Below are 55,989 nucleotides of genomic sequence, written 5' to 3' on the forward strand. Positions count from 1 at the left end.
GAAACCGAAGACGCCCGAGACCGGGAGCACGCACAGCGCCACGTCGCCCTCGGCGACCTTCATGATCACGGCGTCGGCGCGTCCGTGACGGACGACCGCATTACCGCGGTGCGCGGCCAGCTTGGGCACGCCCGTGGAACCGGATGTCGTGAACGCCACCGCGATCCGGTCCTCGGGATCGTCGTCGATCCCGGCCGGGGTGAGTGTCGCGGTGTCGGGTGTCCCGGGTGCGTTCGCGCCACGCGTGTCGCCACTACCCGCCGTCCACGCGCCACCACCGAGATCGAAGTCGGCCGGGGAGGCCGAGGCGTTCGCCGGTCCGGGCACCACCGCGACCACCGGGGTGGCCACGTCGGGGACGGACGCCGCGGCCTCGGTGAGCCGGCCGAACAGGTCGAGTCCGTGGAAGGCGGCCGGCACGGCCACGACGGCAGGTCGCGCGGCGGTGAGGATGTGCGCGACCTCGCGGGTGTTGTAGCGGGTGTTGACACCGATGACGTGGGCGCCGAGCGCGGAGGCCGCGAACTGCCACACGAGTGCGTCGGACCAGTTCGGCAACATCACCGCGATGCACTGGCCGGCGCGCAGGCCGATGCCGTCGAGTTCGCTGCGCACGGCCTCGACCCGGTCGCGGAACTCTCCGCGGCTGCGGGCGACCGCCACGTCGTCGACGATGTCGTAGGCGATCGGGGCATCCGGGTTCGCGGAGACGAGTCCGTCGAGCAGTGCGGGCAGGGTATCGGTGCGGGTGGTGGTCACAGCGCTGCCTCCTCGGGAACAGCGACCCGGCGCAGTTCACCGATCCAGGTGTCGGCGAGCGCGGCGAAGTCGTCGATCTCCTCCATCGGATAGTGCCCGATGCCGGCCAGTGCCGTGAAGCGGGCGCGTCCGGGAAGTGCGTCGTTGATGGTCTCCGCGGCCCGGGCCACGGCGTCGGGGTCGATCCACGGGTCGTCGACTCCGGCGACGAGGTGGATCGGTGCGGTCACGCGGTCGAGGCGGTCGCGCACGTCGTGGGTTCCCCAGCCGATGAGGTCGGACGACGAGATCTCCGGGTCCTCCCGCTTGTGCATGAGCGCGATCGTGTGCGCCTTCGCCTGCGGGACCGAACGTCCCACGGATGCAAGGGTTCCCAGATAGGTACGTTCGGAGCGCGACGGTCCGGCGACGTCCTCGAGTTCGCGGCGCAGACCGGCGACGTTGACGCGGCCCGGACCGGGTTCGGCCTCCATCGCCACGGCACCGGACAGCGGACGGTCCGGGCGGGTCGCGAGTTCGAGGGTGAGCTTGCCCCCGATCGAGCAGCCCATGACGAACGGCCGGTCGACGCCGAGCGCGTCGAGCACCTCGCACAGCCAGTCGCCGTAGGTGATCAGGCTCGTGACGGGGCCGCCGGGTGCGGGTTCGGAACGTCCGTGGCCGGGCAGGTCGGGGACGATCACCCGGTAGCCGCGGTCGGCGAGATCGCGGGCCACGTGGCGCCACTGCACGCCGCTCTGGCCGGCGGTGTGGATGCACAGGACGGTGGGCAGGGCGGTCGCGTCGAGCGCGTTGCCGGATCGCGCGTCGGGAGTGACGATCTCGACGAAGCCGAGCGCTCCGCCGATCTCCAGGTAGCGGGCCTCGATCATGAGCGGGCCTTTCGGGCGAGGGCACGGGCGTGCCCGATGATCGTGTTGAGCGGCTTGGTCAGGCGCAGGTACTCGTATCCGTCTCCGGTGGAGGAGAATTCGCCGCGGATGGCGCGGCGCATGAAGTCGTTCTCCTCGGACAGGACGAGATCGGCCCAGGCGTGGTCGGGGGCGACGAAGGTGAACGTCGCGCCGTGCGGGGTGCGCCGGGTGACGTCGACGATGCGCCCCTTGTAGATGCGCAGGTGCAGTTCGGTCTCACCGCTGCGCAGTCCGATGGTGCCGTCCCAGGTGGACAGCGACGAAGCGAATTCCGGGTCCTCGGAGAGGCTTTCGGCGAGCAGCGCACCCCAGGCCGGTGTGCAGAAGTCCAGTTCGGCAACGGTCGGCTGCTCGTCGTCGAAGGTCCATGTCTCGGTGCCGGATTCACGTACTGTGCCGGTCGCGTCCACGAGCCGGATGAAGCGGCGCGCGGTCCGTCCGGACACGCGGGTGATCACGGTGTCCGTGGACACGACGTCCGATGTGGAGACGGGATCGGTTGCGTTCCAGTCGAATCCGGACGCGACACCACCGGGAACGGGCGGGACGAGCGAGGCGACGGCCAGGGCACCGAGGAGAGGTGAGTTTGCCGGCGCCACCACACCGGAGTCGGCCAGGACGTCGGCCACGGCGCGGGGTTCCGAGGCGGTGCGGTCCCCGACGGTGAGCGGGCGGGTGACGGTGTGTGCGCTCATGCCTGTTCGGGCCTTCCCAGGAGTTCGTCGGAGATGATGCGCATCTGGATCTCGCTGGTGCCCTCGAAGATCTTCGTCAGACGCGCGTCGCGCCAATGGCGTTCGACCTGGAAGTCGGTGGTGTAACCGGCGCCGCCGTGGATCTGCACGGCCTCGCTGGTGACCTGCTCGGCCATCTCGGTGGCGACGAGTTTGCACATCGACGCCTCGAGCGAGCACCGCCGGCCGGTGTCGATGTCGGTGGCGACCGAGTACATCAGCTGGCGTGCGGCTTCGATGTCGGCGGCCATCTTCGCGATCTTGAACCGCAGATGCTGGAAATCGCCGATGGGACGGCCGAACTGGCGGCGGGTGTGCACGTACTCGATCGAGTCCTCGAGTGCGGCGCGGGCGAGACCGATCGCGCGGGCGGCGGTGTGGGCCCGGCCCACCTCGAGACCGGAGACGGCGAGATAGAAGCCCTTGCCCTCCTCACCGAGCATCTTGTCGGCCGGGATGCGGAAGTTGTCGAACGACAGTTCCCAGGTGCTCCACCCGAAGTAGCCGATCTTGCGGACCTTGGTGCCCGAGATGCCCTCGGGGAACACGCCGCGCTCCTTCTCGACGAGGAAGGCGCTGATGCCGCGGTGCGGCTTGGCCGCGTCCTTGTTCGGATCGGTGCGGGCGAAGAGCACGAGGTAATCGGCCTCGTCGGCGTAGGTGCACCACATCTTGGTGCCGTTGACGACCCACTCGTCGCCGTCGCGCACGGCGCGGCAGGAGATGTTCGCGACGTCGGATCCGGCCTCGGCTTCCGACAGGGCGTACGCGCCGAGGTACTCACCGCGCGCGACCTTCGGCAGCAGTGCCGCCTCCTGCTCGGGGGTGAAGCCACCGCCCATGCCGTTGCCGCGGGCGAGCAGACCCGACACGCTCATCCATGCCCGCGACAGCTCCTCGGCCACGAGGCAGTACTCGAAGACGCCGAGCCCGAGACCACCGTGTTCCTCGGGGATCATGATCCCGAAGAAGCCGATCTCGGCCATCTCCTTCTTGAGGGAGTCGGGGATGGTGCCCTGGACCGGGTCGAGTTCGTTGGCGACGGGCAGCACCTTCGTCATGGCGAAGTCGCGGGCGAGGTCGCGGATCGCGAGGCGTTCCTCGGTGAGATAGCGCGGGGAATCGGTGCGCGGCTGCGAGGGGCGGTGGGTCATGGGAGGTGCACTCCTTCGATGGACCGGAGTAGGTCATTAACGCTTGTTCACCCAGTACAGCACGGCACCCATGACCCGTCAACGGTTCAGCGCGAATATCCGACCAGATTGAGCGCGTATCCGGCGAAATCGTCGGCGACCTCCTGCGCCGAGAGGGGGCCGCTCTCCCGGAACCAGAGGGGGATGCCGGCGCACATGGTCAGCACCGCGGTGACCCCCTGGTGTACCCGCTCGAGCGTGAAAATCCCTTGCTCCACACCGTCTTCCGCGATGTCGACGAAGAGCTGCTCCTGCGCGTCGCGCGAGCCCACCACACGCTTGCGGTCGAGCGGACCGAGATACCGCAGCTCCGAATTCGCCACCAGACACGCTCGCGGATTCCGCGCGGTGTACAGCGCGTGGGCCGAGACCGCCGCGCGCCACCGCTCGGCCGGATCGTCGCCGACCTTGCGCAGGGCGTTGCGGGTCGCCGTGAACTGCTCGTCGCTCGCGCGGCGGAGAATTTCCACGAGCAGTTCCGACTTGTTCTCGAAATGGTTGTAGACGTTGGCAGCGCTACAACCTGCGGCGTTGGCGATATTGCGCATCGTCGCCCCGTGGAATCCGCACTCGTAGAACTCGTCGAGCGCGGTCTCGAGAATCCGTTCCCGAATGGACGAGGACGCACCGTTCGACCGACTGTTCATCCCTGCACAGTAAGCGCAGATCGCGCCGACCAGCAAGAACCTTCCCGTTGACGGGGATGTGCACCGTTGTTATGGTCCGCATCACATGAACGGTTGTTAATAACCCTCACAACGGAGGATCTGCTGTGTCCAGTCCCCACCCCGAGTCGTCCCTGCTCGACCGCATCACCCGCCTCGAAGACCTCGAGGCGATCCGGAAGCTCGACGCGCAGTACTGCCGCCACCTCGACGACGGCAACTGGGACGCGCTCATGGACCTGTTCACCGACGACGGCGAGTTCGACGGCCTGTCCCACCCGCGCGGGAAGGAGGAGATGCGCACCTTCTTCGCGGGACTCGCCGACGGCGGGCTGACCTCCTTCTGGCACTTCATCACGAACCTCGAGATCGACCTCGACGGTGACCGTGCCACGGTGCGCTCGTTCCTGTGGCAGCCCTGCGTCACCGACGGTGCGCCCGCGATCGCGGCCGGTCGCTACAACGACCGGGTAGTCAAAATCGACGGCCGCTGGCTCTACGAGGTCAAGCAGGTCCGCTTCCACTTCTTCGGCCCGCTCGAGGCCGGCTGGGACGAGAACCTCTTCGCGCTCGACAGCGCCCGTGGCGCGGCGGTGCGAGCATGACCGACACCGTGAACAACGCCGTCCCCGCGTCCTCGACGGACGAACTCGTCTGGACGCGGATGCTCCACCTTCCCGAGATCGCGGAACTGCGTCGCCGACGCGCCCGGGTGACCAACACGCTCGGTGGCATCACCGTCGCGCTGTTCACGTCCTTCCTCGTCGCCTTCATCGGATTCCCCGACCAGCTCGGCGCCACCGACGTCCTCGGCATCCCGCTGTCGCTGTGGGTGGTGTTCTCCCAGTTCGCCGGAACCTGGGTGCTGGTCTGGGCATACTTCCGTCTCTCCCGCACCTACATCGGCCCCGCCGTCGACGACGCCGTCGCAGCCGTCGAACGGAACCGTCCCGCATCCGAGAAGGTCGCATCATGACCGGTGACGCCGATTATCTCGCCATCGCGATCTGCAGCGCCGTCATCTCCCTGACCCTGTGGGTGACCTTCGCTGCATCCCGGCGCGCGAAGAGCGCCGACGGATTCTTCGCCGCAGGTCGCTCGATCTCGAGCTGGCAGAACGGATTCGCCATCGCAGGCGAATTCATCTCCGCCGGCAGCTTCCTCGGCACCACCGGCCTGATCTTCTCCAAGGGCGTCGACGGCACCGTCATCCTGTTCACGTCCGTCATCTCGTTCCTGCCGGTGTTGTTCCTCCTCGCGGAGAAGATGCGCAATCTCGGCAAGTACACCCTCGCCGACGTCCTCGTCTTCCGCACCGACTCGCGGAACGTGCGGGTCGCGGTCGCGCTGAGCACGATCGCCACCGGCACCTTCGTGCTGCTCGCCCAGCTCGTCGCGGCAGGTGTGCTCCTCGAATCCGTCTCGGGCATCCCGTTCTGGCTGTCGGTGGTGGTCGCCGGATCGCTCATGGGCATCTACGTCTTCGTGGGCGGTATGCTCGCCACCACCTGGGTGCAGGTCATCAAGTCGACGATCCTGTCGGTGCTCGCGATCATCGTGTGCTTCGGCATCCTCGCGCAGTTCGGCTTCGCGTTCCCGAAGGTCCTCGACGCCGCGACCGACAACGCCGTCGCGGGCGACGCGATCCTGTCCCCCGGCCTGATCTTCGGCCAGACCAGCGCGATCAACCTCATCTCCTACGCGCTCGCGTTCGCCCTGGGCACCGCCGGGATGGCGCACATCCTCATCCGGTTCTTCACCGTCCCCGAGGCCACGACCGCCCGGCGCTCGCTCGGCTGGACCGTCGCGCTGTGCAGCCTGTTCTACCTGATCGTCATCGTGATGGGCTTCGGCGCCGCGGCCGTGCTCGGACCGAACGGCACCGACCTCGTCGGGCCCGGTGGCAACCTCGCAGCACCCGTGCTCGTCACCGAACTCGGTGGCGGCGCCGGCACGATCGGTGGGTCCGTCGCGCTCGCACTCGTCGCCGCGGTCGCCTTCGCGTCCATCGTCGCAGTGGTCGCCGGTGTCGTGATCTCCGCGGCCGGCACCTTCGCCCGCGACGTGTGGCCGGCGGTCACGCGGAAGGAACCGATCGAGAATCTCGACGCGGACGAGCAGGCCCGCGAGGACGAGGCCCAGGCCCGCATCGCGCGGTACGGAGCAGTGTCCTTCAGCGTCCTCGCCATCGGTCTGGCCATGCTCATCGGTGACGACACCAACATCACCTTCTTCATGGGCATGGCGTTCATGGTGGCCGGCAGTGCACATCTGCCCGCTCTCGTGTTGAGCCTGAACTGGCGGCGCTTCAACGCCACCGGCGCGGTCTGGGGTGTGCTCACCGGTCTCGTCTCGACGGTCGTGAGCCTGATGTTCACCGAGGCCCTGTGGATGGGCAGCGGGCCCGCTCCCCTGACCATCCAGCTCCCGGTGATCGTCACCATGCCGCTCGGCATCGCCGCGTGCGTGATCGGGTCGATCGTCGGCGAGAAGCGCCGGGGACGCGGCCGCCTCGAGGACGAGAAGTTCGCGGAGATGCTGGTGCGCGCCGAGACCGGCATCGGCGCGGAGGTCGCCGCCACGCACTGATCCGTCAGCGATATTTCGGGTTCGCGACCTTCAGCCGGTTCGCGGCCAACCCCCTGATCACCTCGGCGACCTGCGGGTCGTCGAGGTGATCTCGTCCTGCACGCACACCGAGGGCGAGTTCGGCTTCGGAGCGGTAGCCGAGCCCGGCGAGCCGCACCCGATAGGTCTCCCGCACCGCCGGGGCGAAGGTGGCCTCCCGCGCGGCGATGCCGAGGACGTGCGCCGCGACCCGGCTGCGGTAGCGGGTCTTCGCATCGGCGCCCGCCCCGACCTCCAGGACGAACTCGCGCACCGCGTCGAGCAGCTCTTCGACGGGCGGTGCCCCGAGGAACTGCGGGGCGGCGAGCGGAGTCTCCGTCTCCTCGTGGGGTGGAACGCCCAGCAGATCCAGCAGGTCGTGTTCGCACTCGGCGACGCGGCGGCCGATGGCGAGCAGTTCGAGGGTGTTGTCGCCACCCGTCGCTGCTGCGGCGGCCTGCATCCGGCAGATCACCGCCCATCGCAGCGAGCCGTAGACCTCCCACCAGTGGACGACCTCGGGGTCGGGACTCTCACCCGATTCGTCGGCGTACCCGCGGAACAGGTCGTCGCGGGAACCGAACCCGCCGACCGGGTGCGGCGAGCCGAAGCGCCAGGTCCGGGTGCACAGCCACCCGAGGTCCTCCATCGGATCACCGACGTGCGCCAGTTCCCAGTCGAGCACCCCGCGCACGCCCTCTGCGTCGACGAGGAGGTTCCCGTTGCGGAAGTCGCCGTGTACGAACGCTTTCCCGGTCGCCGGTGGACGGTTGCGGGTGAGCCACGCGAAGGCGGCCTCGAGCGTCGGCACAGGTTCGCCGTTGGTGAGGTACTCGTCGAACAGGGAGGTCAGCGGGTCGTGTTCCGGCAGGTTCGGTACGGCCTCGATGTCCATGCGGTGGATCCGGGCGAGGATGCGTCCGAGTTCGTAGGGCAGCGCGGCGCGGACCTCGGCCAGATTCTCGTCGCGCAGCAACTTCTGCGGGAGTGCCTCGCCGGGCACCTTCGACATCACGAGGTAGGCGCCGATCCCGGGGTGCGGTTCGTCGCCGCTGCGGTCGATGACGTCGGGCACGGGCACGCCGACGCGGGCGGCCTCGTCGAAGGACGCCGCTTCCATAGCGATCCTGCGTGCGTCCTCGCGTCCCGGCGGGTCGCGGCGCAGGATGAGTTCCCGGGTGTCGCCGGTGGCCGCCACCGCGGTGATCGCCCACGTCTCGCGGCTCGCACCGCCGGTGAGCCGTTCGATGCGCCGCAGCGTCCAACTACCGTCGAGTACCGACGAAAGACGCTTCGTCAGTTCGTCTTTCAATTCACCGCTGACGCCACCCACCGCGACCTCCCCTGTTCGGTTTCCTGCGGTGGATACTCCCACGGGGATCGGCGGTGTGCGAGCACTTCCACCGTGACGTCGCGGAGTGTCAGGCCGCGAACCCCACCGCCCCGATGACCGGGATGATCGTCATGAAGACGATGGCGATCGCGAAGAGCGTGATGGTGATCTTCTTGTCCCAGCGCGATCGCGTGCCCGTCGCGGCGAGCATGAAGAAGACGAACCCCACGCAGATCGATCCGATACCGATGACGACGGGTGTTTCCAACATGGCTCCATCATCGCCCATCACCGGTTTGCTCTGCGGTAGCGGCTGCGAGAACCGATCACAATCAGCCGTGTCGTCTCAGCTACCTTCGGGGACACACGAGAGAGCTCGAGCCACCGCCGGTGCTTGCATCATTTTGCGGATCGCGGCGGCGAAGTTGGGAGCCTGTGCGTCTTCGAGACGAGCCACCAGGTTGAACGGTCGATCGAGTCTGCGGTGATAGGCGATCTGTTCGAGCAGGGCTTCACGGACAGTGGAGATTGCGTCCCGGTGGACGAGCATCAGGAAGTCGTCCGGGGTATAGACCTCATAGCCGAGAAATTCGTCATGAGCTACCGCAAAGTCGTGAAACCCATTGTCGCTGGTGATGACATATTGGACGTCACCATGTTCGGCAGCGGCATGCAAGTGCGCGTCGTACTCGTCTGTATATGCCAGACCCGGATCGATTTCGTATCCCTTGATTCGGCCATGTGCGGCCACTCTGACGATGTTGTCCCGCACTCCCCCGATCTGACGATCGGAGAAGTGCGGGTGCTTCTTGCGCAGGTGATATACCAACTCCGCAAGAATGTCCTCGGTCCAACGCAGGTGGAACAATGGCGGACCGGACCTGTTGGCCAGCAGACAGAGCCAGTCCCTCAAAGTCCGCGAATACAGTACGTTCGCGTCCGGCAGCACGTTCGGCACTCGTGAACTCACGCGTGTGACAATAGGCTCCCTACCGCCACATACACATACGAGCCTTCCGACTGTCAGTAATCCAGTCCCTCGGCTTCCTCGAAGTCGCGCAGATCCTGCAATGCGGCCCTTTGTTGCTCGCGCAGCCGGTCTCTGTAAGCGAGGACGTCCGCAGTATGGAGTCGCGTGTGGGTCCCGACCTTGTGTCCTGGGATCTGCCCTTCGCGGATCAGTTTCATCAGCGTCGGGCGAGAGATGCCGAGTAGATCCGCCGCTGATGTAGTGGTCAGCTCATCCGGCATCGAACCGATGGTTACCGTGCCACCCGCAGCGACGATCTGCACAACTTCGGTGAGGATTGCGGCCAGCTCGGCGGGAACCACCGACAGCAGATCCGCAGGGTTGAACGCTCCGGCCTGCGACACCTGATCCGATGTCACCGTCAGTGTCGTCTTTCCCACGCCGCGATCGATCACTGCGTCCATCGCTCACACCTCCTGCATCCACTCCGACCGTAGCCACTTTCACTTATAAGTGCAACATATTTGTAGGGGGTGATACCCGCCCCCTGGAAGGCCCGAACGGAGAGAGGCTGTGAGGCTTCTCGACAGTCCGAGCCGCCACAGCCGAGAGATCAATGCCGGAGGCCGGACCCCGGCCGGAAGGCTCCGTGGAAGGTCATCGGCACGTGGTGCTGCAGGTTCACCGCCGCGACCGGCCCGTCGCCCGGTCGATCGGCGCGCAGGACGACGAGTCTGCTGGTCCTGCGCGCGGGCCGGTGCTCGAGTGTCAGCAACCAGCCGTCGCCCTCGGCGTCGCCGCCCGGCGCGAAGAGCGGTTCGCAGACGGTGTCGCCGGCGGCGGCCGTGTATCGGCTCACGGCTCCGGCGCGATGATCGATCGTGGTGACCGAGTCGGGATCGCCTCCCGGGACCGATGCCGATGCCGTGTAGCTGTAGCGATGCTCGGTGGTAGCGAACCGCTGGTCGAGCTGGGGGAACTCACATCCGTGATCGTCGAGTTCGATGGTGGTGACGCGGCGGGTCCGCCGGTCGACCGACAGCCGGGTGAGGGTGCCCCCGAAGGCCGGCCCGGCGGACTCGCGATAGTTGCGTAGGTGCCTGTTCCACCCTTCCCAGCCATTGGCGGGATCGTGTGCGACGAGTTCGACGACGGTGCGGTCCCCGTCTTCGTGGGCATTGGTGACGTGGAAATGGAACAGCGCATCGTGTTCGACGGTGGTCGGCCTACCGCCGTCGCGCGGGACCAGGACGATGGTGGTGCCGAGTTCCGGCCGATAGGACAACGCGTCGTCGAAGGGACGCAGACCCAGAGCAACCGGGATCGGATTCCGGACCACCAACGGTCCGAGTACGAACATCAGGTGGCGTTCGGTCAGCGCGAAGTCGTGGACGAATCCGAGCTTCGGAATCGGGACGGTCGCGAGTCCGTGCAGCCGACGGCCGCGATCGAGTCGATAGCAGCGGATCATCGGTCGCGGGAAGAAGTCGAGCCCGAAGTTGAACACCTCACCTGTCGCGGGGTCGGTCTTCGGATGCGCGGAGAACGCTCCGACGCGCTTCAACGCACCACCGAAGGATTCGGGCCCATAGGTCTGCAGGGTCTCGGCGTCGAGCCGGTGCGGTCGTCCCCCTTCCCAGAGGGCGTAGAGCACGTCGTCGTGCAACAACACACTCGTGTTCGCGAGATTCTCAGGGAACCTCAGCGCGTTGGCGAGCGCACCGCCGATCCTCTGTGTACTGAATCCTTTTGCCGGACGACGTGTCTCGTTCGTCCTCGCGAAGCTCTTCGTCCGCACGTACCGATTCCGGTAGTGGACCCCCCACCGGCCCGATCTCGATGTGGGAGACCATGCCGTCACCGTCGAAGATATGACTCAGGGGATGACCGTCGACGTCGAGACGGCCGGGCCCGATCCGGTAGAGCGCGCCCCGCAGGCCCTCGGGAATCGCGCCCTCGATGTCGTCCAGGTCGTAGTCGAACTCCCGGTGCTGGGAGTCCCACGGTGACGCCCCGAGTTCCTACGCTTGCTGTTCCGACGCCCCCGTTGCAACGGTCATGTACCGACGGTCGCACAGATGAGACAGATTGCGAAGAACTGTCTCATTGCCCTCCGCGACATCGGCGGATCAGCGATTGAGCTGTGTGATCCGTCCGGTCAGCAGCGTGGCGAACGCCGTCCACGCCGAGTACGGAGCCAGCGCAGCCCCCGCAGTCGGATTCGCCTCGGCCGTCCGGCGCGTCAGATCCGCGGTACTGGCGGCGAGCAGGGCGGCGACCACAGTGGCAGGCATCAACCGATGCCACTTGAAGAACACCCACGACCACGACGCGTTGAGGACGAGATTCGTGGCCAGAGCCGCGATGTAGTTGCGACGACCCGCGTAGTCGTCGGCGTCGGTGTACTCGTCGATCGCGACGGCCGAGGTGACAGCGATATCGGCGTACAGCGCCGTCCAGACGATCGGGAACGCTGCGGCCGGAGGCTGGAAACCGGGCTTGCGCAACTTGCGGTACCACCGGGAGTTCGTGTCCTGGGAGGCGATCGATCCGACGATCGCGGTGGTCGTGGTGGCAGCTGCGGTCGCGAGGACGGTACTGAGTCTCATGTCTGTCGGCTCCTGTGGATGACGGTTGATCGTCGGCTACCCGAGCCGAAGGAGCACGAAACGGACACCCCGGTAGGGTGGCGGGCGGGGAGGTCGACATGAGTGGATTGCAGCAGGTCGGCGACGGGGTTTGGGCGTTCGTGCGCACGCCCGGCGGCTGGGGTGAGGCCAACACCGGGTTGGTCGTCGCTCCGGGAACGGCGTCGCTGGTCGTCGACACCGCATGGGACGTCGCATGGGCACAGCGCATCGCCGAGGCCCAGGCACCGTTGGTCGCCGATGCTCCGATCACCGACGCGGTGAACACCCACAGCGACGGTGACCACTGGTGGGGCAACGACACGCTGCCGCCCGACGCGCGGATCACCACCAGCGCCGCCGCACTGGACGGGATGCGCGAGGATCTTCCACCGCGCGCCCTCACTGTGCTGGCCGGCACGGGCTCCAGGATCCGGCGCGTCCCCGGCCCCGTCGGTGCGGCCGGTGCCTACATGGCGCGGGTCCGCGGCGGTGCCCGCTTCCCGCGCCGCACCCCGCGGATGCCCGACACGACCTTCGCGACCGCCACCTCACTGGACATCGGTGGTCGCACGATCGAACTCGAGCAACTCGGGCCGTGCCACACGGCCGGCGACCTGGTCGTCCGCGTGGCCGATGCCGGGGTCGTCTTCACCGGCGACCTGCTGTTCATCGGGTCGACGCCGATCCTGTGGCACGGCCCGCTCGACAACTGGTTGTCGGCGCTCGACCGATTGCTCGGCTGGGACGCCGCGGTGTACGTACCCGGGCACGGGCCGACCTGTGGTGCAGCGGAGATCCGAGCACTACGCGACTACTGGCTGTGGCTGCGCGACGCCGCCCACGATCATCACCGGGCCGGACTCACCCCGCTCGAGACAGCACGGAAACTCGTGCGCACGAGAGACTTCGATGCGTGGCGCAACTGGGAGTCGCCGGAGCGCATCGCGTTGAGCCTGAGCACCCTGTTCGACCAGTGGAACGGCAACCCACCGGCGCCGCCCACCATCACACGTCGCGCCGCAGCCTTCATCGCGGCCGAAACACTGCTGCGCGAAGGAGCATTCGAGGCAGCCTGACCGCCGGTCAGGACAGGTGCTTCGGCTCCGGGGTCGTCTTGTGCGACCAGTCCGACCCCACGGGCGCAGTTCCGAGCGCGTCCGGGCACTCGTCGCGTCCGGCAGGAGCCAGGGAGATCACGATCGACTTGTAGGTGGGGCAGTTGCTCTTCAGTGCAGTCGAATCGAGCGGGACGAGAGAGGGTTGGTCTCCGGGTAGTAGGCGGCCGCGCTTCCTCGTGGCAGGTCGTACTCGACGATCCGGAACCTCTTGGCGCAACGGTCGCGGTCGTCGCCGTCCCATCGTGTGAACAGGTCGACGAAGTCCCCGTCGTCGAAACCCAGTGCGGCGATGTCGTCCCGGTGCATGAACACGACACGACGGCCACCCTCGATCCCGCGGTAGCGGTCGCTGAGGCCGTAGATGGTGGTGTTGAACTGGTCGTGGCTGCGCATCGTCTGCAACAGCAGATGCCCCGGCGGAACCTGAACCACTTCCACCGGCGATACGGCGAATTCTGCCTTACCCGAATCGGTATCGAAGGTCCGGGTGTCGCGGGGCGGATGCGGCAGGATGAACCCTCCCGGACGCCGGACGTTGACCTCGTAGCCCTCACAGCCCGGGACGACGCGAGAGATGCGCGAGCGGATGTTCGCGTAGTCGTCGCGCATCGCCTTCCAGTCGATCCCGTAACGGTCACCGAGCGTGGCCTCGGCGATGCCGGTGATGATCGCGACCTCCGAACGAAGGTGCTCGGAGGGTGGCTTCAACGGTCCCCGGGACGCGTGGACCGCGCACGTCGTGTCCTCGACCGACACGAACTGTGGCCCCGAGGTCTGGACGTCCTTGTCTGTGCGCCCGAGCGTCGGAAGGATCAATGCGGTTCTGCCGCAGACCAGATGGGAACGATTGGGCTTCGTCGAGATGTGCACGGTCATGTCGATTCCGGCCATCGCCTCGGCTGTGACGCCGGTGTCCGGCGCCGCCTGCACGAAGTTGCCGCCGAGGCCGAGGAAGAAACGCACCTTGCCGTCGCGCATCGCCTTGATCGAATCGACGGTGTCGTAGCCGTTCTCGCGAGGAGGATCGAAACCGAACTCCTTCTCGATAGCGTCGAGGAAACTCTGCGGCGCGCGTTCCCAGATCCCCATCGTGCGGTCGCCCTGGACGTTCGAGTGTCCGCGCACCGGCATGAGCCCGGCACCGCGCTTGCCGATGTTGCCCTGCGCGAACGCGAGATTGCAGATCTCCTTGATGGTCGCCACGGCGTTGCGGTGCTGGGTGATTCCCATGGCCCAGCAGAACACCGTCGCCTTCGAGCGGCGCAGCATCTGGGCAGCCTCGGTGATCTGCTGGCGCGACAGGCCGGTCGCGGCGACCACCTCGTCCCAATCGATGTCCCGGACGTGTTCGACCCAGTCGTCGAATCCCCGCGTGTACTGCTGCACGAAGTCGTGATCGAGCGCGTCCCATTCGACGAGCAGCGACCCGAACGCCTGCAGCAGTGCCAGATCTCCGTTGACCTTGATCGACAGATGCAGGTCGGACAGGTCCGTTCCCCGTCCGAGCACGCCGCGCGGCGTCTGCGGATTACGGAAGTTCACCAGACCCGCCTCGCGCAGCGGGTTGATCGTCAGGATCTTCGCACCGTTCTGCTTGGCCTCTTCGAGTGCGGTGAGCATGCGCGGGTGGTTCGTGCCGGGGTTCTGGCCCTGCAGGATGATGAGCTCGGCGTTGTGCACGTCGTCGAGCGTCACGCTGGCCTTGCCGATGCCGATCGATTCCTGCAGCGCGATGCTCGTGGACTCATGGCACATGTTGGAGCAGTCGGGCAGGTTGTTGGTCCCGAACGCCCGCGCGAACAGCTCGTACACGAAGGCCGCTTCGTTCGACGCACGCCCGGAGGTGTAGAAGGTGGCCTGATCAGGGCTGTCCAGCGACTTCAGCTGCTCACCGATGAGGTCGAAGGCCTCGTCCCACTCGATCGGGGTGTAGTGCGTGGCGCCGGGCCTCTTGACCATCGGGTGCGTGATGCGGCCCTGCTTGCCGAGCCACAGTTCGCTGTGTGCGGCGAGCTCGTCGATGCTGTACCTGGCGAAGAATTCGGGGTCGGCGCGTCGCTTGGTGCCCTCCTCGGCGACGGCCTTGGCACCGTTCTCGCAGAACTCGGCGATCTTGCGATGCCCGGGGTCCGGGTCGGGCCACGCACAGCTCGGGCAGTCGAACCCTTCGGCCTGGTTCAGTTCGAGCAGTGTCTCGGCCGAACGCACCAGTCCCATCTGTTCGAGGGATCGTTTCATCGCCACGGCGACGCCGGTGACGCCGGCGGCAGCCTTCTTGCGGTCTCCGATCTCGAGGTCGGCCTCGTCGTAGTCGGACTGCAGGTCGCTCTTTTGCATTCGCTCACCTCTCACCACGCACAGCTCTGCACGGCGGGTACCCATGGTGTCCGCCCCTCGAAACCCCGCTCGGTTCCCGCTCCGGGGCGGTTGATCGGACGTACCCTCGGAGAATGGGATGGTCGAAAACGCTCGGTATCCCGGCCGCTGCGGCGGCCGCTGTCGGTGCCTACGATCTTGTGCAGAAACGACATTCGCTGCTGCGGAACTTCCCGGTTCTCGGGCATGCGCGTTACGTCCTGGAGTCGCTGGGACCCGAACTGCGGCAGTACATCACGACGAACAACGACGAGGAGCGGCCGTTCAACCGCGACCAGCGCAGGTGGATCTACGCGTCGTCGAAGAACGTCACGAACACCTTCGGTTTCGGCAGCGACAACGACATCGAGTACACCGACGGGTACACGATCATCAAGCACCGGACGTTCTCGGACCTGCCGCCGTCGGCGGCGCCTCACGGTGGCGAGAAGGTCTCCATTCCGTCCGCGAAGATCCTCGGTGGTGCCCGGGGGCGCGCCCGCGCCTTCCGCCCCGGGTCGTTCGTCAACATCTCCGCGATGAGCTTCGGCTCGCTGTCCGGTGCCGCCGTGGAGGCACTCAACCGGGGTGCCGGCGCAGCCGGGTGTCTGCAGAACACCGGCGAAGGTGGCCTGACGAACTACCACCGCAACGGCGGAGAATTGATCTTCCAGATCGGCACCGGCTACTTCGGGTGCCGTGACGAGGACGGCCACTTCGACCTCGCACGGCTGAAGCGGGTCGTCGACTCGGCGCCCGTCCGTGCTCTGGAGATCAAGCTCAGTCAGGGCGCCAAGCCCGGACTGGGCGGACTGCTCCCCGGAGCCAAGGTCACCCCGGAGATCGCCGAGGTCCGTGGAATCCCCGTCGGCAAGGACTGCGTGAGCCCCTCCCGGCACACGGAGTTCCACGACATCGACAGCCTGCTCGACTGGGTCGAACTGCTCGCCGCCGAGACGGGGCTCCCCGTCGGCATCAAGTCCGCCGTCGGCGACACCACCTTCTGGGACGAACTCACCCGGCGGATGAGCGAGACCGACCGCGGCGTCGACTTCGTCACCATCGACGGTGGCGAAGGCGGAACCGGCGCTGCACCATTGGTGTTCGCCGACGCCGTATCGCTTCCGTTCCGCAGCGGCTTCGCGCGGGTCTACGCGACATTCGCCGAAGCCGGCTTGACCGACGACGTCACCTTCATCGGTGCCGGCAAACTCGGCCTGCCCGACAACGCGGTGGTGGCGATGGCGCTCGGATGCGACATGGTCAACGTCGCCCGCGAACCGATGTTCTCGATCGGATGCATCCAGGCACAGAAATGCCACACCGACCGCTGCCCCACCGGCGTGGCCACCCAGAACCGCTGGCTCACCCGAGGACTCGACGTCCCCTCCAAGGCCGACCGCGTCGCCGACTACATCGAAGCCCTCCGACGCGACGTCTTCAAGATCGCGCAGGCAACCGGAGTGGCACACCCCGGCCTGATCACCGTCGACGACATCGAGATCGCCGACGGCAATCGATGCGCCGTCACCCTGCGGGAGCTGTACGGCTACCGAGACGGGTGGGGACTGCCGTCGCAGGCGGACCGGGAGGAGATCACGCGTCTGATGACCGCGGAAGCGGTGACGACACCGGGTGGGACGGAGGAGTCGACGGCGACCTCGTAATCACCTGTGGTCAAAAGATCGACAAAGCGATGCGGCCGATAATGCCTCGTTATGTTAACTAGCTACTTTCGGGCGTTGCATGTGATGACCGATCCGCCTGCCCCGATCGTCGATACCGGGCGCGGCGTATCCGGAAAGTCGATCCGACCCCAGTCTCGGGCGGGACTCCGCGAAGCCGTCACCGACGGCGGTTCCAGCCACTGGTCCGATCACTGCGTATAGGTCGCCATCGAGTCGCAGCGACACGCGAATGCCGTGTCCGTTGCAGCAACGTCATGCTGCCGGTGGCGACCGCGCACATGAGACACCTCTATGTCCGACAGTGCGTTGGGCACCGCGGAGGCATTACGTCCCCGGAGTGTTTCTACGGCCCACCGGCCGCCGTCGCCGCTTCCACATTTGATGGATAATCGGGGTTATCCATGATTCATCGCAGTGGCGGAACTGCGCAAGGGTGACCCCGCCAATCAGCGCCATCCTGCGCTCCGAAGGACGCCACGTCGAGAGGCCGTCAAGCCCGCTGGCACGTGCGAGTTGATACCGGGGATCCTCTGTGGGGTCGGAAACCGGGTTCTGGACCACTGTGTGTGATGGTGCGACACTGCGACTCAGGGTAGGGATCCTGGCAATTCCGCCTGGCAGACTTCGGCCATGGACCGGAACCGAGGCACCGGAAACAACGGTCGCCACGAGTACTACAGCACCAGCGACGTCGGTGAGGAACTGCCGACCGTCCGGCACGGTGACTTCGAACAAGCGGACTGGGATATGCGCTTTTTGTCCGCGCTGACCAGACATCTGTCGGCACGACCCTGGGACACTGGGGTGTACGAGATCGAACGGCTGAGCTGGGCGGATTCGGTCATGACGTTGGTGGTGCGGGTATGGGGTCGCGATGACTCCGGCGTGGTCGGTTGGCGCGAACACCTGCCCACAGTCCGAGCAGGTTTCGCACCCGACGATCCGGAGACAGTCGCGAGCGCCTGGCACACCGGCGAGTTCTGTCCCAGCTACCTGCCGCACCCGTATTCGCCTGGCCCCGACGGTATTCACTGGATCGGGACCCGGCGACCGTCTCGCCCCGACAACCGGTGATATCGGCCTCGCCGCTGGATCGTCACGGAAGGGTGGACCAGAACCGGACACTGTCACGTTAGGCACGCCGGCGCCGAGCCGCTCCACCGTTCGGTGCCCGCTCGTGCCTCCAGTCGACCCAGCGACCGGGCGAACTTCGACATCCTTATACGCTCTAGCAGCTAATACAAGATAAAGTAGGATTTCTCATCTAAGCTTGTACACGTCGAGGGGACGAGCATGGCCGAAACATCACAGCTTCTCTCCGGCGCGATCGCGCTGCTGCGTCGTGCCGGCATCCGCCTTGTCTCCGGTTCCCTCGACGCCTGGGACCTGACTCTGCCCGACGGCCGGGAATTGCCGACCCGGGTGCGCATATCCCGGCGGCCACCCACCCCCACGGTCCTCGCCCGGCTGCTCGCCGAACCGGGCCCAGCCCGGCGCGTGCTCGTGGTAACCCCACACGCCACGGCGCATCTGCGCACTCTCGCGACAAACGGCGAAATCGATCTCATCGCCGTGGACGAAGACCTACTCGTATTCGCCGGCGCGCGCTACGACGTGACCGAAAACGCAACCCCTACATCCCCTGCCGCATCTGCTGCCCGGGGCCGTAAACCCTGGGTGCGCTGGGCTCTGGCCCGGGTCCTGCTGCTCTCGGATAGGGCGCAAACCCAACACCGGCTCGCCGAGACACTGGAGGTCTCCCAGCAGGCAGTCTCACTCGCCCTCAAACAGCTACAGGCGGTGCGGCGCACCGAGCACGGCTGGTTCGCCGCATCCCCCGAGGAGTTGCTCGCGGACTATCTGGCCGGCTATCCCGGTCCCGGTGGCGCCATGACCTACTGGTACGGCCTGGATCCGGTGATTGCACAGGCCACCGCCGTTGTTGACTTCTGCGCCCGGCAGGATGTGGCAGTGTTGGTCAGCGGCGATGCCGCGGCCGATGTGTACGCCCCATGGCGGCTGCCGACCCGGGCGCTGCTCTACACCGATCGGTTCGTCGACCTGAGCGCCGCGGGCTTCAGTCCCGCCACCGAGGCCGAACACACCATGGCCGTGCAGGTTCCGGCCGATCCGACCCTGTGGCGCACCGCGGAGATCAGCGAGCCAGTGCTGTTGGCCGATCCGCTGATCACTGCGGGCGATGTGCTGCGCACCGGTGGCGCTGATGCCGCCGAAGCCGCCGATCATGTGTTCGCCACGATCCGTCAGAAGGCTGCTCTGTGACTGATATGGCCGAGGTGGAGATCCTCGCCGCGTCGAATGCCGCCGACCGCGGCCTGCGGGCGTTGGCCGATCTCGCCGCCGCTGCGGCCGGGGCCAACTATCGGGTCGTCGGCGGGCACATGGTGCACCTGCTCGGTCGCCTCTACCCCACCGACACCGCTGCCCGGGTCACCGCCGACGCCGATGCCGGCATGGACCCTGTCGCCGCAGCCGACGCCACCTTCCACACCGCGCTGCTCGCCCGCGGCTATCGGCTGGTGACCGGCAACCACTACGAGGCACCCTCCGGCGACGACACTCCCCTGTCCGTGGATCTGCTGGTTCCCGGCACCGGTGGTCGCCGGCTCGAACGCATCGAGTACGCCGGGCGCGGCTTCGACGCCATCCCCGGCCTGACTCTCGCGCTTGCCTCCGACCCTCTACGGGTTCGGGTGCGGGCACGCCTGACAACCGGCGAGACCGTGCGTTTCGGGGTGCCGGTGCCCGGCGTCGAGCAGGCGGTGGTGCTCAAGGCGCTCGCCTGGCGCAGCCGCCTCGCCGCCAAGGATGTCGCCGACCTGTGCACCCTGTTGTCGATCACCCATGCACACCGAGACCGGTTTCCCGATTGGAAGCTGCACACCGCCCGTACCGGTGCCCGCAAGGACGCAGCCCGGGCTCTGCACGAGCTGGTCGCCATGCTCGACCGCGGCCAGCGCATCGACGGGCTGACCATCGCCCCGGCGCGTCTGTCCGGTCTCATTCGCCGCTACGTGCTCGACCCCCACACGGCCCGACCGCCAAGCGACACCGGCACCGCGCAGCAGATCGCTCGTGATCCCAGCGGACAGGAGGCGTTGCTGTCGGCTCTGCGCGCCGCCGTGTCCGGTCACCCACCACGCTCGAAGCCCGGTACACCCGGCGGTAGTACGACCCCGGCCCAGCCGGAGCCACCCGACCACAGTCCCCACGCTGGCCCCGACCTGGGGCCGTGACCACGGCGTTCATCATTCGAGGGGATCTCCGGCCTCGCACTTTCCGCGACATAGGCATGCGTGGCTCGCGATGCGTGCACGCATCGCACGCACTGCACGCATCAGGTGGATGTGGTTTCATGAAGTCCTGGGTCCCGCCACTGGTGCAGCTCACGCGGTCAGGACCGGTACAAATCCCGGCGGGAATAGTCTGAGGCACGGTCGCGTTGTACTGGCCCGATCGGGTGCGTCGTCGTGTCCCCCGGGCTCAACCCTTTGCCTTCGCGGAGTTCCGTTCGGCTGGAGCCGTGCTGCGCCTCCGCCGAGAGGCGACCGAACGCACCCGATCCTTCTTCTCTTCTGCCTTCGCCGTCAGGACGTCTGTGACGGCATGGCCCGTGCCCATCTGCCTCACACCGCATTCGGGCGGCACCGAGAGCTCTTCAACGCTTTGTCGATGCGGTCATGGAGCCGTTCCGCACCTCGGTCCACCGCAGGAAATTTGCCCGGTTCGGGTCGTCGGGTACGCCCTGCGCGCGGTGGCGGAGACCTTCAGCCCAGCGCAGACACATCGCCGGTTACCAGCCGGAGTGGACGGCGATGCTGCAGTCGCCGAGTAACCCAACACTGACCACAGCAGAAAAATTCACTGCCGCGCGCGGCGAGCGGGAGATCTGCCGTTTCAGACCGGGTAGTCGACGACGCCCACACCCTTGGCGTAAGCGTCGACGCACTCTTGGCTTGTACGGGACCGGATCTCACCTATCAGGTGTCCACGGCTGCGCACACGTCGTCGCTTCGCGGCCTGCATAGTCTCTGCCACAATACTTTTCGTGTCATTTTCGCCACCTCACAGGCCCCTTGGGACCGTTCATTGCGGCGGTATTGCCGTGCGGGTTGGATAGATCCGCACAGCATAGGTACGGGCGTCGGCGGCGGTGTAGCCGGCCAGGGCGACCGCGTGGGCAGCGACGTCGGGGTCTTCACCGAGACTGACGAGTTTGGCGAGGGCGAACTCCTCCGCACTCTGACGGCTCGGTTCAGTGCATTCGGCGAAGAACCTCCCTGTGGGGATGTGCTGGAAGTCCACCTCGTGCGGGGCGTTGCTGTCAGGCGCGGATCGTTTCATAGAGAGGCGCTGTCCCTGCCGTCGGTGAGAAGGGCGGGTGGGCTGCGATGATGCCACGGGCCTGGCGATCGGCAATGTCGTCAAGCAGCTACGACCGTTGCGCACCTCCACGATCGTCATCAACGGGGCCACCGAGTCGTTCCCGCCGCAGATCCCGGCCGCTCAGCAGAGAATTCTCGCGGATCTCGACTTCACGGGGTACTAAAAATGTCCTAAGTGACCGTTTCAGAATGACGGCCTGCTGCCGGAGTATTTCGAGTGGGTATGGAGAAGATCGAAGGGCGCGAAGGCTCGGGAAGCGTCGTCTACCGTGTGCACCACGGCACGCGTTGATCACACTTCGGAGGTGTACCCATGGAGTTCTACTCCCTGGTCTTGCCGCGTTCGGGCCTGTCGATCCAATGGCGGGAGGACGACATGATGCGCATCGATCCCGCGTCCACAATTGAGAACGAATACTGGTCGCCGGTCTCCGTCATGTACACCACCGATCCTGAGAGTTTCCCGCACGAGATCAAACAGCAGGTCTGGCCCGGAGACAGCCCCGACCCGACATGGTGGCTGGTGATCGGGGCGCTGAACACACCGACAGCGGCAGCGGCTCAGCTCGCCGACGGCACCGCCGTCCCGGTGCACCGCCTCGGTCCACTGGTGTTGTGCGAATGGACGAGCACCCCACAGCGGCTGACGTTGACGCTCGGGTCCGTCACCCACACATTGGCGCCGTTTCGAGCACCGTCGCGGGGTCCGGCTCCCTATCCGTACCCGCGTTCCGATACTCCCGGCGGCGAGGGGGGCTGGGTCGATTTCCCGCGACTCGAGTGAAGTACCTGGTTACTTCTCGCCCACGTGGTTGATCGCTACACGCACATCAAGCTCTATGAGCAGCAGTGACAGGACGAACTGAGGCGCCCTATTAATAACGATGTGGGTGGCAGTGGCTTCGGCAACCAGTGTTGGGCACGATGTTCCGATGCCTAATGATCTTGTTCCTGACGATCTGTGGCAGCGGATAGCGCCCTTGCTGCCGCCCCGCCCTGCGCGCCGTTCCCGCTTCCCGGGACGCACCCATCGACGATCGTGTCGCGCTCGGTGGCATCCTGTTCGTCCTGCGCACCAATGTGAGCTGGCGTGATGTTCCGGCCGAGACGATCGGATGCCGCGGCATCACCTGCTGGCGCAGACTTCGGGAATGGACCGAGGCCGGGGTGTGGCCGCGCCTGCACGCACTGCTCCTGACCGAGCTTCGCGCCGCGCATCTACTCGACATGGACGACGTCGCCGTCGACGGCTCGCACGTGCGAGCCCTCAAAGGGGGGCTCACACGGGTCCATCACCGGTCGATCGGGGCCGTCCGGGCAGCAAACATCACGTGCTCGTCGACCGGCACGGTACACCCCTGGCGGTGACGCTGACCGGCGGAACCGGCACGACGTCACCCAGCTACTGCCGCTGATCGAGGCGATCCCCCATATCCGCGGACGGCGAGGCAGACCCCGGCACCGGCCACGCCGCTTGTTCGCCGACCGTGGCTACGACTACGACAAGTACCGCGCTCTGCTGCGCCGGCACGGGATCACGCCGAAGATCGCGCGCCGCGGCGTCGCGCACGGGTCCGGTCTGGGCAAGGTCCGCTGGGTGGTCGAGCGCACTTTCGCCTGGCTGCACCAGTTCAAACGCCTGCGCGTCCGCTCCGAGGTACGAGCCGATCTGCACCAAGGACTACTCGAACTCGCCTGCAGCATCATCTGCTTGAGGAGACTGAGGACGTCATTCTGAAACGGTCAGTAAGTCGGGGGTGGGTCGGGTTCGACGTCCGGCGCAAACGTCCCGCGGTGGCCAACACCGCGATCGCCCGTGAATTCGCCGGCTGGTGTTGGTTACTGACGGTGCTCGAAACCTGACAAGAACGGTTCGCCGCTGCACATCCGGTCGGCGAGTATGGTCCTCGACCCGTCGGTCGGCAAGGTCGGTTCTCCTCGCTGCGCTGCGGGGACTCCACCTTGCCTCCACTCCGTGGTCGACGACCGACGGAGCACGGACCGGGCCCGCACGGGGGAACCTCGACACGTCCGACTGAATCATCCGGGTCGGTGGCGGCAGCGCCAGGGAGTGATCCGCGCACTATGAGCAATCCAACCCCTCACGGTGGATCACGCTCGACATTAGACGAGCGAGCCTACTCCCCAGCCGAATAACGTCCTGCGGTACCTAACCCGCGCATATCAGGGTGACCACGCGTCGAAACCGACACGCTCGCCACCACCCGAAAATCAGCCGGACCCCAGAGGCGGCGCCCCGCGACGACGGTCCCCGGCGCCGCCTTACCCTGCATTCTTGACAAATCGACGTCCATATCAGTGCGTGAAAATCAGCTCGCTCGCGACGAGAACCAGCAGGTCACAGACGTGAGCCGTCACTCATGTCGAATACGTGAGCCAACTCAGGAGATCCGTCCGCGGGCCTTGGCCTTGGCGTATGTGGACGGGGCGATGCTGATGCCGTGCTCGGTGAGCACGGCACAGATCAGGTCGACCCCGAAACGCTCCCGGTGGGCGTCGGTATAGTCGACGATCACCGCAGTCGGCGGTCAACCTCCGCCGCCGCGAAAAATGCACTCGCAGTCTTCAAAATCTCATTGGCCCTACGTAAATCGGCGTTCTCTTTACGCAGTCGGCGCACCTCGTCGGGTTGCGTCCATGAAGATGGTGTACGAACCGCAGCTGAATGACCCTGCGGGCGTGTCGTAACCGAACGAAAGACGGCCACCGCGTGATTCTCGAAGAGACCGACCAAAGTCACTCGAGACAGGACCACGCGATGACCACTGCCCACGATATCGACCTGCGCCGGCTTGTCGAAGACCGACTCACCGGCGCCAGCCCTGATCTGCTGCGCGAGTTGCTGTCGATGTTCATCGACGCCCTGATGAACGCCGAAGCCGACGTGTTGTGCGGAGCCGACTACGGCCAACGCTCCGACGAACGCGTCAACGTCCGCAATGGCTACCGGCATCGGGACTTCGATACCCGGGTCGGCACCCTCGATGTGTCGATCCCCAAGTTGCGGCAGGGTTCGTACTTTCCGGACTGGCTGCTGCAGCGGCGCAAACGCGCCGAACGAGCCCTGACCTCGGTGGTGGCAACCTGCTATCTGCTCGGGGTCTCCACCCGCCGGATGGAAAAACTCGTCGACACCCTCGGCATCACCTCATTGTCGAAGTCGCAGGTCAGCGTCATGGCGAAAGAGTTGGACGAGCAGGTCGAGGCGTTCCGGAACCGGCCACTCGATGCCGGTCCCTACACGTTCGTCGCCGCCGACGCCCTGGTGCTCAAAGTCCGGGAGAACGGTCGAGTGGTCAACGTCCACACCCTGGTCGCGGTCGGCGTCAATGCCGAGGGCTACCGCGAGATCCTGGGTGTCGAGGTCACCTCCGCCGAGGACGGCGCCGGCTGGCTGAGCTTTTTCCGCGGGCTGGTCGCCCGAGGCCTGTCCGGGGTGCAGTTGGTGACCTCCGACGCCCACGCCGGTCTGGTGTCCGCGATCGGCGCGACCCTGCCCGGCGCGTCGTGGCAACGATGCCGAACGCACTATTCGACCAATCTCATGGCGGTGACCCCGAAAACGTCGTGGCCTTGGGTGAAGACGCTGCTGCATTCGGTCTACGACCAACCCGACGCCGATTCCGTTCACGCGCAATATGACCGGGTGATCGACGCTCTCGAATCGAAACTACCCAAGGTCGCGGAGCATCTCGACGCAGCGCGAACGGACCTGTTGGCGTTCACCGCGTTTCCGAAGCAGATCTGGCGGCAGATCTGGTCCAACAACCCGCAGGAGCGGCTGAACAAGGAGATCCGACGCCGCACCGACGTCGTCGGGATCTTCCCCGACCGGACCGCACTGATCCGACTGGTCGGAGCGGTGCTCGCCGAGCAGCACGACGAGTGGATCGAAGGGCGACGCTATCTCGGACTCGACGTCCTCGCCCGCTCTCGCAGCGACAGGTCCGCTCGGACCGCCGCTGAGCCTGTCGAGGAGGTGACGCCCGCCTTGACCGCATAACCCGACGAGGAATCACGCGACGACCTCGCACACCACCTCACGGGACTTGACCCCTCGTCGAGGTCGGCATCGCTGTCCGGCGTCGCGACGGTCGGGGAATCCTTTCGCTCTGTGGCTTCGGTCCAGTTCCGCAGTGTCGCCAGCGCGATGTCGAGCAGCTCGCCGACATGGCGACGGGCTGCAGTCTTCGCGCCTCCGTGTTCGGCGATCCGGTCCCGATACATCCGGACCGCACGTTTCTGAGTCTCCGCGTCCTACTTCCTCGGCGCGGGCATACCAGCATTCTCCTTGTTGGACCAGGAGCCCCCACCTCACCCAGGACCGTTCGTAGTGCGTTCGTGCGGGACACCGTGAAATCCGGAGTCGATGACTGGCCACACCACGCAATCGACATCGTTGCTTGACCCTGTATGAGCTGTGGCTTCACGTCATTCCAGCACGATCTGATCGGTCGGCTGAGCGTGTTTGCTCGGGCGCTCCATGTATGTCGGGCCGTAAGCGACAAAACCAAATCGGGAATAGAGAGGCTGCGCGTCCGCTGTATGCAGCATCCATCGGAAATCCCCTGCGTCGGCATCCGACAATAGGTATTCGAGTATTGCGCTTCCGATGCCTGTACCGCGATGCTCCGGAAAGACGAACCCGTCTGCGATGTATCCGTAGCTGACGCCGTCCGAGGACACTCGGACGGCGCCGATCAGCTGTCCCGAATCCGACGCTCGCGCAACGTAGACTTTCCAGGCCCTATCGAATTGGAATCGAATTTGATCTCGCGAGCGCCACCTATTCCAATAGGCGTCCTCAAGGAGGAAATCGAGGATACGCGAAAGTTCCGCTTCCGACAGCTGGGTGTCTATCACTATGCTCATGACTGAACTATCGACTTTCCATCAGGTGTTCCTAGGCTTACGGTGCCTCGGATCGCTGTCATGTACACCCCCACCGTCGCGACTATACCGAGCGCTCCTATCAGAGACAGAGCTACGTACGGGGGCATCACTGAGCTGAGCAATCCCCAAACTAACGCAGCCACTCCTTGAATTCCAAGGAATATTAGAAATTGGACGCTAAGTACCGATCCTCGTACAGTAGGCGGAGCAAGGCGTATCGTTAGTACATCTAATCCCGGCAAGCACATAATTCCAAAACCTGCGATGAAGACGATCGCGATGGTTAATTCGAGGTTTGGTTGCGTGAAGAAGATGATTGGCGCACCGGAAAATAAAATAGCTGCCGGGAATATCAATCGAACGCGGGTTTCGGTCGACAACCACCGTGATGCAACGATATCGCCAAGGACCATCCCTGCCCCGCTAGCGGCAATGATTAACGAGAGGAGCGCTGGATCGCGCCCAATCGAAGCAACGTAGGGTGCAGCCAGTGCTTCCACGCTTATGGCGAAGCAGGGAGTAAGCCATCCGAGAAGAAGTACGCCAACCAGCCCGGGCGTGCCTATGACCCTGCTGAACGCCTCGCGTACGCCGACCCCGCCTTTCTCGAAGCCGTCCTGGACACTGCCCGGGAGGTGCTCGGTGCGGAGTTCGTCGGGGCGTACGCGGCCGGGTCGCTCGCCCTGAACGCCTTCCATCCCGGCCGCAGCGACATCGACATCGCCCTGCTCTGCCGCGACCCCCTGAGCGAAACGATGAAGCGGGAGTTGATCGCTCGGCTGCGGCACAGCGCCCTACCATGTCCGGCCCGGGGCCTGGAACTGGTGGTCTACACCATGGCTACGGCGCAGTCGGGCACCGGAGAACCGGGCTTCGAGCTCGAGTTGAACGACGGGCCGGACATGGCCTTTCGGCAGACACTTCAGCCCACAGACCGCCCTGCAATCGACGGGACGTTCTGGTACGGACTGGACCGCAGCATCCTGCACCAGAGCGGCCGGGTGTTGGCGGGACCGCCGGCCCCGGAGACATTCGCCGAGCTGGCACCGGAGGAACTACAGAGCCTATTGGTCGACTCGCTGCGCTGGTGGATGGCGCTGCCCGGCCCAGCCGATGACCGGCCCGCACCCGGAGCCGACGACGCGGTCCTCGGAGCCTGTCGCGCGCTGGTTCGACATCGCTACGGGAAGTGGCTGTCCAAGATCGACGCCGGCCGACGGTTACTCGGGACCGGCTACCAGCCGGTCGAGGCGATCGAACAGTCCATCGCAGCACGCTCCGGTGAGCTTCCGCCTTCAGGTCGGCAAGCATGGACTTTCCAGGAAGGCGTGCTGCACGAGCTCCTGGCTGCGACCGAACGGCCCGCATGACCATCGTCCGGATCGGCACTCCTACTGCCGCGCTCTCAGGTGCCGATACATGACCATTCCCGCGTGGTACAGCACGTCGTCGCGGAACTCACCGTCGGCGGAAAAGCCGGTGTCGTCACGGTAATAGATCATCGTTCCTTCGATCCGGTAGTCACCGGTGTAGGCAGCTTCCCGGCTGCCGCGGGCCTCGACGTATCGCCCCTCCGGCAGGAGACGCTGGCGGATGTTACCGTCGGCGGTCACCCACAGTCCGACGAACGGGTGCCCGGCTTGTTTCATGTCCTTCACTTCCCTGGAGGTCGTCACAGTGTCGCCGCCACCCGCCCGATGATGGCGTTGCGGGAACGGATCACGGCCTCGCGCAGGGCGTCGATGTCCTCGCCGACCAGCGAACCCGCCCACTTGCGCGGGTTGCCGGCGACGAGGACGGTGTCGATGTTGCGTGCGTCGGAGCCGAGCACGAGGGTGCCGACGGCGTCGTTGAGCGGCATGTTGTTGATGTCGTCGGCGCGGACGATGAGCAGGTCGGCCTCCTTGCCCGGTGTCAGCGAACCGGTGACGTGCCCGAGCGCGTTGGCATGCGCGCCTTGCAGGGTGGCGAAGTCGAGGACGTCGCGGGTGGTGATCCGGTTGCGGGTCTCCTCCGTTCCGTATGCAGCATTGGTGGCGCGCATGCGTTGGATGGCATGCAGGGTCCGCATCTGGGTGAACATGTCGCTCGCGAGCGCGACCTCCACGTCGATGCTCAGACCCGGCCGGATCCCCACGGCGAGAGCCTCGTCCACAGCGGGCACCGCCGATTCGAGGCCGATCTGGGCGTCGGAGGTCGGGGCGAGGGAAACCGTGACACCGGCATCCCCCATCGCCGTCCATGCCTCGGGGGTCAGGCCGGTCGCATGGATCAAGGTGAGGGTCGGATCGAGGATCCCCATCCGTGCCCAGCGCAGGATCGCCTCCGACGACGGTATCCCGAAAACCGCGTCGATGCTCGTCCACACACCGAGATCACGTGCGAAAGCAGCGAGTTCGGGCCCGTAGGCGATCGCAGGTCCGGCGATCTCGTCGGTCGCCAGGGCGGCCAGCCGCACCGTGACGAGACCGTCTGCGGCGCCGTGGAAGTCGCTCACCAACCGGTTCATATCCTTGGGCCATTGACGATCCCACTCACCGAAGTGAGGACCCATCGAGGCATGCACGCCCCGAATTCCGGTGTCGATGAGCGCATTCAGTGCAGCATCGGAGTGCGCGGAAGTGCGGGAGTTGTGCGAGAAGTCGAGCATGGTGGTGATGCCCGAGTCGAGCGCGGTCAGCGCGGCGAGACGGGTACCGATGTACATGTCCTCCGGTGCGTAGTTCGGGGCGACGCCGGCCAGGGTCGACATGACATATTCGCCGAGGTCGGAAACGTCGGGAATGCTCCGGCGCAGTTGCGCTTCCCAGGCGTGACGGTGGGTGTCGACGAAACCGGGGCCGACGATCGCGCCGCGGGTGTCGACCACGAGTGCCGAGGCTGCTGCGGCACCGTGCCCGGGATCGGAGCGTAGGTCGGCGCCGATCGCGATGATCTGCGAGCCGACGAGCAGGACGTCGCCGGCATCGAGGTCCGGGATCGAGGGGTCCATGGTGACGACGGCGCCGCCGGTCAGCAGGATCGGACGGTCGCTGTCGTGGGCCGCGGTGAAATCGGCGAGAGTTGTCTTCATTGTGGTGGCTTTCCGATGAGTGTCAGGCGCGGTGGAAGGTGTAACCGGCGTGCTGCAGGGTGCCGTCGACGAATTCGCCGAATGCCCAGAATCCGAGGTCGTCGCGGTAGTCGATGCGGTCGCCGGTGATCCGATAGGAGCCCTGATATGCATGCGGGCGTCCACCGCGGGTCTCGTCGTAGCGACCGTCCGCGGTCAGGTGCTGGTGCACGAAATCCGTTTCGTCGATCCAAGTTCCGAGATGACGGTCCGATGCCACGTCCGTGGCGGTCGGGGTCTCCGTCGGGTCGTCGGCGTGGACCGATCGACCGCCCCAGAGGGCGATCTCACCGTCGACGACGACCGTGTGCGCGGCGTCGGCATCATCGATGAATCGTTGCAGCACATCTGTTTCCGAGTCGTCGCGAGAAACGGGCAGGATCGCGAAGGTTGCCGGATTGCCGGGTGCAAGCGCGGATGGTGACCGGAAGGAAGTCGGACGCAACCCACGGAGCCGCATGACGTCGACGATTGCGGGCACGATGACGTACCCGGCGCAATCGATGACGATGGCACCGTCGTCGTCGGCAGCGGTCAACAGGCCGGGGCCGATACCGACCACACGAGAGCCACCGAGCAGGACGTCGCCGCGGTCGAAATCGCCGATCAGGGAGTCGCCGGTGATGATCCGGGCATTGCCGAACAGGAGCGGACGATGCCCGCCGGCGTTCTCGCGGATGAGTTCGAACAATTCGGGAGTGAAGGGGATGGTCATGTGTACTCCAGATGAGGATCGGGTTGCCGGGAGATCCGGCGAGTTCCACTGTCGGGGCGGATGGGCGGCCGGAACAGGCCGGTGTGTGCCTGGGTGCACCAGGGCCTGTCTGTACCGCATCCGGGGAGCTAGCGTCGTCTCATGGCCTCCACCGAACTCGGAACCTTCTTCAAGGCGCGACGCGGGCACGTGCAGCCGTCGGATGTCGGCATCACGGCGCAGTCGGGGCGGCGGGTCTCCGGTCTGCGTCGCGAGGAAGTTGCCATGCTCGCCGGTGTCAGCGTCGACTACTACACGCGACTCGAACAGGGTCGCGAACGGAATCCGTCTCCGGCGGTTCTCAACGCCCTCGCCGGCGCACTGGCTCTCGACACCGACCTGCGCGAGCACCTGTTCCGTCTCGCGGGACTGGCTCCGACACCGCCCACTCCGGTGCGGAAGACCGTGGACGATTCGCTTCGGGAGCTTCTCTCATCCTGGTCGCACACACCCGCGCTCATCATCGACCGCCGGTTGGATGTTCTCGCGTACAACGAGCTCGCCGGTGCGCTCTACAGCGGCTTCGAGCGCATCGACAATCTCGTGCGCATGACCTTCCTCGATCCCTTCGGGCGCCGCTTCTTCACCGATTGGGAGCGCGCCACGACGTCGTGCGTCGCGAATCTCCGGCTCGCTCTGGGCCACACCGGCTCGGTCGACGACGTTCGTGCCCTCGTTCTCGAGGTGCACGATGCGAGTGCGGAGTTCCGCGAACTGTGGAATCGGCACGATGTGCGGGGCAAAACACACGAGGCCAAGGAGTTCCGGCATCCTGCCGTCGGCGATCTCGTCCTCGAATACAACGCATTCGACGTTCGCAGCGCACCTGGACATCAGTTGATCGTGTACCGGGCCTCCGCCGGCTCGCCCAGTGACGACAAACTTCGGCTGTTGGGATCCCTGGCGGCGACCACCGACCGCTCGTGATTCCTCGTTCCGGACCCCGTGGTCCTCTACATGATTACGGTGGTTCGTAGCCGACTGCAGTAGCCAGGAGGATTTCTCCCATGAGTTCGTCCGACGACTGGAATGCGCAGGTGATCGCCGAGTTCCGGGCCAACGGAGGCCGGGTCGGCGGCAACTTCGAGGGTGCGCCCATGGCGCTCGTGCATCATCGGGGTCGCAAGAGCGGTCGCGAGACGGTGACTCCGACGCTGTATCTGCCGGACGCGGAGGACGCCGCGACCGTGTACGTCTTCGCGAGCAAAGGGGGTGCACCTTCCCACCCGGCCTGGTACTACAACCTCACCACCGCCGGTCGAGCGGAGGTCGAGATCGGCACCGAGACCTTCGAGGTCACGGTAGAAGAGATCACCGGCGCCGAGCGCGACCGTATCTATGCCGAGCAGGCTCGCCGCTACCCCGGCTTCGCCGAATACGAGGTGAAGGCGCGCGGGAAACGCACCATTCCGGTCCTCGCTCTCCACCGAAACTGACATTCCGGTTCGACCATCGACATCCCGCCCGAGAGAACCGGACGCACACACTTCGGTGTCTTCGACCCCGCTGAGCGGGGTCGGAACCACCGAGATCCCGCCGGCACGCGCCGACGGGATCTCCCGTGACCGGCCACCGGGCCGGGACGACTTCTGGGGTAGGCCTACTTACGCCCCGCCTGCCACTGCATGCCCCACCCGAACGCGCGGTCGAGGTCGGACTGGCTGCCGTCGATGTACTGCACCAGTCGCTCGACGGTGATGCCCTGCCCGGTATTCTGCAGCATCGCGATCGCGCAGATACGTGCGCCGTTGTTCGGCGAATCCAGACGCACCTCGATCTGCGGACCCGACGGCGGGGTCAGCGTGACGATGCCGTCCACGGCAGCCCAGTTCGGGGCACCCTCGTAGATCATCGCGAAGATCAACACCCGCTTGAACAGTTCGGGGCGCTCGAGGTTGACGTGCATGTTCTCGCCGCCGGTGTTCGAGCCGGTGCGGTCGTCGCCGTCGAGGTGGATGTACGGCGGGGTGTTCAGCGCCCCGAAGCTGTTCCCGAGCGCCTGGATGACACCCTTGGATCCGTCGGCGAGTTCGAACAGGCAGCCGAGGTCGAGGTCCACCCCACCGCTCGCGCCCATGAGCTTCGAGAGGAAGCCCTTCTTCTGCTCACCGCGCGACCAGTTGAGGTTCACCCGCGTGACACCCTGCCCGGACCCGGCCTTCGACAGGCTGACGGTGGGAGATTCCTTGGTGAGGTTGATCTTGCTGAGGTTGACGCCGCCGGCGTTCTGCTCGGGCTTCTTGTTGTAGTCGATGGCCATGTCGAGCCTTTCGTCGGAGTGGCTGCGCGCGGTTGCGCACGGGGTACGGAAAAGCGATGGGAGCCCCCGATCCGAGATGTCGGATCGAGGGCTCCCATCGGCATGTGGTTCGAACCGTCGAGGATCAGGGGATGCTGGCCTTCACAGCATCTTCGCCTTCCCTCGCCGCGATCTTGCGGTTGCGGTAGATGCTCGAGGCGAATGCCGCACCGATCAGGGCGACACCGACGAGGCCGGTGATGACCTCCGGCACGTGGGTGCCGATCGAGTACAGCAGGATCAGTGCCAGCGCACCGATGGCCCAGTGAGCACCGTGCTCGAGGTACACGTAGTCGGACAGCGTGCCCTTGCGCACCAGGAAGATGGTGATCGAGCGGACGAACATCGCGCCGATGAAGCCGAGACCCAGGGCGATGATGATCGGGTCGGACGTGATGGCGAAGGCGCCGATGACACCGTCGAACGAGAACGACGCGTCGAGCACCTCCAGGTAGAGGAACAGGAAGAAGCCTGCCTTACCGGTGGCCTTCGCGAGACCGCTCGGTCCGCCCTCGGGCTCCTCGCCCTCCTCCGGGACGTGGAACATCTCGCCGAGCCCGTTGACCGCGATGTAGGTGATCATGCCGAGCGCGCCGGCGATCATGACGGTCGAGACCTTGTCGTCGGGCGCGATGACGGTAGCCGTGATGAGCAGCAGCGCGGTGGCGACGACGACCTCGAGCTGCTCGAGCTTGCCGGCCTTCGCAAGAGGACGCTCGAGCCATTCGAGCCACTTGATCTCGCGATCTTCGAGGATGAAGTGCAGGAAGAGCATCAGCAGGAACATGCCGCCGAAGGCTGCGATCTGCGGATGCGCGTCGGTGATCAGGGTCTCGTAGCTGGGGCTGCCGTCCGGGAAGTAGGCGGCTCCGTCCGGCGGCGGATTCAACGCGAGGTCGAGTGCCGCGATGGGGCCGAGCCCGGACGCGATCCACACGATCGCGAGCGGGAACACCAGACGCATACCGAAGACGGCGATGAGGATGCCGACGGTGAGGAAGATCCTCTGCCAGAACTCGCTCATCCGGCGCAGCACGGTCGCGTTGATGACCGCGTTGTCGAACGACAGCGAAACCTCGAGGATGCCGAGGATCACGCAGAGGAAGAGAGCTTGCGGGCCGCCGTAGAGGAACGCCACCACGAGAGATATGACGGTGACGGCCATCGACGGACCGAATATTCGCAGAACCACGAAGCGTGGCCTTTCTAATCGGAATCAGGGCGTTGCAGGGTGGTTACTGCACATCGGTTCCGGCTTCGGCACTGCGACCGAAGCCGGAACCCGAAGAAACGAACTAGACGTTGACGCCGTAGTCGCGGGCGATACCCGCGAGGCCGGACGCGTAGCCCTGGCCGATGGCGCGGAACTTCCACTCCGCACCGTTGCGGTACAGCTCGCCGAAGACCATGGCGGTCTCGGTCGAGGCGTCCTCGGACAGGTCGTAACGAGCGAGTTCGTTGCCGCTCGCGCGGTCGACGACGCGGATGTACGCGTTGCGGACCTGTCCGAACGACTGGCTGCGGGAATCGGCATCGTAGATCGAGACCGGGAAGAAGATGCTCTCGATGTTCGCCGGGGTGGCGGCGAGGTCGACGTTGATGACCTCGTCGTCGCCTTCGCCCTCACCGGTGCGGTTGTCGCCGGCGTGCTCGATGGCACCGTCGGGCGACTTGAGGTTGTTGAAGAAGACGAAGTGCTGGTCGGAGACGACCTTCTTGTCGGCCCCGGTGGCGATGGCGCTGGCATCGAGGTCGAAGTCGGTGCCGGTGGTGGTGCGAACGTCCCAGCCCAGGCCGACGGACACTGCCGTCAGGTTCGGAGCTTCCTTGGTGAGGGAGACGTTTCCGCCCTTGGTCAAGCTGACGCCCATGCGGGGTCCTTTCGATCGTTCCAACGGTCGACGTACCGGTCTGGGGCACGCCCGGTGTGCGTTTCTCCCCACACTAGTTGTTGGCGTGGGGTACGCCCATATCCACTATGCCCGGTCCCGCGGACCACTTCCGTGACCCGCACGAACCACAGTTCCGACCGGCGGAAAGGTGACGGATCCGCCCGGTGGACGTGCGCCCAGTACCATTCGGTTCTGTGGCGAGCCGATGGACGCGCCGCCTGTTCGGCGGGGGAAACACGGAAGATCCCGCGGCTCGTCGTGCACACGATGCGATGGTCGCGGCGTTCCTCGACATGGACAAGCGCCAGTCCGTCATCGAGGCCGGTGTGGCCGCCTCGTACGAGCTCGAACCCGAACGGCACCTGCTCCGTCAGTGGGATCCCATCCGGCAGGCGTGTTATCGCGCCGGTGAGACGTATCTCCAACTGGCAGTGACGGATCCGGAACAACCGCTCGCACCCGCCCCGGCCTACGAGCAGGCACTGCGGCAGATAACCGAAGCAACACGAACACTTGATGAATTCTTCGGAAACAACCGGGGTCACCTCGAGCACATAACGGCCGTGGCGAACACCGTGCCCGAGCTCGCGCACCGGATGCGCACCGAAGCGCGCAACACCCTCGCCGCGACGCAGACCCCGGATTTTGTTGCCTTTGCGAACTATCCGTCGGTCCGATCCGCCACCGAAGCGCTCGAGAAGGCCCTGAACAGCCTCGATGCAGCGCACAGCGTGGGCGCGACCCGCACAGCGGCCCTCCGAGTCGAAGAGGCGACCACTGCTCTGCTCGACGCCCTCGCCGCAGCACCGGGGCGCCGCGACGAGGCCGCTCGCGCCCTCGCCTCGGTCACCACCAGGATCGGAGCGGTCCGGACCCGCACGGAAGGGCTCGCTCCGGCCTTCTCCGCGCTGCTGCGCGAGTTCAATGCGGCCAGTTCCGCCGACCTGTCCGGGAACGAGAAACAGGCCGCCGAACTGCTCGCTCGCGCGGAGGACCAGCTCGGACGTGCTCGGGCGGCGGCGAAGGACGGCCGCCCCGAGGAAGCCCTCGAGCTGGTCGCGGCGATCCGCGCCGAACTGTCACGCGCCGAGGAACTCGTCGACGCCGTGACCGCACGACTCGCTACGCTGCGTTCCGTCCGGCAGAATCCGGGGGCCAAGGTCGACGAGGTGCGGTTCCGCCTCCGTGACGCACAACACCTGGCCGTGCAACGCGGTCTCACCGCAGAATGGGGTTCCGTTCTCGACTCGCAGTTGAGCCGGATCGACAGGGCCGTCGACGCACTCACCGGTGTGCACCCCGACTACTGGGCCTACGTCAGAGATTTGGATGCGGTGTCTACCTTCATCGCAGGAGTGGTCGATCGGATGAGAGGACGGACCGAGAACGCATGAGGGGGGCCACGATTACCGAAGTGCGCGCCATGCAGCACTTTCGGCATCTCGACGGCGCAACGATGGAGGAGTTGTTCCTGCACCGTCCCGAGCCGTTCGGGCACAGCGACGATCGCGACCGCCTGGCGACCGCTCTCGGCGCCACGCTCTACGTACCCGCGACGCGCGGCGATCTCGTCGCGACCATCACGAAGCGTGCGGCCGAGGGTGTGACGTCGATGGTGCTCGACCTCGAGGACGCCGTCGCCGACGACGAGGTCGAGCAGGGCCTGCAGAACGCCGTCGCGACACTCGATGCGCTCGCCGAACGCGGACCGTCGCCGATGATGTTGTTCGTCCGTGTCCGCACCGCCGACGGTGTCGGACGGATCGCGTCGATGCTCGGCGCCGGCAAGGCCGTGCTGACCGGATTCGTGGTGCCGAAGTTCACCGCCCACACCGGCCCCGCCTTCCTCGAGGCCGTGGCCGCGGCGTCGATATTGCTCGACCGTCACCTCTACGCGATGCCCGTCATCGAGTCGGCCGAGGTCGTCCACCGCGAGACCCGCGACGGTGAATTGCGTGCGATCTCCGGCATTCTCGCCGAGCATCGTGACCGCGTCCTCGCCGTCCGGATCGGCGCGACCGACATGTGCGCGACCTTCGGTATCCGGCGCGACCGCGACCTGACGATCTACGACGTGCGGGTCGTCGTCGACGTGATCGCCGACGTCGTCAACCACCTCGGACGTACCGATGGAACGGGTTTCGTCATCACCGGTCCCGTCTGGGAGTACTTCGCCGATCACGAACGCATGTTCCGCCCGATGCTGCGCTCGACGCCCTTCGAGGAGCAGGACGCCGTGCTGTTCCGTCAGCAGCTCGTCAGCCGCGACCTCGACGGTCTGCTGCGCGAGATCGCCCTCGACCGCGCCAACGGTATCCAGGGCAAGACCGTCATCCATCCGTCGCATGTCGCTGCGGTGCACGCTCTGTCGGCCGTGACGCATGAGGAGTTCCACGATGCGACCGACATCCTCGATCGCGACACCGGTGGTGTGCAGGCCTCGGGATACGGGAACAAGATGAACGAACGACGACCCCACCGCACGTGGGCCGAGCAGACCCTGTTGCGCGCGTCGGTGTTCGGTGTCACCCGTAAGGGGATCACCTTCGTCGACCTGCTGACTGCGCTGGTGGACCGATGACCGACATCCTCGATATCCCCTGGGCCACCGCAGAGCTCGGATTCGCTCTCGAACATGTGGAGTCGTCGTGCGGTTACACGGTTCCCGAGCTCGTCCGGCCGGGGCTGCGGCGCAATCCACGACGCGCGCACCTGCTCGTCTCCACGGTCCTCGGCAAGCACATCCCCACCGAACCGGCCGCGGTGCGCGGTGCCGGTCACCGGCTCGGCCGACTCGTCGCCGATCTCCTCGGTGACGCGGCATCCGACGCCGTCGTCATGGGATTCGCCGAAACGGCAACGGGTCTCGGTCACTGCGTGGCCGACGCCCTCGAGGCCGCGTGCTACCTGCACTCGACGCGACGTCAGGTCCCCGGAGCAGAGGTGCTCACCGGATTCGAGGAGGGGCACTCGCACGCGACCTTCCACCTGCTCCAGCCGACCTCCGGCGCACTGTTCGCCAACGCCGCGCCGCTCGTCCTCGTCGACGACGAGATCTCCACGGGAGCAACGGCACTCGACGCCATCCGTGCGCTGCACCGCGATCATCCGCGTGATCGTTACGTCCTCGCCTCACTCGTCGACATGCGGTCGGAACAGGATCGGCGCCGGACTGCTGAGGTCGCGGCGGAACTCGGCACGAGCATCGAGCACGTGAGCCTGGCCGCCGGGCGATCCGTCGTCCCAGACGATCTCGTCGCGCGGGTCGCGGCGTTGCCCGACCCCCTCCTCAATCCGATGGGCGATCGACGCGGCGACGTCCGGTTCCTCCACGCGGCGTGGCCGTCCCATGTGCCCGACGGTGGGCGCCACGGGATGCTGCGCACCGACGCGGCGGCCTTCGACGCGGCTCTGTCGACGCTCGCCGACACGATCGCGGACGCGCGCGACGGCGAGCGACCCACCGTCGTCGTCGGACACGAGGAACTGATGTACCTGCCGCTACGACTCGCCGAGGCACTCGTCGACCGCGGCACCCCCGCCCGATTCCAGACCACGACGCGCTCCCCCGTCCACGTGATGGACGTCGACGGATATCCCTTGCGCCGCGGATTCCGTTTCATCGCACCCGAACACATCGACAGCGAGTTCGAGAACGAGGTGCCGCGTTTCCTCTACAACGCGCAGTGGCCCACGCCGACCGAGGTGCGCGCCGAGCTGATCCTCGTCGTCGACTCGCCCGCCGACACCGATCGTCTGCGCGCACCGGGAGGTGTTCTCGACGTGCTCACCTCTGCCGGCGAGGACGTCCTCGTCGTGATCGTGCCCGCCACCGATCCGGCGGTGCTGCGCACCCACAGGGAGACCGTATGACCGTGCCACTGACCGGACCCGAGTTCGGCTCCTACGCACCCGACGAGGTGACGTGGCTGCTCAAGGATCTCTCCCACGCCGACCTCGAGGGTGATATCGCCGAGCGGGAGGCACGGATCCAGGCGGGTCTCGCGCACTACGCGGAGTCCCTGCCGATCGAGTACCAGCCCGACGCCGCCTACCGCGAGCTGTTCGACAAGGCACTGGCCGGCACAGCGGGCCGGTTGGCGCACGCGGTGGGCACGGTCACCGAACTGCTCCTCGCCGAACGCGGAACCGACCTGACACTCGTGTCGCTCGCGCGGGCGGGCACCCCGATCGGCATCCTGATCCGCCGGTGGGCACTGCACCACCACGGCCTGACGCTGCCGCACTACGCCGTGTCGATCGTCCGCGGTCGCGGAATCGACTCCGCCGCTCTCGACCACATCACCGCGCGGCACGATCCCGCTTCGGTCGTCTTCGTCGACGGCTGGACGGGTAAGGGCGCGATCGCGCGTGAACTGTCCGCTGCACTCGCCGAATACACCGCGCGAGGCGGTCCTGTCCTGTCGGACGACCTCGCGGTCCTCGCCGATCCGGGCCACTGCGTCCGCACCTACGGCACGCGCGACGACTTCCTCATCGCCTCGGCCTGCCTGAACTCCACCGTTTCCGGGCTGGTCTCGCGAACGGTCCTCAACGACAGCCTGATCGGCCCCGGGGAGTTCCACGGCGCCAAGTTCTACGCCGAGCTGGCCGCGGACGACGTGTCGAACCATCTGCTGGACACCGTCACCGCGGAGTTCGACACGTGCGGCGACGTCGCGGCGGCTGCGCAGGCGGTGCTCGAATCCGACCGCACCCCCACCTGGGCCGGCTGGGAGTCCGTCGAACGGGTGCGGGCGCAGTACGGCATCTCGAGCGTCAACTTCGTCAAACCCGGTGTCGGAGAGACCACGCGCGTGTTGCTGCGCCGCGTCCCCTGGAAGGTGTTGGTACGCGACATCACCGCCGACGAGCACGCCCACATCCGGATGCTCGCGGCCGCCCGCGACGTTCCCGTGGAGGAGGTCCCCGACCTGGCCTACTCCTGCATGGGACTGATCAAGGACCTGCCGTGAATGCCCCATCCGCGACCGGCACTGCGCCCGCACTGGTCGCCACCGATCTCGACCGCACCCTCATCTATTCGCGCGCGGCGATGACCGGCGACCAGTTCGACACGCAGGATCTGCTGTGCGTCGAGTACTACGAGGGCGCACCGCTGTCGTACGTCACCGATACTGCGGCACAACAACTTCGCTCCCTCGCCGACGAGGTCGCGATGGTGCCGACGACCACGCGCACACCCGAACAGTTCCGCCGCATCGAACTGCCCGGCGGTCCGTGGCGGTATGCCATCGCGAGCAACGGTGGGTCGATCCTCGAGGACGGGCACATCGACCCGCACTGGCGCAGGACTGTGGAAGCAGCGGTACGCGAGGAGGGCGCGAGCCTCGACGAGGTGACGACCGAACTGCGTCGCCGCATCTCCGAGGACTGGATGTCGAAGTTCCGCATCGCCGACGAGTTGTTCTGCTATCTCGTCGTCGACGTCGCAGCGCAACCGGCGGGATTCCTCGACGACTGGCACGAGTGGTGTTCGACGCGCGGCTGGAACGCCTCGCAGCAGGGCCGGAAGATCTACACGATGCCGAACAGCGTGTGCAAGAGCCGCGCGGTGGCCGAGGTGCACCGGCGGCTCCGCGACCGCGGAGTGCTCGCCGACGACGCCCCGGTCTTCGCTGCGGGCGACGGTGCGCTCGATGCGGAGATGCTGAAGGCCGCCGACGCCGCGATCCGGCCTCGCCACGGCGAACTCGAACTGATGGACTGGCGTCACCCGAGCGTCTCGGTGACCGACGCCGCGGGCGTCACGGCCGGGGAGGAGATCCTCGCCTGGTTCGCCCGTTCCGCTCGTCTTCCGGTCGCTTCGTAGAGTAGAGGTTGCCCGGTCACCGACACAGTGAGGACACATCTCTTGCCGACTCCGCTCTCCAAGGGTCAGAACGGACCGCTCACCGCGTCCGACGTCGTCGTCTCGCTCGAGCTGACCACGCCCGCCGATCTGTCCGCACTGCTCGTCAAGGCCGACGGCAAGGTGCGCTCCGACGCCGACTTCGTGTTCTTCAACCAGCCCACCGGGCCGGGCGTGCGTCTCGTACCCGGTGCGCCCGGGCAGGCGGCCTCGCTCGCCGTGTCGCTCGCGCAGGTTCCCGCCGACATCGATCAGGTACGTGCCGTGATCACCCTCGACGACGCGTCGAGCAACTTCGGCCGGTTCGCACCGCCCACCGCGCGCGTGTCCGACAGTGCGGGAACGGTGTTGTACGAGTACCGGATCGACGGACTGAGCACCGAATCCATCGTGATCGCGCTGGAGCTGTACCGGCGCCAGGGCGCGTGGAAGGTCCGCGCTGTAGGCCAGGGATATGCGGGCGGTTTCGCGGCGCTGGTGACCGATCACGGTGTCAGCGTCGACGACGCACCCGCCCAGCCTGCCGTCGCACCCCAGCCCGCCGCACCTCAGCCCGTCGCTCCCACGCCCGCTCCGGCTCCGCCCGTGCAGCAGACTCCGCCTCCGCCGGTGCAGCAGACCCCGCCCCCGGCGTATCCGGCACAGCCGGCATCTCCGGCACAGCCCGCGGAGATCAGCCTCACGAAGAACCGCCCGGTGAGCCTGGTGAAGGGCCAGAAGGTCACCCTCCGCAAGGACGGCGGCGTCGCGCTGACCTTCCTGCGCATGGGGCTCGGCTGGGACCCGGTGGAGAAGCGCGGCCTGTTCGGCAACCGTTCCGCCGACATCGACCTCGACGCCTCGGCCGTGATGTTCGCCGACAACCAGATCGCCGACGTCGTGTACTACGGCCAGTTGCAGTCGAAGGACGGCTCGATCCAGCACCAGGGCGACAACCTCACCGGCGCCGGTGAGGGCGACGACGAGGTGATGCTCGTCGACCTCACGCGGGTCCCCGCCCATGTCACGACGGTGATGTTCATCGTGACCTCCTACAAGGGCCACACCTTCGAGCAGGTGCAGAACGCGTTCTGCCGCCTCGTCGACGGCACGATCGACACCGAACTCGCCCGCTACACGCTGCAGGGCGGCATGCCGTTCACGGGCATGGTCATGGCGAAGGTCTACCGCCAGGGCAGCGAATGGAAGCTGCAGGCCATCGGCGAGGGCATGCAGGCGAAGCATCCCGGTGAGGCCGCGCCGCAACTGGGCCGGTTCCTGGCCGTCTGACCGGTGGGCGAGCTCTTCACAGCGGGACGCAACGCCCCGCTGCCGACCCGCACGGTCCGTTTCACGGCGACCGCATCCGTCCCGCTGGACGTGTGCGCGTTCGTCGTGGACGACGGCCTGCAGGTGGCGTCCTCCGACGACGTCGTGTTCTACAACCAGCCCGGCACGCCCGGCGTTCGACTCGAGGGCGAGGTGATCGTCGTCGACGTCGACTCGGTCCGTCCCGGTGCACGCGTGCTGTGCGCGGTCGGCTGCGAGCGACCCGCAGCGGTGTCGACCTCACTGTCCGACGCGGCGGGCACCGTCCTCGCGTCGTTTCACGTGGAACCGGCGGTCGGTACCGAGACGGCGCTGCTGTGCTGGGAGATCTACCGTCGTCACGACGAATGGAAGATCCGCGCCCTCGGCCAGGGATACGCCGGTGGACTCGCCGAGATGTTCACCGCGCACGGAGTGGATGTCGAGTCACCCTCCGACGCGGAGAAGGTGGCCGCCCCCGGACCTGGTCCGGTCATCGGCCTGTCCCCTCTCGAGGTGCTGTGGCGGATCTTCGAGGACGCGGCCCGGTCGGCCGCGGCGTACACGTCGAGTGTGGAGTTCGCCCAGCACCGCTTCGACGACGAACTCTCGGCAGCGGTGGCCGATCCCGCCCGCCGTATGGGTCCCGAGGCCGACCGTGCCCGGGCACGTGCGCAGCAGCGCTACGACGAGCTCGTCGGTGTCGCCGAGGCCCGCTACCGCGACGACAGTGCGGTGCTCGCCGCCGAGCTGCTCACCGTCGACGCGACGTTGCCGCCCGCACTCGCATCGTGGATCTCCCCGGCCTGGATGCACCTGCACCTGCCGAGCGACGGCGTGCGGGTGGGTGAGGTGACGGCGCCCGATCTGGGTCCGCTGCGCATCCCCCTGTGTCTGCCGGCGCCGCTCACGCGACCGTTGTGGATCGACGGTGATCCGGCCGAACTCGGTCCCGTCGTGTCGTCCGTGGTCGTGCGGCTGCTCACGGCCCGGCCCGACACCCTGTTGCACCTCGTCGATCCCGGGCGGACGCTGCCCGCACTCGAAACGCTCACCGCAGGGCGCCTCGCCGGACCGTCCGTCCACGACCGGTTGCAGGTCCCCGCCAAGCTGCGAGGGCTGGCCGACGCGGCGGACCTCGACGCGCTCGCCCGGCAGGTCGACGCGGACACCGCATCACCCGTGTTGCTGGTCCTCGCCGGATTCCCCTACGGCTACGACCACGACGACCTGCTCGAGATCGTCCGGATCACGCGTACCGGCAGTGACGGTCGGGTCTCCGTCGTTCTGGCGGGAGATCCCCCGGACGATCGGGTCGCGGAGATCCTGTGGGACGAGGCGCAGAAGCTTCCCGTCGACGGTGAGCTGGCCGATCCGTGGACGGGAGGCCGATGGACGTTCGTTCCCGACAGCCTGCCCGCCGAGACCGAGCATCTGCGCGGCGCGCTGGGTGGGAGTTCGCTTCCGGACTGATCGTCCCCTCGCACAGAGGGATCAGCGCCGATCGACGAGTGTCGTGGCATCGGGCGCGTACACGGTCATCCAATGCGGATCCAGGCGGTAGTAGATCACCTCCTCGTCCCAGTCGAAGGCGTCCCCGCCGTAGAACGACTGCAAGTAGGCGAGCAGTTCGGGCCAGTCGTCGGCGGGCTCACCGCCGCGCGGGTTGAGAATCTCCACGCGCCCGTGTGTGAACACTCCGAGGTCCTCCCCGCGCATGTGCGCCGCGCTGACCGCGGGACGCGCGGCGAGATGCCGGGCCTTGGCGGCGTTGCGGGCCGTGCCGAAGTACCACCTGCCGTGCAGGAAATGTCCGTCCACAGCACTGATGCGCGGTTCCCCGCCGGCGGTGACCGTCGCCAGCGAGAGGACGCACATGCCCGTGAGCACCTCGACGAGCTGCTCGGCCGTGAGGGTCCGCGACGCGTCGACGATCGACCTCAGGTGGGATGTGGACCGGGACAGCGACGTATCGAGGAGCACCTGGAGGTCGGCGAGCTCGGTGGGGGTTTCGTGCACGGCTCCATGTTCACATCACCGAGGCTCACGGGACCCGACAGTTCCTGCTCTGTTCTCCTCGCCGATGTCTGCTCTCGGGGAGATCACCGAACGCGGGTCACCCGCATGGAGGACCCGCCATCCCCCGGTCGGCCGACGCGCGCCGACCCCGCCGCATCGCATGGTGAGGATCATGACGGTCACCGATCCGACGACGCGACAGCAACGTATCCTCGCCCTCGACGTGGCCCGGGGGATCGCCATCCTCGGCACCTTCGCCGCCAATGTCTGGATCTTCACCGACCCCGCCGGGATCGTCGGATATCTCGCCTCGATCGGCACCGATCCGTGGCCGCAACGCATCCTCATGCAACTCGCGCAGGGAAAGTTCCTCGGGTTGCTCACCCTGATGTTCGGGATCGGCCTGGCCGTGCAGGCGGCGTCCGCTCAGCGAGCGGGGCGGCCGTGGCCCGGCGGTTACCGGGTACGCGCCACCCTGCTCTTCGTCGACGGGGTGGTGCACTACCTGCTCGTCGCCGAGTTCGACATCCTCATGGGGTATGCGCTGACGTCCATGCTCGTGTGCGGGCTCGTGATCTCCTCCCGTCGTGTGCGGCTGTGGGTCGCGGGTACGGCCGTCGCTGTTCACGCGCTGGCCGTGACCGCGCTCGTCGTGGCGCTCGCCAGTTCACCGCCGAATGCGGAGACCCCCGAGCTGACCACCGCCACCTGGTGGGACATGATCGTCTTCCGCGTGGACAACGCCGCTGCGTTCCGCGCCGAGGTGATCTTCGTGATCCCGATGACGGTCGCGCTGTTCCTGACCGGCGCCGCACTGTATTCCTCCGGGCTGTTCGACAGCAGAGGTGCGGTGCTGCGCCGGCGGCTGATGGTGGTCGGGGCGATCGCAGCACCGCTCGACCTCGCCGTGGGTCTGTTCGGCGGTGCCGCAGGTGTATTCGCAGCGCGCTACGGCATCGCCCCGTTCGTCGCGCTCGGCCTGCTGGCGTGGATCGCCCACTTCTACATCGGCAGGTCCACCACCGGCACGGTCGGCACCGCCTGTGAACGCATCGGGCGGACCGCGCTGAGTTGCTACATCCTGCAGAACATCGTCGCGTCGGTGCTCTGTTACGACTGGGGATTCGGTCTGGCGAAGACCGTGGACCCCGCCATGCGGGTCCCGTTCACGATCGCGGTGTACATCGCGGTGGGAGCGGTGATGGTCGTCGGATCCCGTTGGTGGCTCGGCCGATTCCGCCAGGGACCGGTCGAATGGGTGTGGCGGGTGTCCTACGAGCGGCTGACGGAACGTCGCTGACGTGTCGGGTTGCCTCGTGGGGGTCTACCGCTCGGTCACGGATTCGACGCCCTCACCGGTGAGTACGGCGATATGTTCGACGAAGGGACGATCCGTCCCTCCAACATCTACCGACCGGAGGCAAGATGATCTTCATCGTGGTCCGTTTCAAGGTGAAGCCCGAGTACCAGGACAGTTGGCTCGAGACCACCGCGGAGTTCACCGAGGCGACGCGAGGCGAACCCGGGAACCTGTGGTTCGACTGGTCGCGCAGCGTGGACGATCCGTCCGAGTACGTTCTCGTCGAGGCGTTCCGCGACGGCGACGCCGGAGCCGAGCACGTGAAGTCCGATCACTTCCGCAAGGGACTCGACGCGATGCGGCCGGCGCTGAGCGAGACCCCGCGCATCCTGAACACGGAGATCCCGGGCACCGAGTGGGCCCGGATGGGTGAACTGCAGATCGACTGATCGACTGCGTCGAGACCGACGTCGTGCGCGAGATTCCCGCCGGATCCCGCATGCGACGTAGGTCTCGATGTGCGCCCATAGGTTTGTCCTAACGTTTCGTGCGGCCGCAGGTCTTTGTGGCAGCAGTCACGGTCGTGATCGACTGGACCGGCGTGGACGGCATGTCCGCGCGCCGGCCGTGTCGATCAGGAGCGTGATGTGAGCGAGTTGCACCTTCCCAACCGAATCCGGCAGCTGGCAGTCGAACATCCGGATCGTGCGGCGGTCAGCTCCGGCGGAACGACACTCACCTACTCCGAGTTCGACGCGCTCACCAACCGGGTCGCCTCGGCACTCGCGACCGTTCCGGCGACGTCCAAGCGTATCGGTGCGCTGCTGCGCATGGGCCTGCCCGGTGCGGCCTCGTTCGTCGGCTGCGCCAAGGCCGGGCTGGTCTTCACCCCGCTCAACTGGCGTCTGAATCCGGGCGAGATCGCCGACATCGCCGACGACGCGCAGCTCGACGTCCTGATCGTCGAGGACGAGTTCGCCGCATCCGCCCGCGCGGCCGCCGCAGTCCTGCCCGAGGCACAGATCGTCGTGGTGGGCGACGCCTCCACCGTGCCCGGCGCACGGTCGTGGGAGGACTTCGTCGCCTCCGGTGACGACATCGACCCCGGATTCGGCGACGACCCGCGGACCGAGGTGCTGCAGCTCTACACCTCGGGCACCACCGGTCGCCCCAAAGGTGTTGTGGCGACGCATCACAACCTGTTCAACGAACCGCGGAACTTCGCGTTGTACGAGTTCACCGAGGACTCGGTGTCCCTCGACGCGCTGCCCCTGTTCCACATCGCCGGTGCCGGCTGGATGAGCACGACCCTGTCGGCGGGTCTGCACCTGGTGCTGCTCGGCGAGATGCGCCCGAACCTCGTGGCGGCAGCCATCTCCGAGCACGGCATCACCCACGCCTTCCTCGTGCCGTCGGTGATCAACATGCTCGTCGAGATGCCCGACCTGTCGGATCACGACCTGTCGACGCTCCGCTTGGTGGCCTACGGCGCCTCCCCCATCACGCCCACCCAGCTCGCCCGCGCCATGGACACCCTCGGCTGCCGCTTCGTGCAGCGCTACGGCATGACCGAGACGATGGGTGCCCTCACCGCCCTGCGCGCCGACGACCACGACCCGCACGGATCCCGCTCCTACCTGTTGCGTTCGGCCGGCAGCCCGCTCCCCGGCGTCGAGGTCGAGATCCGCGACATCGCCACGGGCGAACCGCTTCCCGGCGGGCAGACGGGCGAGATCGTCTGCCGCTCGCGGAACAACACGTCGGGTTACTGGCGTCGCGACGCCGAGAACGCGGCCCTGTTCACGGCCGACGGTTTCCTGCGCACCGGCGACGCCGGACACATCGACTCCGACGGCTATCTCTTCGTCACCGATCGCGTGAAGGACATGATTATCTCGGGTGGCGAGAACGTCTACCCGATCGAGGTCGAATCCGTCCTGTCCGAACACCCGGCCGTCGCCGAGGTCGCCGTCGTCGGTGTGCCCGACGACCGTTGGGGCGAGGCCGTCACCGCCGTCGTGCGGGTCGCACCGGGCGCATCCCGCCCGACCGAGGACGAACTCCTCCAGTTCACGGTGGAGCGACTCGCGTCCTACAAGAAACCCCGCCACATCCACTTCGTCGACGAACTGCCCCGCAACGCGAGCGGAAAGATCCTCAAGCGCACACTGCGCAACGAGTTCGCTCCCGTGCAGGAGGGAACGACGCCGTGATCGTCACCGAGCACCTCGGCACCGTCCAGCGCGAAGCATGGGCCGCCGGAGTACTGCCGCCCGTCGAAGAAGTGCGTCCAGGACTGTGGTCGATCCCGGTCCCGATGCCGAAGAACCCACTGCGGTACGTACTCTCGTACGCACTCGCACTCGACGACGGCCTCGCCCTGATCGACCTCGGCATGGACACCGAGGAGTCGTGGGACACCCTCGTCGCCGGTGTCGTCACGACCGGCCACCACATCACCGACGTGCGCTACGCGGCGATCACCCACCTGCATCCCGACCATTTCGGCCTGGCACCCCGCCTGAAGGAGACGACCGGCGCCGTCATCGCGATGCACGCCGCCGACGCCGCAGCCCTCGGACACTTCACCCCGGAGGACGTCGCCACTGACAAGGAAGCTTGGCGCGTGGACCTCACCGGGCTCGGCGCACCGCCCGAGGTCGTCGAGGCCGCCCGCTTCGAACTCATCCGTTTCCCCCAGGGGGAGAGCGCCGATATCGTTCTCGCCCACGGTGATCGACTGGACCTTCCCGGGTGGAACATCGAAGCGGTGTGGACGCCGGGCCACACGCCCGGTCACCTCGCCTTCGTCGACCGCGACCGCGACCTGCTGTTCAGCGGCGACCACATGCTTCCGCGCATCAGCCCCAACATCTCCTCCGGCCCCGGCGAACTGGGCGACCCGTTGCACCGCTATCTGCTGTCGCTGCATGCGACGACGGCTCTGCCGGACTGCGAGGTGCTGCCCGCCCACGAGTACCGGTTCCGCGGAGTCACCGAACGCGCACGCCAACTCATGGACCACCACGAGGTCCGTCTCCACGAAATCCGCGATGCCGTCGCGTCCAGGCCCGAGTCGACGGCGTGGGAGATCACGACCCGCGTCACGTGGTCGCGTCCTATCGATGTGATGGATCCCCGGCTGCAGCGACTCGCCGTCCGCGAAACCCAGGCCCATCTGCTCGTTCTCGCCGATAGAGGCGACATCCGTTCCGACGGTGGAACTCCCGCCCACTGGACTCTCTCCACTCCGACCCATACGAAGGAAAACTGACATGAGCGTTGTCCTCACCGAATTCGCCGACGGCGTCGCGGTGTTCACCCTCAACCGCCCCGAGGCCAAGAACGCCGTGAACCTGGAGGTCTCGGAGGCGTTGGCCGCGGCCATCGACGAGTTCGAGGCACGCCCCGACCTGACCATCGGCATCCTCACCGGTTCCGGCGGAACGTTCTGCGCCGGAATGGATCTGAAGGCGTTCGCACGCGGGGAGCGCCCGTCGATCCCCGGCCGCGGTTTCGGTGGCCTCACCGAGGCACCGCCGAGCAAGCCGCTCATCGCCGCAGTCGAGGGCTGGGCCCTGGCCGGTGGATGCGAGCTCGCCCTGTCCGCCGACCTGATCGTCGCGTCGCGCGAAGCGAAGTTCGGTATCCCCGAGGTCAAGCGCGGACTCGCGGCGGCGGCCGGCGGCCTGCTGCGCCTGCCGAAGATCCTGCCCTACCCGCTCGCGATGGAACTGGCCATCACCGGTGACCCGCTCACCGCCGAGGTCGCCCACCAGCACGGCCTGGTCAACCGCGTCACCGAGCCCGGTGAAGCACTCACGGTGGCAAAGGAACTCGCCGCCCGCGTCGCGGCGAACGGCCCCCTCGCCGTCAAGGCCACCAAGCAGGTCGTCGCGATGGCCGCCAACTACACCGACCCCGATGCCTTCGTCGCGCAGCGCAAGTTCATCGACCCGGTCTTCGCGTCGGCCGACGCCAAGGAAGGCGCCCGGGCGTTCGCCGAGAAGCGCGCACCGGTCTGGAAGGGCGAGTAGGAATGTCGGACGTTCTGGTCGCGCAGGACGGCTCGGTCGCCACGATCACGCTGAGTCGACCGGAGCGCAAGAACGCGATGACGGTCGAGGCGTGGCGGTCGTTGCGTGAGACGTTCGGTGCGCTCCAGCACGACGATTCCGTCCGCGCCGTGATCCTCACCGGCGCCGGTGGTGACTTCTGCACTGGTGCCGACATGGAGCGGCGCGACTCCACCCATCCCCTCGACCGTATGCGGGAGATCAACGAGACGGCGCTCGCCGTCGCGGAGTTCTCCAAACCGCTGGTCGCGCAGGTCGAGGGGTATGCGGTGGGCGCCGGATGGAACATGGCGCTGCTGTGCGACGTCGTCGTCGCCTCCCGCACGGCGAAGTTCAGCCAGATCTTCACGCGACGCGGACTGTCGGTCGACTTCGGCGGGTCGTGGATCCTGCCGCGCCTCGTCGGACTGCACCAGGCGAAGCGTCTGGTCATGCTCGCCGACATCGTGAGCGCCGAGGAAGCGTACGGCTTGGGCCTGGTGACCGAGCTCGTCGAGCCCGACGCCCTCGCCGGTCGCGCCGCCGAACTGGCCGCGCGGCTGGCAGCGGCCCCGCCGGTCGCGGTGAGCATGTCGGCGCGGATGCTCGAGCAGGGTTCGTCGCTCACGCTGCGCGAGGCACTCGAGAACGAGGCCCGCTCGCAGGCGGTCAACCACGCCACCGACGCCCCCGATGCGATGCGCGCGTTCGTCGAGAAACGCGAGCCGTCGTTCACCGGCGGATGGCGGGTACCGCGCCCGGTCGACACCCCTTCCTGACGGTTACGTGCGGGACGATTCGGGGTGTCACCTACGATAATCGGGTGGACTTGCACCTCGTGACCTATTTCGTGGCCGTCGTCGACCACGGCGGGATCACGAAAGCTGCTCAGGCACTCTATATTTCGCAGCCGTCGTTGTCGCAGGCCATCCGCACCCTCGAACGACGCCTCGACACGACCCTGTTCGACCGCACCGGCCGACGGCTCACCCTCACCGAGGACGGCCGCGTCCTCGAGGTCGCCGCGCGCCGCATCCTGGCCGACGTCGAGCGGGCGAAACAGAAGGTCGCGGCGGTGCGCGACCTCGAGGCCGGCCGCGTCGAGATCGTCACCTTCGCGACGTTCTCGATCCACCCCGTCATCGAGTTCGTCCAGCGCTTCCGTCAGCGCTACCCCAACCTGACCGTGCGGGTGAACGACGCCGAAGGACCTCCCGGAGTGCATGCGGCGCTGCGCCGCGGCGAGGCGGAGATCGGCATCACCGACCTGTCGGTCGAGCACGCCGGCATGATCACCGTCCCGGTCCTCGAGCAGGAGATGGTGCTCGCGCTGCACCCCGACCTCGCCGCCGACGTGCCCGACCCCGTCACCCGGGCACAGGTCCGCGACTTCCCGCTGGTCCTCGACCTCGGCTCCCGCGCGAGTGCCGCGCGCACCGGTGAACTGCTCGGCGAGCAGAACGTCGTCGTCGACTGCGCCAACCAGGCCGCCCTGTGGCAGTTCGTCGAGCGTGGCACCGCCGGGACGATCGTTCCGCGTCGCGTCGCCGAGAAGCAGATCCCCGGTGCGGTCGTCCGGCCGCTGGACCCACCGTTCCGACGTCCCGTCGGGCTGGTGATGCGACCCGGCGATCTGTCCCCCGCTGCCGCCGCATTCGTGGCGACCACCACCGGCACCCCCTGGGAAGCGTGACGACATGGAGTTCCGTCAGGTCGAGTACTTCCTCGCCGTCGTCGAGAACGACGGCATCAACGGCGCGGCCGCCGAGCTCGGCGTCGCCCAGCCCACCGTCTCCCAGGCGCTGCGCAGCCTCGAGCGCGAGCTGGGTGTGCAGCTGTTCCACCGCATCGGGCGCGGCATGGTGCTCACTGCGGCGGGTAAGGCGCTGATCGGCCCGAGCCGGCAGATCCTCCGTGATGTGAACGCGGTGGAGGAGCTGCTCACCGTGTCGACGACCGAGGTCACGGGTCGCCTGGATCTGATGGTCTTCCCCGCCTTGGCGACCGGCCCGATCGTCGACCTGGTCTCCGAGTTCCGTCGCCTCCATCCCAAGGTCACCGCGCGACTCGGTGATCTGCGTGCGGAGGAGTTCACCGCGTCGGTCATCCACGACGGTCACTGCGAGTTCGTCGTCACCCACCTGCCCGTCGAGGACGAGGTGGGTCTCGAGATCATCGAGCTCGGACAGACCGAATACTGGCTCGCCTATCCCCCCGGCACCGACCTGCCGCCCGGGCCGCTGTCCTTGGCCGAGCTCCCCGACATCCCGATGGTCTTCGTGCCGCGCGGCGGTGGCTCCGTGAGCGACGCGATCGACTACGCGATGCGACAGGCCGAGGTGCGCCGCCCCATCTCCGTGCTCACCGACCATCGCGAGGCCCGCCTGCCGATGGTGCTCGCCGGTCTGGGCGGATCGTTCGTCGAACGGTCCCTCGCCGAATCGGCGCAGGACGTAGCGGTGGTCCGCCCGTGCGAGCCGACCTTCGCGCAGTCGTACGGGCTGGTGTTCGACCCGGCCTCGCTGTCGAAGGCCGGACGCGCTTTCGTCGACTTCGTGCGGTCGTCCGAGGAGTCCGACGCGACCGAATGAGTCCGCTGATGCGGTGACATCCGGGGATCCCGGCGCGACGAAAGTGGGGACGACGTCCACTTCCGCCCTCGGGAGATGATCGGTATGTCCACTTCGACGAGTTCCTCCACCCATCTCGACTCCGTCGACGCCTACGCGCAGCGCGTCCTCGATTCCGTCCTCGGCACCATGGACACCCTCACGATCCTGATCGGTGACCGTCTCGGCTGGTACCGAAGCCTCGCCGACGACGGACCTGCGACGGCCGACGAACTGGCCGAACGCACCGGGACCCACCCGCGGTACACCCGGGAGTGGCTCGAGCAGCAGGCCGTGACCGGTCTGCTCGACGTCGACGACGGTGATCCCCCACGCTTCGCTCTGTCGTCGGCCGGTCGCGAGGTGCTCACCGATCCGCGCAACCTGGCGTACAGGGCGCCGGTGGCGGCGGCCTGATGGTCGACGATCACGATCGCGCGCACCTATCCGGATGCGACGGTGCAGGGCTTCGACATCGACGCCCCGTCGGTCGAGATGGCCCGGTCGAACCTCGCGGAGAATACCGATGTGGCGCAGCGCGTCACGTTCACGCAGTGCGACGCGTCCGAACTGCCCGGTGGAAACTTCCACGCGGCCTTCGCGTTCGAGTGCGTCCACGACATGCCGCAACCGGTCGAGGTGCTGGCCGCCGTGCGGCGTTCGCTCGCACCCGGCGGGTTCATGATCGTCCTGGACGAAGCGGTCGCCGACACCTTCACCGCGCCCGGCGACGACGTCGAACGGCTCATGTACGGCTACAGCCTCACCATCTGCCTCCCCGACGGTATGAGCCACTCACCGAGCGCCGCGACGGGCACCGTCATGCGTCCCGCGACCCTGCGTCGCTACGCCCTCGACGCCGGTTTCACCGGGGTCGACGTGCTCCCCATCGAGGACTTCGGCTTCTTCCGCTTCTATCTCCTCCGCACCGGATAGCGTTGCCTTCGGAACTTCGGGGAGGTTGTGGTCGCGTTTCTCGAAAAACACGCACGCAACCTCCCCGAAGTCCTGCTCAGACGGGCGCACCGGCCGCTCCCAGAGCACGACGCACCCGTTCGACGAAGGCGTCGGGCCGCCGGTAGAGGAGGTCGGCACCGACCCGGATGACCGTCCACCCCAGTTCGGGCAGCACCGCGTACCGGTCGATGTCGCGGGTGCGCTGGGTGGGGTCGGTCCAGTGCTGCACGCCGTCGTACTCCACGAGGACCCGCCACTGCTTCCATCCCATGTCGGCTCGCGCCACGAACGCGCCGCCGACGAAGATCTCGATCTGGGTCTCCGGCGGCGGGAGACCGGCACGGACGAGGAGCAGACGCGTGTGGGTCTCGGGCGGTGACGCAGCTCCACCGTCGACGAGGGCGAGCACCCGCGGCACGGCACCGATGCCGTGTGCGCCCTTGCTCCTCGTCGTCGGTTCCTCGATCTCACGCACCTTCAGGCCGGTCGCGTTGCAGAGTGCGTCGATCGTTTCGACGGCGCGGTCGAGCGGCATTCGTCGGGCGAGATCGAAGGCCGTCTGCGCCGGTGTGGTCGCGACCATCCCGTCGACCAGGCAGGTGTCGAGCTTCGGGGCGCGGCGGACCGAGATGCCCGGCACCGATCGGACGTGATCGGAGCGGACGAGTTCGGCCGCCGCATCCGGGTCGAGCCACCGGGTGCCGTGCACGGCAGCGGCGGAGACTCCCGCGAGGACGCCGCGGCCCTGCGACCACAACCATGCCGCCTTCGCGCGCAGCAGCGGGGTCGCCGGGATTCCTCGTCGGATGTAGACGTCGCGGTGGAGGTGGACGAAGTCGCGCGCGAGTCGATGCCGCGTGACGACGCCGGCAGCGAGTGCCGCACGTCCCGAGAACGGTTCGTCGAAGTCGATCACGCGCCGAGCATGCCCGGCGCGACTCCCGTCCGGGCGCCGCGTGGAGGCCGGTTGTGGACAAGCTCGGACGTTATCCCCAGGCCGTCACCTGCGACGAAAGAAGCTCGGGGAGGCTGTGTCCGGGTTTTTCGAGAAAACCGGACACAACCTCCCCGAACCGGGAGCTGTCTGTTTACGCGACGCGCTCGAAGATCGCTGCCAGACCCTGGCCGCCGCCGATGCACATGGTCTCGAGGCCGTAGCGGGCCTCGCGACGGTGCAGCTCGCGGGCAAGGGTGGCGAGCATGCGTCCGCCGGTCGCGCCGACCGGGTGGCCGAGCGAGATGCCGGAGCCGTGGACGTTGGTGCGCTCGAAGTCGGCCTTGCCGAACTTCCACTCGCGGGTCACGGCGAGGGCCTGCGCGGCGAACGCCTCGTTGAGCTCGATGAGGTCGACGTCGGCGAGGGTGATGCCCGCCTTGGCGAGGGCGACCTCGGTGGCCGGCACGGGACCGATGCCCATGATCTTGGGCTGGACACCCGCGACGCCCCACGAGACGAACCGCACCAGCGGGGTCAGGCCCAGCTCTGCGGCCTTCTCCGGGGTGGTGACGATCGCCATCGACGCGGCGTCGTTCTGGCCGCTGGCGTTGCCGGCGGTGACGGTGGCCTCGGGGTCCTGCTTGCCCATGATCGGCTTCAGCTTGGCGAGGGTCTCCAGGCTGATGTCGGGACGCGGGTGCTCGTCGGTGTCGATGACCTCGTCGCCCTTACGGCTGCTCACCGTGACGGGGATGATCTCCTCGGCGAGGATGCCGTTCTTCTGGGCCTCGACGGCACGCAGGTGCGAGTTCAGGGCGAGCTGGTCCTGCTCGTCGCGGGAAATCGAGTACTCGCGACGCAGGTTCTCCGCCGTCTCGATCATGCCGCCGGGCACCGGATAGAAGCGGCCACCGGCGGTCGAGCGGGCGCGGACCAGACCGTCGTGCATCTGCACGCCGGTGCGGGCGCCGCCCCAGCGGATGTCGGTGGAGTAGAACGCCGCGTTGCTCATCGACTCGGTGCCACCGGCGACGACGAGATCGTGGTCGCCGTTACCGACCTGGAAGGCGGCCTGGATGACGGCCTGCAGACCCGAACCGCAGCGGCGGTCGATGTGCATGCCGGGCACCGTGATCGGCAGACCGGCGTCGAGGGCGACGACGCGGCCGATGGCCGGAGCCTCGCTGTTGCCGTTGCAGTGGCCGAGGATGACGTCCTGAACCTGTTCGGGCGCAACACCCGTGCGCTCGAGCAGACCCTTCAGTGCCGCGACACCGAGATCGACTGCGGTGAGGGACTTGAACATTCCGCCGTAGCGGCCGATCGGGGTACGGACCGGCTCGCAGATGACTACTTCGCGCATGATGACCTTTCGGGAAGAGAGTGAGGTGACGGACGAACCGTCACATGAAGCGGCCGCCGGTGACCTCGAGGACGGTGCCGGTCATGTAGGAGGACATATCGGATGCGAGGAACAGTGCGACGGAGGCGATCTCGTCGACCTCGCCGGGGCGGCCCATGGGGATCTCGGCCATCTTCTGGTCCCATGCCTTCTGCGGCATGGCCTCGGTCATCGCCGAGCGGATCAGGCCGGGCTGGATCGCGTTGACCCGAACGCCGTGGTGCGCCATCTCCTTGGCGGCGGCCTTGGTCAGGCCGACGATGCCCGCCTTGGCGGCGGAGTAGTTGGTCTGGCCGACCATGCCGACCTTGCCGGACAGCGAGGAGATGTTGACGATCGCGCCGCGCTTGGCCTCACGCATGATCGCGGCGGCCTTGCGGGTGCCGTGCCAGGTGCCCTTCAGATGCACCGAGATGACCAGGTCGAAGTCCTCTTCGGTCATCGTGCGCATGGTCGCGTCGCGGGTGATACCGGCGTTGTTGACCACCACGTCGAGCGAACCGAAACCGTCGACGGCCTCGGCGAGGAGGGTGTCCCAGTCGGCGGACTCGACGACGTTGGCGCGCACGGCCCGGGCCACGTCGCGGCCACCGAGCTTCTCGGCGGCGGCGGTGGCGGCAGCGAGGTCGAGGTCGCCGATCACGACGCGGGCGCCGGCGCCGACGAACTCCTGCGCGATGGCGAAGCCGATTCCCTGAGCGCCACCGGTGATCACGGCAGTGCGGTTCTCCAACAGAGACATCTACGATTCCTTTCGGCGGGGCTCGGGACGGCCCCCAGACAAGTCGATGCTCCGAATATAACGGCGATCCGGCCCGCGGAACGGCCTCGATCCATCGACAATGCCTATACGGGAATGGCGCCATTCGTATTGGACACCTCCCGGCGGCCGCACGAAGGTTGTAGACATGACACTCTCCATCCCGGCCCCCGAGGTCGACGAAGACGACTTCCGCGAAATCCTCGCGCAGACCCGCGCGTTCGTGCGCAACGTGGTCGTGCCGCGCGAGCAGGAGATCGCCGAGACCAATGCGATTCCCGAGGACATCCGCCAGGCCGCGAAGGACATGGGCCTGTTCGGTTACGCCATCCCGCAGGAGTGGGGCGGCCTCGGCCTGAATCTGCAGCAGGACGCGGAACTCGCGATGGAGCTGGGTTACACGACCCTGTCGCTGCGCTCGATGTTCGGCACCAACAACGGCATCGCC

The 55,989-nt window shown here is 67.0% G+C and carries 55 protein-coding genes, 4 pseudogenes and 1 other annotated feature (2 of these 60 only partly in view); of the genes and pseudogenes, 33 read left to right on the forward strand and 26 right to left on the reverse strand.

All coding sequences use genetic code 11. The annotated features are described in order from the left end of the window. The 5 genes from AC0LPE_RS22575 to AC0LPE_RS22595 all read right to left on the reverse strand — a co-directional run. Positions 1 to 759: the start of an AMP-binding protein gene (locus AC0LPE_RS22575; protein ID WP_490605280.1), read on the reverse strand. 939 nt of this gene lie to the left of the window's left edge; only the first 759 of its 1,698 coding nucleotides appear in the window; it begins with the start codon at positions 757 to 759; the stop codon falls past the left edge of the window. Further along, positions 756 to 1,631 carry an alpha/beta fold hydrolase gene (locus tag AC0LPE_RS22580; RefSeq protein ID WP_490605281.1) on the reverse strand — a complete coding sequence of 292 codons (876 nt, stop codon included), beginning with the start codon at positions 1,629 to 1,631 and terminating at the stop codon, positions 756 to 758. The genes AC0LPE_RS22575 and AC0LPE_RS22580 overlap by 4 nt, the downstream gene beginning before the upstream one ends. Beyond that, positions 1,628 to 2,368 carry a hypothetical protein gene (locus AC0LPE_RS22585; protein WP_490605282.1) on the reverse strand — a complete coding sequence of 247 codons (741 nt, stop codon included), beginning with the start codon at positions 2,366 to 2,368 and terminating at the stop codon, positions 1,628 to 1,630. The genes AC0LPE_RS22580 and AC0LPE_RS22585 overlap by 4 nt, the downstream gene beginning before the upstream one ends. Continuing rightward, the gene (locus tag AC0LPE_RS22590; RefSeq protein ID WP_160877234.1) at positions 2,365 to 3,561 is read right to left on the reverse strand and encodes an acyl-CoA dehydrogenase family protein; all 1,197 of its coding nucleotides are present in this window, start codon (positions 3,559 to 3,561) and stop codon (positions 2,365 to 2,367) included. Before AC0LPE_RS22590 ends, AC0LPE_RS22585 begins: the two co-directional genes overlap by 4 nt. A gap of 86 nt (positions 3,562 to 3,647) precedes the next feature. Further along, positions 3,648 to 4,247: a TetR-type transcription factor C-terminal domain-containing protein gene (locus tag AC0LPE_RS22595; RefSeq protein WP_490605283.1), complete on the reverse strand. Its 600-nt coding sequence runs from the start codon at positions 4,245 to 4,247 to the stop codon at positions 3,648 to 3,650. Positions 4,248 to 4,372: 125 nt separating this feature from the next. On the opposite strand from AC0LPE_RS22595, the gene AC0LPE_RS22600 reads away from it, so the two are divergent. The 3 genes from AC0LPE_RS22600 to AC0LPE_RS22610 are packed head-to-tail and all read left to right on the forward strand — an operon-like array spanning position 4,373 to position 6,854. Continuing rightward, on the forward strand, positions 4,373 to 4,870 hold the full coding sequence (locus AC0LPE_RS22600) for a nuclear transport factor 2 family protein (RefSeq protein ID WP_059382645.1): 498 nt from the start codon (positions 4,373 to 4,375) through the stop codon (positions 4,868 to 4,870). Continuing rightward, entirely contained in the window at positions 4,867 to 5,241 is a 375-nt protein-coding gene (locus AC0LPE_RS22605; protein WP_490605284.1) for a DUF485 domain-containing protein, read from the forward strand. Before AC0LPE_RS22600 ends, AC0LPE_RS22605 begins: the two co-directional genes overlap by 4 nt. Continuing rightward, positions 5,238 to 6,854: a solute symporter family protein gene (locus AC0LPE_RS22610; protein WP_088898099.1), complete on the forward strand. Its 1,617-nt coding sequence runs from the start codon at positions 5,238 to 5,240 to the stop codon at positions 6,852 to 6,854. Before AC0LPE_RS22605 ends, AC0LPE_RS22610 begins: the two co-directional genes overlap by 4 nt. A 4-nt stretch (positions 6,855 to 6,858) precedes the next feature. Here the strand turns inward: AC0LPE_RS22610 and AC0LPE_RS22615 are convergent, their stop codons facing one another. The 6 genes from AC0LPE_RS22615 to AC0LPE_RS22640 all read right to left on the reverse strand — a co-directional run bounded on the left by AC0LPE_RS22615 (position 6,859) and on the right by AC0LPE_RS22640 (position 11,112). Further along, entirely contained in the window at positions 6,859 to 8,205 is a 1,347-nt protein-coding gene (locus AC0LPE_RS22615) for a phosphotransferase family protein (protein WP_490605285.1), read from the reverse strand. 88 nt (positions 8,206 to 8,293) lie between these two features. Then, on the reverse strand, positions 8,294 to 8,476 hold the full coding sequence (locus AC0LPE_RS22620) for a hypothetical protein (protein ID WP_026061210.1): 183 nt from the start codon (positions 8,474 to 8,476) through the stop codon (positions 8,294 to 8,296). Positions 8,477 to 8,551: 75 nt separating this feature from the next. Further along, positions 8,552 to 9,154 (reverse strand): PIN domain-containing protein, encoded by a 603-nt coding sequence (locus AC0LPE_RS22625; protein WP_016692581.1) that lies wholly within the window; start codon positions 9,152 to 9,154, stop codon positions 8,552 to 8,554. A 74-nt stretch (positions 9,155 to 9,228) separates the two neighbouring features. Beyond that, complete coding sequence (locus AC0LPE_RS22630) at positions 9,229 to 9,639, reverse strand: helix-turn-helix domain-containing protein (protein WP_016692580.1); 411 nt, start codon at positions 9,637 to 9,639, stop codon at positions 9,229 to 9,231. Positions 9,640 to 9,788: 149 nt separating this feature from the next. Beyond that, positions 9,789 to 10,973, reverse strand: a complete 1,185-nt coding sequence (locus AC0LPE_RS22635) for a carotenoid oxygenase family protein (protein WP_490605286.1) — start codon at positions 10,971 to 10,973, stop codon at positions 9,789 to 9,791. Continuing rightward, the gene (locus AC0LPE_RS22640) at positions 10,867 to 11,112 is read right to left on the reverse strand and encodes a carotenoid oxygenase family protein (protein WP_490606392.1); all 246 of its coding nucleotides are present in this window, start codon (positions 11,110 to 11,112) and stop codon (positions 10,867 to 10,869) included. The genes AC0LPE_RS22635 and AC0LPE_RS22640 overlap by 107 nt, the downstream gene beginning before the upstream one ends. Between AC0LPE_RS22640 and AC0LPE_RS22645 the strand changes: the two genes are divergently transcribed. Further along, positions 11,047 to 11,184: a hypothetical protein gene (locus AC0LPE_RS22645; RefSeq protein WP_490605287.1), complete on the forward strand. Its 138-nt coding sequence runs from the start codon at positions 11,047 to 11,049 to the stop codon at positions 11,182 to 11,184. The genes AC0LPE_RS22640 and AC0LPE_RS22645 overlap by 66 nt on opposite strands. A gap of 120 nt (positions 11,185 to 11,304) precedes the next feature. On the opposite strand, the gene AC0LPE_RS22650 is transcribed toward AC0LPE_RS22645, so the two are convergent. Next, positions 11,305 to 11,784: a TspO/MBR family protein gene (locus AC0LPE_RS22650; protein WP_016692578.1), complete on the reverse strand. Its 480-nt coding sequence runs from the start codon at positions 11,782 to 11,784 to the stop codon at positions 11,305 to 11,307. Positions 11,785 to 11,882: 98 nt separating this feature from the next. Between AC0LPE_RS22650 and AC0LPE_RS22655 the strand changes: the two genes are divergently transcribed. Beyond that, positions 11,883 to 12,881 (forward strand): MBL fold metallo-hydrolase, encoded by a 999-nt coding sequence (locus AC0LPE_RS22655; protein WP_037190394.1) that lies wholly within the window; start codon positions 11,883 to 11,885, stop codon positions 12,879 to 12,881. 7 nt (positions 12,882 to 12,888) lie between these two features. Here the strand turns inward: AC0LPE_RS22655 and AC0LPE_RS22660 are convergent. Next, a pseudogene (locus AC0LPE_RS22660) lies at positions 12,889 to 15,260 on the reverse strand (FdhF/YdeP family oxidoreductase). Between the two features lie 113 nt (positions 15,261 to 15,373). On the opposite strand from AC0LPE_RS22660, the gene AC0LPE_RS22665 reads away from it, so the two are divergent. From AC0LPE_RS22665 to AC0LPE_RS22680, 4 genes are all read left to right on the forward strand, one after another. Then, positions 15,374 to 16,945, forward strand: a complete 1,572-nt coding sequence (locus AC0LPE_RS22665; protein WP_490605288.1) for an FMN-binding glutamate synthase family protein — start codon at positions 15,374 to 15,376, stop codon at positions 16,943 to 16,945. A gap of 651 nt (positions 16,946 to 17,596) precedes the next feature. Then, complete coding sequence (locus AC0LPE_RS22670; RefSeq protein ID WP_490605289.1) at positions 17,597 to 18,040, forward strand: hypothetical protein; 444 nt, start codon at positions 17,597 to 17,599, stop codon at positions 18,038 to 18,040. 219 nt (positions 18,041 to 18,259) lie between these two features. After that, positions 18,260 to 19,249: a hypothetical protein gene (locus tag AC0LPE_RS22675; RefSeq protein ID WP_490605290.1), complete on the forward strand. Its 990-nt coding sequence runs from the start codon at positions 18,260 to 18,262 to the stop codon at positions 19,247 to 19,249. Next, positions 19,246 to 20,223 (forward strand): hypothetical protein, encoded by a 978-nt coding sequence (locus tag AC0LPE_RS22680; protein WP_490605291.1) that lies wholly within the window; start codon positions 19,246 to 19,248, stop codon positions 20,221 to 20,223. The genes AC0LPE_RS22675 and AC0LPE_RS22680 overlap by 4 nt, the downstream gene beginning before the upstream one ends. Before the next feature lie 850 nt (positions 20,224 to 21,073). Here AC0LPE_RS22680 and AC0LPE_RS22685 read toward each other — a convergent pair. Further along, positions 21,074 to 21,331, reverse strand: coding sequence for a hypothetical protein (locus AC0LPE_RS22685; RefSeq protein ID WP_490605292.1), 258 nt, complete (start codon positions 21,329 to 21,331; stop codon positions 21,074 to 21,076). Positions 21,332 to 21,368: 37 nt separating this feature from the next. On the opposite strand from AC0LPE_RS22685, the gene AC0LPE_RS22690 reads away from it, so the two are divergent. The 3 genes and pseudogenes from AC0LPE_RS22690 (at position 21,369) to AC0LPE_RS22700 (ending at position 23,110) form a co-directional block, all read left to right on the forward strand. Next, on the forward strand, positions 21,369 to 21,536 hold the full coding sequence (locus AC0LPE_RS22690; protein ID WP_165369297.1) for a hypothetical protein: 168 nt from the start codon (positions 21,369 to 21,371) through the stop codon (positions 21,534 to 21,536). A 149-nt stretch (positions 21,537 to 21,685) separates the two neighbouring features. Further along, positions 21,686 to 22,156 carry a hypothetical protein gene (locus AC0LPE_RS22695; RefSeq protein ID WP_490605293.1) on the forward strand — a complete coding sequence of 157 codons (471 nt, stop codon included), beginning with the start codon at positions 21,686 to 21,688 and terminating at the stop codon, positions 22,154 to 22,156. A gap of 148 nt (positions 22,157 to 22,304) precedes the next feature. Next, positions 22,305 to 23,110, forward strand: a pseudogene (locus tag AC0LPE_RS22700) (IS5 family transposase). Positions 23,111 to 23,777: 667 nt separating this feature from the next. On the opposite strand, the pseudogene AC0LPE_RS22705 reads toward AC0LPE_RS22700, so the two are convergent. Next, positions 23,778 to 24,016 (reverse strand): annotated as a pseudogene (locus AC0LPE_RS22705) (IS3 family transposase); the annotation flags it as partial. Further along, positions 23,817 to 23,948: a sequence feature (AL1L pseudoknot), on the reverse strand. Its footprint overlaps the pseudogene before it by 132 nt. 135 nt (positions 24,017 to 24,151) lie before the next feature. Here AC0LPE_RS22705 and AC0LPE_RS22710 point away from each other — a divergent pair. Continuing rightward, on the forward strand, positions 24,152 to 25,396 hold the full coding sequence (locus AC0LPE_RS22710) for an IS256 family transposase (RefSeq protein ID WP_490605294.1): 1,245 nt from the start codon (positions 24,152 to 24,154) through the stop codon (positions 25,394 to 25,396). 428 nt (positions 25,397 to 25,824) lie between these two features. Here the strand turns inward: AC0LPE_RS22710 and AC0LPE_RS22715 are convergent, their stop codons facing one another. Further along, positions 25,825 to 26,265 (reverse strand): GNAT family N-acetyltransferase, encoded by a 441-nt coding sequence (locus AC0LPE_RS22715; protein WP_129978024.1) that lies wholly within the window; start codon positions 26,263 to 26,265, stop codon positions 25,825 to 25,827. Between the two features lie 656 nt (positions 26,266 to 26,921). Here AC0LPE_RS22715 and AC0LPE_RS22720 point away from each other — a divergent pair. Further along, positions 26,922 to 27,656: a nucleotidyltransferase domain-containing protein gene (locus AC0LPE_RS22720; protein WP_490605295.1), complete on the forward strand. Its 735-nt coding sequence runs from the start codon at positions 26,922 to 26,924 to the stop codon at positions 27,654 to 27,656. Between the two features lie 21 nt (positions 27,657 to 27,677). Here the strand turns inward: AC0LPE_RS22720 and AC0LPE_RS22725 are convergent, their stop codons facing one another. From AC0LPE_RS22725 to AC0LPE_RS22735, 3 genes are read right to left on the reverse strand one after another with little or no spacing between them, the layout of a single operon-like run. Further along, complete coding sequence (locus AC0LPE_RS22725) at positions 27,678 to 27,935, reverse strand: Atu4866 domain-containing protein (protein WP_006550703.1); 258 nt, start codon at positions 27,933 to 27,935, stop codon at positions 27,678 to 27,680. Positions 27,936 to 27,958: 23 nt separating this feature from the next. Beyond that, positions 27,959 to 29,359: an amidohydrolase family protein gene (locus AC0LPE_RS22730; protein ID WP_016692567.1), complete on the reverse strand. Its 1,401-nt coding sequence runs from the start codon at positions 29,357 to 29,359 to the stop codon at positions 27,959 to 27,961. 22 nt (positions 29,360 to 29,381) lie between these two features. Beyond that, positions 29,382 to 30,113 (reverse strand): Atu4866 domain-containing protein, encoded by a 732-nt coding sequence (locus tag AC0LPE_RS22735; protein WP_016692566.1) that lies wholly within the window; start codon positions 30,111 to 30,113, stop codon positions 29,382 to 29,384. Between the two features lie 141 nt (positions 30,114 to 30,254). On the opposite strand from AC0LPE_RS22735, the gene AC0LPE_RS22740 reads away from it, so the two are divergent. Both AC0LPE_RS22740 and AC0LPE_RS22745 read left to right on the forward strand, forming a co-directional pair. After that, a complete protein-coding gene (locus tag AC0LPE_RS22740) occupies positions 30,255 to 31,079 on the forward strand; it encodes a helix-turn-helix domain-containing protein (protein WP_490605296.1) in 825 nt (274 codons plus the stop codon). A gap of 80 nt (positions 31,080 to 31,159) precedes the next feature. Next, positions 31,160 to 31,588: a nitroreductase/quinone reductase family protein gene (locus tag AC0LPE_RS22745; protein WP_145690522.1), complete on the forward strand. Its 429-nt coding sequence runs from the start codon at positions 31,160 to 31,162 to the stop codon at positions 31,586 to 31,588. 164 nt (positions 31,589 to 31,752) lie between these two features. Here the strand turns inward: AC0LPE_RS22745 and AC0LPE_RS22750 are convergent, their stop codons facing one another. From AC0LPE_RS22750 to AC0LPE_RS22760, 3 genes are all read right to left on the reverse strand, one after another. Further along, the gene (locus tag AC0LPE_RS22750; RefSeq protein ID WP_490605297.1) at positions 31,753 to 32,412 is read right to left on the reverse strand and encodes a TerD family protein; all 660 of its coding nucleotides are present in this window, start codon (positions 32,410 to 32,412) and stop codon (positions 31,753 to 31,755) included. A 124-nt stretch (positions 32,413 to 32,536) separates the two neighbouring features. Continuing rightward, positions 32,537 to 33,643, reverse strand: coding sequence for a DUF475 domain-containing protein (locus AC0LPE_RS22755; RefSeq protein ID WP_490605298.1), 1,107 nt, complete (start codon positions 33,641 to 33,643; stop codon positions 32,537 to 32,539). 103 nt (positions 33,644 to 33,746) lie between these two features. Next, positions 33,747 to 34,322: a TerD family protein gene (locus AC0LPE_RS22760; protein ID WP_016692561.1), complete on the reverse strand. Its 576-nt coding sequence runs from the start codon at positions 34,320 to 34,322 to the stop codon at positions 33,747 to 33,749. 293 nt (positions 34,323 to 34,615) lie between these two features. Between AC0LPE_RS22760 and AC0LPE_RS22765 the strand changes: the two genes are divergently transcribed. The 7 genes from AC0LPE_RS22765 (at position 34,616) to AC0LPE_RS22795 (ending at position 42,975) form a co-directional block, all read left to right on the forward strand. After that, entirely contained in the window at positions 34,616 to 35,737 is a 1,122-nt protein-coding gene (locus tag AC0LPE_RS22765; RefSeq protein WP_490606393.1) for a hypothetical protein, read from the forward strand. A 29-nt stretch (positions 35,738 to 35,766) separates the two neighbouring features. Further along, positions 35,767 to 36,924: an HpcH/HpaI aldolase/citrate lyase family protein gene (locus AC0LPE_RS22770; RefSeq protein WP_490605299.1), complete on the forward strand. Its 1,158-nt coding sequence runs from the start codon at positions 35,767 to 35,769 to the stop codon at positions 36,922 to 36,924. Then, positions 36,921 to 38,216, forward strand: a complete 1,296-nt coding sequence (locus AC0LPE_RS22775; protein WP_490605300.1) for a phosphoribosyltransferase family protein — start codon at positions 36,921 to 36,923, stop codon at positions 38,214 to 38,216. Before AC0LPE_RS22770 ends, AC0LPE_RS22775 begins: the two co-directional genes overlap by 4 nt. After that, entirely contained in the window at positions 38,213 to 39,319 is a 1,107-nt protein-coding gene (locus AC0LPE_RS22780) for a cysteine protease StiP family protein (protein ID WP_016692557.1), read from the forward strand. Before AC0LPE_RS22775 ends, AC0LPE_RS22780 begins: the two co-directional genes overlap by 4 nt. Positions 39,320 to 39,399: 80 nt before the next feature. Then, entirely contained in the window at positions 39,400 to 40,176 is a 777-nt protein-coding gene (locus AC0LPE_RS22785) for an HAD family hydrolase (protein ID WP_202400426.1), read from the forward strand. A 42-nt stretch (positions 40,177 to 40,218) separates the two neighbouring features. Then, positions 40,219 to 41,484 (forward strand): TerD family protein, encoded by a 1,266-nt coding sequence (locus AC0LPE_RS22790; protein WP_258260086.1) that lies wholly within the window; start codon positions 40,219 to 40,221, stop codon positions 41,482 to 41,484. A 3-nt stretch (positions 41,485 to 41,487) separates the two neighbouring features. Continuing rightward, complete coding sequence (locus AC0LPE_RS22795; protein ID WP_490605301.1) at positions 41,488 to 42,975, forward strand: TerD family protein; 1,488 nt, start codon at positions 41,488 to 41,490, stop codon at positions 42,973 to 42,975. A gap of 21 nt (positions 42,976 to 42,996) precedes the next feature. Here the strand turns inward: AC0LPE_RS22795 and AC0LPE_RS22800 are convergent, their stop codons facing one another. Then, complete coding sequence (locus AC0LPE_RS22800) at positions 42,997 to 43,521, reverse strand: pyridoxamine 5'-phosphate oxidase family protein (protein ID WP_443209907.1); 525 nt, start codon at positions 43,519 to 43,521, stop codon at positions 42,997 to 42,999. A 172-nt stretch (positions 43,522 to 43,693) separates the two neighbouring features. On the opposite strand from AC0LPE_RS22800, the gene AC0LPE_RS22805 reads away from it, so the two are divergent. From AC0LPE_RS22805 to AC0LPE_RS22845, 9 genes and pseudogenes are all read left to right on the forward strand, one after another. Continuing rightward, entirely contained in the window at positions 43,694 to 44,821 is a 1,128-nt protein-coding gene (locus tag AC0LPE_RS22805; protein WP_490605302.1) for a DUF418 domain-containing protein, read from the forward strand. A 125-nt stretch (positions 44,822 to 44,946) separates the two neighbouring features. Then, positions 44,947 to 45,270, forward strand: coding sequence for a putative quinol monooxygenase (locus AC0LPE_RS22810; RefSeq protein ID WP_088899356.1), 324 nt, complete (start codon positions 44,947 to 44,949; stop codon positions 45,268 to 45,270). Between the two features lie 198 nt (positions 45,271 to 45,468). Further along, a complete protein-coding gene (locus AC0LPE_RS22815; protein WP_088899357.1) occupies positions 45,469 to 47,034 on the forward strand; it encodes a long-chain-fatty-acid--CoA ligase in 1,566 nt (521 codons plus the stop codon). After that, a complete protein-coding gene (locus AC0LPE_RS22820; RefSeq protein ID WP_490605303.1) occupies positions 47,031 to 48,095 on the forward strand; it encodes an MBL fold metallo-hydrolase in 1,065 nt (354 codons plus the stop codon). Before AC0LPE_RS22815 ends, AC0LPE_RS22820 begins: the two co-directional genes overlap by 4 nt. A gap of 1 nt (position 48,096) precedes the next feature. Next, positions 48,097 to 48,858, forward strand: coding sequence for a crotonase/enoyl-CoA hydratase family protein (locus AC0LPE_RS22825; protein ID WP_200359020.1), 762 nt, complete (start codon positions 48,097 to 48,099; stop codon positions 48,856 to 48,858). 2 nt (positions 48,859 to 48,860) lie between these two features. Continuing rightward, on the forward strand, positions 48,861 to 49,655 hold the full coding sequence (locus tag AC0LPE_RS22830; protein WP_490605304.1) for an enoyl-CoA hydratase/isomerase family protein: 795 nt from the start codon (positions 48,861 to 48,863) through the stop codon (positions 49,653 to 49,655). A 44-nt stretch (positions 49,656 to 49,699) separates the two neighbouring features. Continuing rightward, entirely contained in the window at positions 49,700 to 50,569 is an 870-nt protein-coding gene (locus tag AC0LPE_RS22835) for a LysR family transcriptional regulator (RefSeq protein ID WP_016695798.1), read from the forward strand. Between the two features lie 4 nt (positions 50,570 to 50,573). Beyond that, positions 50,574 to 51,467, forward strand: coding sequence for a LysR family transcriptional regulator (locus AC0LPE_RS22840; protein WP_088899359.1), 894 nt, complete (start codon positions 50,574 to 50,576; stop codon positions 51,465 to 51,467). Between the two features lie 75 nt (positions 51,468 to 51,542). Beyond that, positions 51,543 to 52,421 (forward strand): annotated as a pseudogene (locus tag AC0LPE_RS22845) (class I SAM-dependent methyltransferase). A gap of 76 nt (positions 52,422 to 52,497) precedes the next feature. Here the strand turns inward: AC0LPE_RS22845 and AC0LPE_RS22850 are convergent. From AC0LPE_RS22850 to fabG, 3 genes are all read right to left on the reverse strand, one after another. Continuing rightward, positions 52,498 to 53,358 (reverse strand): endonuclease domain-containing protein, encoded by an 861-nt coding sequence (locus AC0LPE_RS22850; protein ID WP_490605305.1) that lies wholly within the window; start codon positions 53,356 to 53,358, stop codon positions 52,498 to 52,500. Between the two features lie 172 nt (positions 53,359 to 53,530). Then, positions 53,531 to 54,742, reverse strand: a complete 1,212-nt coding sequence (locus AC0LPE_RS22855; protein ID WP_423657761.1) for an acetyl-CoA C-acetyltransferase — start codon at positions 54,740 to 54,742, stop codon at positions 53,531 to 53,533. Between the two features lie 40 nt (positions 54,743 to 54,782). Beyond that, positions 54,783 to 55,523, reverse strand: a complete 741-nt coding sequence (gene fabG / locus AC0LPE_RS22860; protein ID WP_230825647.1) for a 3-oxoacyl-ACP reductase FabG — start codon at positions 55,521 to 55,523, stop codon at positions 54,783 to 54,785. Between the two features lie 166 nt (positions 55,524 to 55,689). On the opposite strand from fabG, the gene AC0LPE_RS22865 reads away from it, so the two are divergent. Further along, positions 55,690 to 55,989, forward strand: the 5' portion of a protein-coding gene (locus AC0LPE_RS22865) for an acyl-CoA dehydrogenase family protein (RefSeq protein WP_490605306.1). The gene runs 885 nt beyond the window's last position; the window shows 300 of its 1,185 coding nt (coding positions 1–300); the start codon lies at positions 55,690 to 55,692; its stop codon lies beyond the right edge, outside the window.

This window comes from Rhodococcus sp. S3 (genome assembly GCF_058211795.1).

What these genes read in the sequence shown, in the direction of transcription:
- AC0LPE_RS22580 (WP_490605281.1), bottom strand. Translation starts at nt 1,631, where the DNA reads ATGATCGAGGCCCGCTACCTGGAGATCGGCGGAGCGCTCGGCTTCGTC.
- AC0LPE_RS22585 (WP_490605282.1), bottom strand. Translation starts at nt 2,368, where the DNA reads ATGAGCGCACACACCGTCACCCGCCCGCTCACCGTCGGGGACCGCACC.
- AC0LPE_RS22590 (WP_160877234.1), bottom strand. Translation starts at nt 3,561, where the DNA reads ATGACCCACCGCCCCTCGCAGCCGCGCACCGATTCCCCGCGCTATCTC.
- AC0LPE_RS22595 (WP_490605283.1), bottom strand. Translation starts at nt 4,247, where the DNA reads ATGAACAGTCGGTCGAACGGTGCGTCCTCGTCCATTCGGGAACGGATT.
- AC0LPE_RS22605 (WP_490605284.1), top strand. Translation starts at nt 4,867, where the DNA reads ATGACCGACACCGTGAACAACGCCGTCCCCGCGTCCTCGACGGACGAA.
- AC0LPE_RS22610 (WP_088898099.1), top strand. Translation starts at nt 5,238, where the DNA reads ATGACCGGTGACGCCGATTATCTCGCCATCGCGATCTGCAGCGCCGTC.
- AC0LPE_RS22620 (WP_026061210.1), bottom strand. Translation starts at nt 8,476, where the DNA reads ATGTTGGAAACACCCGTCGTCATCGGTATCGGATCGATCTGCGTGGGG.
- AC0LPE_RS22630 (WP_016692580.1), bottom strand. Translation starts at nt 9,639, where the DNA reads ATGGACGCAGTGATCGATCGCGGCGTGGGAAAGACGACACTGACGGTG.
- AC0LPE_RS22645 (WP_490605287.1), top strand. Translation starts at nt 11,047, where the DNA reads ATGACTCAGGGGATGACCGTCGACGTCGAGACGGCCGGGCCCGATCCG.
- AC0LPE_RS22650 (WP_016692578.1), bottom strand. Translation starts at nt 11,784, where the DNA reads ATGAGACTCAGTACCGTCCTCGCGACCGCAGCTGCCACCACGACCACC.
- AC0LPE_RS22655 (WP_037190394.1), top strand. Translation starts at nt 11,883, where the DNA reads ATGAGTGGATTGCAGCAGGTCGGCGACGGGGTTTGGGCGTTCGTGCGC.
- AC0LPE_RS22665 (WP_490605288.1), top strand. Translation starts at nt 15,374, where the DNA reads ATGGGATGGTCGAAAACGCTCGGTATCCCGGCCGCTGCGGCGGCCGCT.
- AC0LPE_RS22670 (WP_490605289.1), top strand. Translation starts at nt 17,597, where the DNA reads ATGGACCGGAACCGAGGCACCGGAAACAACGGTCGCCACGAGTACTAC.
- AC0LPE_RS22675 (WP_490605290.1), top strand. Translation starts at nt 18,260, where the DNA reads ATGGCCGAAACATCACAGCTTCTCTCCGGCGCGATCGCGCTGCTGCGT.
- AC0LPE_RS22685 (WP_490605292.1), bottom strand. Translation starts at nt 21,331, where the DNA reads ATGAAACGATCCGCGCCTGACAGCAACGCCCCGCACGAGGTGGACTTC.
- AC0LPE_RS22695 (WP_490605293.1), top strand. Translation starts at nt 21,686, where the DNA reads ATGGAGTTCTACTCCCTGGTCTTGCCGCGTTCGGGCCTGTCGATCCAA.
- AC0LPE_RS22710 (WP_490605294.1), top strand. Translation starts at nt 24,152, where the DNA reads ATGACCACTGCCCACGATATCGACCTGCGCCGGCTTGTCGAAGACCGA.
- AC0LPE_RS22715 (WP_129978024.1), bottom strand. Translation starts at nt 26,265, where the DNA reads ATGAGCATAGTGATAGACACCCAGCTGTCGGAAGCGGAACTTTCGCGT.
- AC0LPE_RS22725 (WP_006550703.1), bottom strand. Translation starts at nt 27,935, where the DNA reads ATGAAACAAGCCGGGCACCCGTTCGTCGGACTGTGGGTGACCGCCGAC.
- AC0LPE_RS22730 (WP_016692567.1), bottom strand. Translation starts at nt 29,359, where the DNA reads ATGAAGACAACTCTCGCCGATTTCACCGCGGCCCACGACAGCGACCGT.
- AC0LPE_RS22735 (WP_016692566.1), bottom strand. Translation starts at nt 30,113, where the DNA reads ATGACCATCCCCTTCACTCCCGAATTGTTCGAACTCATCCGCGAGAAC.
- AC0LPE_RS22740 (WP_490605296.1), top strand. Translation starts at nt 30,255, where the DNA reads ATGGCCTCCACCGAACTCGGAACCTTCTTCAAGGCGCGACGCGGGCAC.
- AC0LPE_RS22745 (WP_145690522.1), top strand. Translation starts at nt 31,160, where the DNA reads ATGAGTTCGTCCGACGACTGGAATGCGCAGGTGATCGCCGAGTTCCGG.
- AC0LPE_RS22750 (WP_490605297.1), bottom strand. Translation starts at nt 32,412, where the DNA reads ATGGCCATCGACTACAACAAGAAGCCCGAGCAGAACGCCGGCGGCGTC.
- AC0LPE_RS22760 (WP_016692561.1), bottom strand. Translation starts at nt 34,322, where the DNA reads ATGGGCGTCAGCTTGACCAAGGGCGGAAACGTCTCCCTCACCAAGGAA.
- AC0LPE_RS22765 (WP_490606393.1), top strand. Translation starts at nt 34,616, where the DNA reads ATGGTCGCGGCGTTCCTCGACATGGACAAGCGCCAGTCCGTCATCGAG.
- AC0LPE_RS22770 (WP_490605299.1), top strand. Translation starts at nt 35,767, where the DNA reads ATGCAGCACTTTCGGCATCTCGACGGCGCAACGATGGAGGAGTTGTTC.
- AC0LPE_RS22775 (WP_490605300.1), top strand. Translation starts at nt 36,921, where the DNA reads ATGACCGACATCCTCGATATCCCCTGGGCCACCGCAGAGCTCGGATTC.
- AC0LPE_RS22780 (WP_016692557.1), top strand. Translation starts at nt 38,213, where the DNA reads ATGACCGTGCCACTGACCGGACCCGAGTTCGGCTCCTACGCACCCGAC.
- AC0LPE_RS22785 (WP_202400426.1), top strand. Translation starts at nt 39,400, where the DNA reads ATGACCGGCGACCAGTTCGACACGCAGGATCTGCTGTGCGTCGAGTAC.
- AC0LPE_RS22805 (WP_490605302.1), top strand. Translation starts at nt 43,694, where the DNA reads ATGACGGTCACCGATCCGACGACGCGACAGCAACGTATCCTCGCCCTC.
- AC0LPE_RS22810 (WP_088899356.1), top strand. Translation starts at nt 44,947, where the DNA reads ATGATCTTCATCGTGGTCCGTTTCAAGGTGAAGCCCGAGTACCAGGAC.
- AC0LPE_RS22825 (WP_200359020.1), top strand. Translation starts at nt 48,097, where the DNA reads ATGAGCGTTGTCCTCACCGAATTCGCCGACGGCGTCGCGGTGTTCACC.
- AC0LPE_RS22830 (WP_490605304.1), top strand. Translation starts at nt 48,861, where the DNA reads ATGTCGGACGTTCTGGTCGCGCAGGACGGCTCGGTCGCCACGATCACG.
- AC0LPE_RS22840 (WP_088899359.1), top strand. Translation starts at nt 50,574, where the DNA reads ATGGAGTTCCGTCAGGTCGAGTACTTCCTCGCCGTCGTCGAGAACGAC.
- AC0LPE_RS22855 (WP_423657761.1), bottom strand. Translation starts at nt 54,742, where the DNA reads ATGCGCGAAGTAGTCATCTGCGAGCCGGTCCGTACCCCGATCGGCCGC.
- fabG (WP_230825647.1), bottom strand. Translation starts at nt 55,523, where the DNA reads ATGTCTCTGTTGGAGAACCGCACTGCCGTGATCACCGGTGGCGCTCAG.